Source organism: Rhizobium sp. NXC24, from assembly GCF_002944315.1.
GTDB lineage: Bacteria > Pseudomonadota > Alphaproteobacteria > Rhizobiales > Rhizobiaceae > Rhizobium.
The window spans coordinates 3386578-3444248 of sequence record NZ_CP024311.1 but is presented as its reverse complement, the minus strand read 5'-3'; the positions used below and the strand labels follow the sequence as shown (position 1 = coordinate 3444248).

Genomic DNA, 57671 nt, shown 5'->3' with positions numbered 1-57671 from the left:
ACCAGGAATGGTGGTCCGTCTGCATGCCCTGTCAGAAGCCGCTCGAGACCCGCAAGGAAGGCGAGTGGTGGGCCATGATGGAAGAGGTGTTTCATCATGACTGAGATGAGGGTGCGCACCTTCTCCCCAGCGGGCAGAAGGACGCGCGGAGCGCGGGTTGAGGGGGCGTTACCGGGCGAACTTCGCCTTTTGCTTTCCGCTCAACGCAGCTCCGAATATGCCGCGAGACCCCCTCATCTGACCCTTCGGGCCATCTTCTGCCCGAGGGGAGAAGGCAAGGTTGCCGCCAACGCCGGAGATATCCAATGACCTTCGATCCCAAATCTCTCCGCCAATGGTGGCCGAAGCCGTCGAATCCCCGCCCGATCGTCATTTTTGGTGCCGGCAGCATCGTCGGCGACGCGCATCTGCCGGCCTACAACAAGGCGGGCTTCCCGGTCGCCGGTCTCTATGATCCGAATGCCGAGAAGGCAGCGGAGTTGGCGGCCCAATGGGGCATTTGCGCCTTTGCATCCGAGGCGGAGGCGTTTGCCGTCGAAGGTGCGATCTTCGATCTGGCAACGCCGCCGGCCGCCCATACCGCTATCCTTGCCAAGCTGCCGCGCGGCTCTTTTGCGCTGATCCAGAAGCCGATGGGCACCGATCTGGCTGCGGCGACGGAAATTCTCCGGGTATGCCGCGAGCGCGACATCAAGGCGGCTGTCAATTTCCAGCTTCGGTTCGCACCGATGATGCTGGCGCTCTATGATGCCGTCGATAAAGGCTATCTCGGCGAGGTCGTCGATTTCGACGCCTGGCTGGCGCTTGCAACGCCGTGGGGGCTCTGGCCTTTCCTGAAAGGCCTACCGCGGATCGAGATTGCCATGCACTCGATCCACTATCTCGATTTCATTCGCGGCCTGCTCGGCAATCCCAAGGGGGTGCATGCCAAGACGATCGGCCATCCGAACCATGAGGTGGCGCAGACGCGCACGGCCGCGATCCTCGACTATGGCGACAAGGTGCGCTGTGTGCTCTCGGTCAATCACGACCATGAATTCGGCCGCAAATTCCAGGCCTGCGAGTTCCGCATCTCCGGCACCAAGGGTGCGGCCTATATCAAACTCGGGGTCAATCTCGACTATCCGCGCGGCGAGCCGGACGAGCTGTGGATTCGCCCGGCCGGCGGCAGCGAGTGGGTCGAGGTGAAGCTTGAAGGCGCCTGGTTCCCGGATGCCTTCGTCAACCGTATGGCCAATCTGCAGCGTTTCGCCTCGGGCGAGGACCAGACATTGGTCGGCTCCGTCGAGGATGGCTGGCAGACCATGGCGCTGGTTGAGGCCGCCTATCAATCGAGCGCTGAGCCGGCAACGCCGATTGCCGGACTTCCAAAGGTGTAAGCGATGGCCCAACAAAGGATCTACTTTGAAGACTATGAGCTCGGCCACGTCCGCATAACGACCGGACGCACGATCACCGAGACCGATTTCGTTGTCCATGCCGGCCACACCGGCGATTTCTTTCCGCATCATATGGACGCGGAATTCGCCAAGACCTTGCCTGGCGGTCAGCGCATTGCCCACGGCACGATGATCTTCTCGATCGGCGTCGGGCTGACGGCCTCACTCATCAATCCCGTCGCCTTTTCCTATGGCTACGACCGGCTGCGGTTCATTCGCCCTGTGCATATCGGCGACACGATCCGCACGCGGGTGACGATATCGGCGAAAGAGGACGATCCGAAGCGCCCGGCGTCCGGCCGCGTTGTCGAGCGTTGCGAAGTGCTGAACCAGCGCGACGAGGTCGTCCTCGCCGCCGACCATATTCTGATCGTCGAGCGCAAAGCGGCAAACTGAGAGAGAATGATGGTGACACTCAAGGGAATGACCTGGTCGCATCCGCGCGGCTACGATCCGATGGTGGCATGCTCGGCCATCTGGAAGGAAAAGACCGGCGTCGAGGTCGTATGGGAGAAGCGCTCGCTGCAGGATTTCGAGACCTTTCCAGTGGAGGAGCTTGCGGCCGCCTATGATCTGATCGTCATCGACCATCCGCATGTCGGCCAGATCACGCGGGAGAATTGCCTGCTGCCGCTCGACGATGCGGACCATGCCGGTGAACTTGTCGCAATCGCCGCCGGCACGGTCGGGCGCTCCTATCCGAGCTACAATTGGCAGGGCCGGCAGTGGGGATTCCCGATCGATGCGGCGACACAGGTTCAGGCCTACCGGCCGGATCGGTTGAGTGGGCCGATCACCGATCTTGCCGAGATCGTATCGCTCGCGGCCAGGGGCAGGGCGATCCTGCCGATGCGGCCGCCGCATTCGCTGATGACCTTCTTCACGCTTGCGGCACATCTCGGCACGCCCTGCAGCGTCGAAGGACCGGAGTTGATCGCCACGGCGGATGGAGAAGCTGTGCTCGACTGGATGGCACGGCTCGTCGGCGGCATGGATGCCAAATGTGACGACATGGACCCGATAGCTGTCTTCGAGCTGATGGGTGAGCTGGATTGCCCCTATGACGTCGTCCCCTTCGCCTATGGCTATGTCAGCTATTCCTTTGCCGGATTCCGACCGGCGCGCTTAGCCTTTGCCGACATGCCCGTGATCGATGGCCGCGCGCCCAAAGGCTCAGCGCTCGGCGGCACGGGTATTGCCGTTTCGGCCCGGACGCAGGTGCCGGAGGAGGCCAAGGCCTTTGCACGCTGGATTGCCAGCGGGCCGGTGCAGGCGGGCGCCTACGCCAGTGGCAATGGCCAGCCCGGCCATGCCGACGCCTGGGGCAGCGATAGCGTTAACGGGCCGGCGCTCGATTTTTACCGCAATACGCGCGCGACGTTGGAGGGCGCCTATGTCCGGCCGCGTCATGACGGCTACATGGCTTTCCAGAGCGAGGCTTCCAACATTATTACCAATGGACTGCGCACCGCCGCGCGGCATACAGTCCTCATCGACAAGCTCAACCAGCTCTTCGCGCAATCGTTCGAAAGCTAGGGCAGGCGGCTCTAGCTGTTTGTTTTCGCATGATCTTATCCGCAAGCAACCACGCATTTTCGCTTCGTGGCCTTTCGGTCTCGGGATCATGCCCTGGAGGAAAGGATCAGGATTATGGGTCACGGATTGGAAGGCAAGAAGGTCGTCATCACGGCGGCGGGACAGGGGATTGGCCGCGCGACGGCTGAGCGCTTCATCTCGCTCGGGGCGCATGTATATGCCACCGACATCAACGAGCAGACGCTTTCGACGCTGGAAGGCGCCAGCAAGCATGTGCTGAACGTGCTCGACAGCGCCGCGGTCAAGGCATATGCCGATGAACTCGGTCCGATCGACGTGCTCTTCAATTGCGCCGGCTTCGTACATGCTGGCACCATCCTCGACTGCGAGGAGAAGGATTGGGATTTCTCCTTCAATCTCAATGCCAAGGCGATGTACACGACTTGCCGCACCTTCCTGCCGGGCATGCTCGAAAAGGGCAAAGGCTCGATCGTCAACATGTCCTCGGTCGCCTCCAGTGTGAAGGGCGTACCGAATCGCTTCGCCTACTGCGCCTCCAAGGCAGCGGTGATCGGCCTCACCAAGTCGATCGCCGCCGATTTCGTCGCCAAGGGTATCCGCGTCAATGCCATTTGCCCCGGCACGGTCGACAGCCCCTCGCTGCATGAGCGCCTGCGCGCCACCGGCGATTATGAGAAGGCGATGAAGGACTTCATCGCCCGCCAGCCGATGGGCCGCATCGCGACTGCCGAGGAGATCGCTGCCCTGGTGACCTATCTCGCCGGCGACGAGGCGGGTTTCACCACCGGTCAGATCCATGTCATCGACGGTGGCTGGACGGCTTGAACTAGCGTCTTCTCCAAGCGCGGAGGCCTCGCATTGCGGGGCCTCTTTTTGTTTGCCACCTACGTCAGAGAATCTATATCTGATGGATATTTAGTGAATGGAGAGCGGCATGCGAATGGGCGGAGAGCAGCATCGTTCCGGGACCGCCGTGCTGTTGCACAAGCATCAGGTGATTCTGGTCAGCGTTGCGGCCGGCATCGTGTGCTTCCTGCTTCTGACCTCGCGTGCGTTCAATCCGAGCAACTTGCTTGTTGCCTGGGATGCCACCGCCATCATCTATATCGTATTCAGCCTGTACCGGATGCTAACATCCGATGTGCATCGCATCCGCAAGCGTTCGGCCGATCTCGATTTTTCGGATGCCGTTCTGCTGTTCCTGTCCATCGCGGCCGCAGTCGCCAGTGTTGGCGGCATCGCTCTGGAACTGCTCGGCGTCAAGGAGGCGCCGCCGCAGGTAGCGCTTTTCCGTGCATTGATGGCGATCGTAACGATCCTGATTTCCTGGGTGTTTCTGCACATGCTTTTTACGGTCCACTATGCGCACCGCTTCTATCGCGGTTCGGGTAGGGGGCAGGGGTTGAAGTTCGCCGAGCCGGTAGAGGAGCCCATCTATTGGGACTTCCTCTATTTCTCCTTCACCATCGGCGTCGCCGCCCAGACAGCCGATATCGGCGTATCTTCCGTCAGCATGCGCAAGCTGGTACTGCTGCACGCCATCCTGTCTTTCCTGTTCAACACGACGATCCTGGCGCTTGCGATCAATGTCGGGGCGAGCCTGGTGTAGCCCGCCCGCCGAAGCATCGTTGATATCTCGTCGGTTTAGAGCACCGCGTTACCGGCCATCACTGCCATGATCAGGAACACCAGGAAAACGATCAGGAAGAGCGCGAAGAGCACGCGGGCGATCGTCGCTGTTGCGGCCGAGACGCCGGAAAAGCCGAAAAAGCCGGCTATCAACGAAATCACGAAGAATATCAGAGCCCATTTCAGCATTAGAAAATCTCCTCTGCGTTGCGCCTAATGAAGACGCAGAAAAGGGGAAATTGTTCCGATGCCGTTTCGATTGCCGGGAGCGATGGTAGGACCTTTTGGTAGACGTTTCGCAAGTGCTGCACCACCGGCCCTTCGCGTGGCTCAGGGCGTTCGGCGCTGCAATCGACCCACTGGGTCGATTGCTTCGGTTACACCGAACCGCGCCTCACCCATGATTGATCATGACGTGCCGGACGGCGGTGTAGTCTTCCAGCGCGTAGACTGACATGTCCTTGCCATAGCCGGATTGCTTCAGGCCGCCATGCGGCATTTCGTTGACCAGCATGAAATGGGTGTTGATCCAGGTGCAGCCGTATTGCAGCCTGGCGGCGGTTTGCATGCCGCGGCTGACGTCCTTGGTCCAGACGGAAGAGGCAAGGCCATAGTCGCTGTCATTGGCCCAGGCGACGGCATCGTCGGCGCTGGTGAAGCGGGTGACGGAGACGACGGGGCCAAACACTTCGCGGCGGACGATTTCGTCGTCCTGCGTGGCGCCGGCAACCACGGTCGGGGCGTAGAAGAAGCCGCGATCGCCCGAGGTCTTGCCGCCGGTGGTGATTTCCATGTGCCCGTGTTCGGCGGCGCGGGTGACGAAGCTTTCGACGCGATCTCGCTGGCGCTTGGAGATCAGCGGGCCGATTTCGTTTTCCGTGTCGTTGGCGAGGTTGAACTTGATGCTGGAGACGGCGGAGGTCAGGTCGGCGACGAAATTGTCGTAGACCTTGGCATCGGCATAGATGCGGCAGGCGGCGGTGCAGTCCTGGCCGGCATTGTAATAGCCGAAGGTCCGGATACCGGCGACGACGGCGTCGATATCGGCGTCATCGAACACGATGACCGGAGCCTTGCCGCCGAGTTCGAGATGTGTGCGCTTCACCGTTTTGGCGGCGGCCTGCAGGACTTTCTTGCCGGTGGCGACATCGCCGGTGATGGAGATCATGTTGATCTTGGGATGGTTGATCAGCGCATTGCCGACGCTCTCGCCGCGGCCGAGGATAACGTTGACGACGCCTTCGGGAAGGATGTCCGACAGGAGTTTTGCCATCTTCAGCGCCGTCAGCGGCGTCTGTTCCGAGGGCTTGAAGACGACGGTGTTGCCGCCGGCAATGGCCGGTGCCAACTTCCAAGCCATCATCATCAGCGGATAGTTCCACGGCGCAATCGAACCGACGATGCCGATCGGATCGCGGCGGATCATTGAGGTGTGGCCGGGCAGATATTCGCCGGCGACCGGGCCGTGCAGATTGCGCACCGCGCCGGCGAAGAAGCGGTAGCAATCGACGATGGCGGGGATTTCGTCGTTGAGGACGGCGTTGATCGGCTTGCCGCAGTTCAGCGCCTCGAGCGTCGCGAAGCCCTCGGCATCCTTCTCGATGGCGTCGGCAATCTTCAGGAGATAGGTGGAGCGCTGGGCGGGCGTCGTCTGCGACCAGCTCGTGAATGCCTTTTCGGCGGCATTGACGGCGGCGTCGATCTGGCCAAGCGAGGCTTCCGGCAGATTGAGCACGGTCTCACCCGTCTTCGGGTTGAGAATATGCTCTTCCGTCTCCGAACCGGCCTCAAAGCGGGAGCCGATCAGCATTTGGGTGTCCATAATTATCTCCCTTTCATTTGCCGCCGCCGGCGATTTGGTCGCCGTCGCGGGTAAGATAGTAGGCTGCCAGGATCGGCAGGAAGGTGACGAGCACCACGACCATGGCGATGACATTGGTGACGGGACGTTGGCGCGGGCGGATCAGCTCTTCCAGCATCCAGATCGGCAATGTCATCTGCTGGCCACCGGTAAAGGTGGTGACGATGACTTCGTCGAAGGAAAGCGCGAAGGCGAGCATGCCGCCGGCAAGCAGCGCCGTGCCAATATTCGGCAGGATCACATGGCGGAAAGTCTGGAAACCGTCGGCGCCGAGATCCATCGAGGCTTCGATCAGCGAGCCGGAAGTGCGGCGGAAGCGGGCGACGGCGTTGTTATAGACCACGACAACGCAGAAGGTGGCGTGGCCGAGAACGATCGTCCAGACCGAGAAGGGAATATCGAACAGGCTGAAGGCCGAGCGCAGCGCGATACCGGTGATGATGCCGGGGAGCGCGATCGGCAGGATCACCAGCAGTGAGATCGCCTCGCGACCGAAGAATTTCGTCTGGCTGACGGCGGCTGCGCAGAGCGTGCCGAGCACGAGAGCGATGGCAGTCGCGACGGTCGCCACCTGCACCGACAGTGCCAAGGACGACCAGACATCCGGCCGGTTCCAGGCGATGCCGAACCATTGCAGCGTGAGGCCCGGCGGTGGCCACTGATAGCTCTTTTCCTCCGTCGTGAAGGCATAGACGAAGATCAGCAGGATCGGCAGATGCAGGAAGAGCAGGCCGCCGGCGGCGGCGATCTTCAGGGGCAGGGACGCGCGTTGGCCGCGATCAGAGCGCATCGAAGGCCCCCTGTTTCTTGGCGATCCAGAGATAGATAGCCATGATGACAATCGGCACCACCGAGAAGGCGGCGGCGAGCGGCACGTTGCCGGCTGTGCCCTGCTGCGCATAGACGGCCTGGCCGATGAAGAGGCGCGACGAGCCGATGATCTGCGGGATGATGTAGTCGCCAAGCGTCAGCGAGAAGGTGAAAATGGAGCCTGCAACGACGCCGGGCAGGGCCAGCGGCAGCAGCACCGTGCGGAAGGTTTGGTTCGGCGTCGCGCCGAGATCGGCGGAGGCTTCGAGGAGGTTGGCCGGCACGCGCTCAAGGGCAGCCTGCGTCGGCAGGATCATATAGGGCAGCCAGATATAGACGAAGACCAGGAAGGTGCCGATATAGCTCACCGACAGCGAATTTCCGCCGACGATCGGGAGACTGAGCACGCCGTCGAGCAGCCAGCCGAGGTAGAGCTTGTCGAAAAGCCAGGTCAAAATGCCTTCCTTGGCGAGGATCAGCTTCCAGGCGTAGACCTTGACCAGATAGCTCGACCAGAGCGGCAGCATGACGCCGAGATAGAACAGCGCCTTCCATTTTCCCTTGGCGTAACGCGCCGCATAATAGGCGATCGGAAAAGCGACGAACGAGGAGGCGATGGTCACTAGCGCCGCCATAACGACCGTGCGGATGATGATGTCGAAATTGGCGGAATTCAAAAGCTGCGCATAGGTCGCGAGCGTGAATTCGTAATTCACCATTCCGGAGAAGTCGTCGATCGAGAAGAAGCTTTGCAGCAGCAGCGCGATCAGCGAGCCGATATAGATGATGCCGAGCCAGAGCAGCGGCGGCGTCAGCATCAGGAAAAGCAGGAGTTTCGGGCGGCGCCAGAAGAGATCCGAGAGGCGGCCGAAGAAACCGCCGCGACGTGGCAGGATCGAGGTGGCCGCCGGCGCGGCCGTTGAGATGGCGGCTGATATCATGCAGCGTCGTCCATGTAATGGATGTCGGCGGGCAGCCAAGCGATGCGCACCGAGGCGCCGGTATCGGGGATAGGGTGGCCGGCCGGCACGGTGACATGCATGCGCGTGCCCTGCGCTTCGACCGAAAGCCGGGTGGCGGCGCCGAGGAAGCTGGTCGCCTGCACCGTCGCCGGAACACCGGCCTCCTGCGTCAGCCGTATCGCTTCCGGCCGCAGGCTCGCCCAGCGCCGTTCACCGCCGAGCGATGACATGGTCTCAGGGGCGATCACATTGGAAGAACCGACGAAATCCGCGACGAACCGGGTCTTCGGCCGCTGATAGATGTCATGCGGCGTGCCCTCCTGCACGATCCTGCCATTGTTGAAGACGGCGACGCGGTCGGCCATGGAGAGTGCTTCGCCCTGATCGTGGGTGACAAAGACGAAGGTGATGCCGAGCGCGCGCTGCAGGCTCTTCAGCTCTTCCTGCATCTGCTCGCGCAGCTTGAGGTCAAGCGCACCGAGCGGTTCGTCGAGCAGCAGCACCTTCGGCTTGTTCACGAGAGCGCGGGCCAGCGCCACGCGCTGGCGCTGGCCGCCCGAGAGTTGGCCGGGGCGGCGGTCACCATAACCCGGCAGCTTCACCAATTCGAGCGCCTGTTCGGCGGCCCTCAGCCTTTCGGTCTTGCCGATACCCTTGACCATCAGCCCATAGGCGACATTGTCGAGGATGTTGAGATGCGGGAAGAGGGCATAGTCCTGGAAGACCGTGTTGACGTTGCGCCGGTAGGGCGGCACACCCTCGGCGGTTTCGCCGAAGATCTCGATATGGCCGCCGGTCGGCTGCTCGAAACCGGCGACGAGCCTGAGGCAAGTGGTCTTGCCGGAGCCGGAGGGGCCGAGCATGGCAAAGAATTCACCGGACGCGATCTCCAGATCGACGCGGTCAACGGCGCGGACCTGGCCGAAATGGCGCGATACCTGCTGGAAACGAACGGCGGTCATGGGATGCTCCCGGGTATGCAGAGAAGAAGGGCATGTTGTTCGTTGCGCCTCTTCGCTTGGAAGAGGGCTCGGTGAGGCGATGAGGGGCTTCAGATATCAGGCCCCTCATCGCCCCGGTGCGATCGCGCTCTTTAGAATGGAGAGGCGGTCGCCATAATCGGCGTGAACTATCTGCCCCCAATCACGCCGATATAGTCTGAAACCCAGCGATGGTACGGCACGCATTCGCTCTCGGTCTTGCACTTGGCGACCGGTGTTTTCCAGAACTTGATCTTGTCGAAATGATCATAGCCGTTGGTCGCGCAGCCGCTGTCGGTCAGGAGCTCGTTGCCCTTGCAAGCAGCCGGAACCGAAGGCACGGCGCCGAACCAGGCCGCAGCGTCGCCCTGGACCTTTGGCTGTAGCGAATGCTCAATCCACATATAGGCGCAGTTCGGATGCTGGCTGTCGACATGCAGCATGGTCGTATCGGCCCATCCGGTCGTGCCTTCGTCCGGGAAGGTCGAGCCGATTTTCTGCTTGTCCGCCTGCAGCAGGTTGACCTGGAACGGCCAGGAGCCCGAGGCGACGACGCCTTCGTTCTTGAAGTCGTCCGTCTGGATCATCGCGTCGTGCCAATAGCGGCTGACGAGCTTACGCTGGCCGCGCAGCAGGTCGAGGGCGGCCTTGTATTGGTCTTCACTGAGTTCGTATGGGTCCTTGATGCCGAGTTCCGGCTTGTGGGCCATCAGGTAGAGCGCGGCATCGGCGATGTAGATCGGCCCGTCATAGGCCTGCACGCGGCCCTTGTTGGACTTGCCGTCCGGCAGGGTCATTTCCTCGAAGACGACATCCCAGCTCTTGGGTGCCTGATCCTTAAAGGCGTCGGTGTTGTACATCAGGACGTTCGGCCCCCAGAGATAGGGCACGCCATAGTGGACGCCGTTGACCGTATGCCACGGCGCATTTTTCAGTCGTTCATCGAGATTTTTCCAGCTCGGGATCAGATCGACGTTGATCGGCTGGACCCGCTTGCCGGCAACGAGGCGGAGCGACGCGTCGCCCGAGGCTGTGACGAGATCGAAGCCGCCTTCGTTCATCAGCGCCACCATTTCATCGGAGGTGGCGGCGGTCTTGACGCTGACCTTGCAGCCCGTGTCCTTCTCGAATTGGGTGACCCAGTCGTAATTCTTGTCGCTCTCACCGCGCTCGATATAGCCGGACCAAGCAACGATGCTGACGGCGCCTTCGCCTTTGCCGAGCGTCTTCAGCGGCGCAGCGGCGACGACCTGCGTGGCGAAACTTAAGCATGCGAGCGCTGCCGTGCATGATTTCAGCAGATGCTTCATCAAACTCTCCCGGTTCTTGAGCCAGTTGGTATCGGAGCCAGTTTCTGGCGTTATGTTCCCAGAGAAAAGGTGACGCTATTTTGCCGTATTCGCAAATTCATTTATCAGAAAGGCGGTATCGGAATTTCCGATATCTCACTTGGCATATATGTGTCGCAAGTAAGCTCGGCACCTACCCGATATGCGTAGGGAAGAATCCGCGAGAAGCGGACAAAGACAAAGCAGCTTCAAATGAAACGATCGATCAGCAATCGGACTCGTTTCTCAAGAACGGGAACAGAAGGATCGTCCCCAATCTGACCGTCTAACGACAGCATGAACACATCAGCGGCCGTCCTATCCGCCACAATTGCCGATATGCACTCGAGCGCGACTTTGCGATGTAGCGCATCAATTTCCGGATCTAGCCGTTCACACACTTCATAGAACTCGCCGGCCATAGGTGCCCCAATCATGTCCGCCCAAGGCTCGATCAGCATAATACGGCAGACCTCAAAGAGGCGCTCCTGCTTCGTGCCAGCGCCAGTAACGGCTGCCTTGGCAAGCGGGTGTCGGGATATCAGCCAGTGCCGAAACACGGCAGTAAAGATATCCTCTTTGTTGCTGAACATTTTGTACAGCAGCGTGCGCGAAATGCAGGCGCGTTTAGCGATATCGTCCAGCGACGTTTTGGCGAAGCCAAAATTGAGGAAGCACCATTTTGCGGCATTCAAAATGGTGTTGCGGCGTGAAGCAACTTCTTCTGGGGTTATCCTGGGCGCCATAGCCGCTTGTGACAAATTGAGTGTTTTTTGTCAAGTTATTGCATTTCTCCTCTTGATCTTTGGCGTCAATTCATTTTGACATAAAGAGTAAATGTTGTTACAATGTACCGCTTTGCGCAAACAAAGTTACAGCGCGCCAGCTTCCACAGACAGAAAGCAATGAAAATGAGCAATGCTTGGACCCCTGCAGAAATCCCCCCGCAAACGGGTAGACGTATAATCGTTACAGGTGGCAACAGCGGAATAGGATGGCATACCGCGCTCGAATTGGCTCGCGCCGGCGCACAGGTTACGATCGGCGCGCGCAGCAAGTCCAAAGGCGAGGACGCGGTAAAGCGCATCCGCGACATTATTCCGACCGCCACTGTACGCTCGGGTGTCTTGGACCTTTCCAATCCTGTGTCCGTTCAAGCATTCGCCGACAGCCAGCTCGAAGACGGCCATCCTATCGATATGCTGATCAATAATGCTGGCGTAATGGGCCTTCCTCGGCGCGAAGTTAGCGTCGACGGCCACGAGCTGCAGTTCGCGACCAATGTCTTCGGACCTTACCGTTTGACTGGTTTGCTTTTGCCTGCATTGCTGCGCGCGAACCGCCCACGTGTCGTAACAGTCGCGTCCGGCACACATAAGATGTTCAAGCCGGGACGGGTAACGGATTTTGAGGCCAAGGACAGCTACGTGCCGATGCGCGTCTACGCCAAGACGAAGCTTGCCAACGTCCTCTTCGCTCGTGAGTTACAGCGTCGCGCGGGCGACCGACTACTATCCACCATCAGCCATCCTGGCGGCGCGCGAACCAATCTCTTTGCCGCAACAACCTTGAGCACCAAGATCGCCGGCATCTTGACGTACCCTTTGCTGCAAAGTTCGGAGAAAGGCGCGTGGCCGAGCCTTATGGCTGCAACTTTGGAGAACGCCCGACCTGGCGGTTATTACGGACCTGGCGGCTTTATGGAGCTACGCGGCAATCCCGTCGAGGCGAAAACGGCTCCCTATGCGGATGATCCCTCCGCTTGGCGCGCTCTGTTCAATGATCTGGAACGGATTACCGGCGTCACATACGCCATTTGAACCGGAAGATCACATGAAAAGTTTTTCAGCTCTCTGCTACCGCTGACGGCCCGAGCGCATGGCTTCCGCAATGCCGACGAAATCGCGGGCGGCTTGCGGCAGGCTGGACCCCTTGCGCCAGACCATGCCAACCTGGACGACCGGCAGCGAGCCGGAGACGTCGCGGCTTTCGATGCGGTCGCCTTCCAGCGACCAGGGGCGGTAGACGAGGTCCGGCAGCAGCGCAACGCCGGCACCCGTGGCAACCAGGCTTCGAACCGCCTCGACGGAGCGGGTGCGGAAGGCGACATGCGGACGGGCGCCAAGCGCCGTCAGCAGCTTGCCGGTATTCTCCTCGATCTCGTCGATGGTGAGCATGATCAGCGGTTCGCGCGTGATGTCGGCGACGCTGATGATATCGGCGGAGACCAGGGGATGACCCATGGGCAGCCAGAGGCGATAGGGGGATGTCTCGAGAATTTCGGCCTGTAGCGCCATGCGGTCACGCAGGTTGGAAATGACCATGACGGCGACGTCGAGTTCGCCACCAACCAGAAGATGCTCGAGATAGCCGCCATTGTCCTCGATGGCGCTGACCTCGACACCGGGGCAGGCGCGACGGTAGCGCGCCAGGAGGTCGGACAGCACATAGCCGGCGACGAGGGAGGTGACGCCAATATTCAACGTGCCGCCGGCCGCATTCTGCTGGCTGGAAAAACTGGTGCGCGCGTCGGAAACGGTCGCGAGGATCTTTGTGGCGTGGCGCAGGAATTGGTGGCCGTTATGGGTGATGGAGAGACCGCGCGGATGGCGGTCGAAAAGCTCGACGCCAAGATCGCTCTCCAGCTCCTTGAGCGCTTCGGTGACCGAGGATTGCGAGATCGACAGGTTCTGAGCCGCGCGAGTGATGGAGCCCTGTTCCGCCACGGCGACGAAATATTGAAGCTGTCTCAAAGTGAAGGCCATGCCCCGGTTAGAGCATGGGTTTGCCGTGCAAGGCAAGAACCAGCATCAGTCTGAAAGGCTTGGACCTTTTTTGGTAGCGGAAATGCGAGCGGCACAAGATTCATCTCTTCTTTAAGTATTCCGAAACGCGATATCCCCTAACGTGAGAGTTGATCATCTTGTCGCGTTGGAGTGCTCTATGGTGGAGCAGTTGGCGTGAGCGCCTTACTGCACATTTTCCGGCCATCCCGGAAGCTTGTCTTCATCATCGGCGGAGTGGCCTTGTTGATAGGCTGCTCCGGCGTCTTCGCGCTTTATCTCGGCAAAGACAGGCTTTTGGGTCTTGCCTCCGCCTCCCCGAACGGTTTGAAATGCAGCGACGTCAATCTGGTTACGATCCGCAAGGAGAATCGGCTCTGGGTGCGCAAATATATCCGCACGGACCCGACCGATGGGCTGACGCGCGTCAAAACGGCGCTTCGCGTCGCCAAAGCCGTGTATGACGAGCAAAAGCCTGATCTCGTTCAGGTCGTCGTCCTTGATAAGAACGGCCCGACGCTACGGTCCGATATTCGCGGCCGGGCGCTGGGGGCCGATGTCGTTTATGTTCCGCATCCGGACAAGGTTGCCGATGGTGCAGCCGAGGAGCCGGTGACGGCGCGCTACTACAATGGTGGCGCGAGCGCCCAAGGTCTGTTTTATGGCGAACAGATCAATATGCTGCCCAAGGATATCGATGACGCGCTTGCAGCGCTTCAGGATCACAGCGACTGCGACAATCCCCTGTCTGCCGACAGCGAGGCAGGCGGCAGCGCCAAGAAAGACAAGCAGAAGGCCGCCGAAGCCGCCGAACAGAAAGCCGTCGCCCGCGAGGAAAAGGAGGATGCGCCCGCGACTCCTCCGGAACAGAATCCTCCCGCGTCGAGGAGCAGTCTCCCGCCGGAGGGCAACAATACCGGCAGCTTCATTGGCGCCGACGCCACCGAACCAAATGCGGCACCATCGCCGGGTCTGGATCCGACGATGACAGGCGCCAGCAACCGGCGGTCGCCGGTCACCAATTGACGGCAGACGTCACCTGGCCGGGGCCAGGATAATCCCTCAATCCGCCAGATGTTTCTCGCCGATGGCCTGATAAAGCGCAAACAAGGCTTCGTGGACGTCGCCGGCAAGGCGGTAGAATTCCGGATTGGCGAGGATGGCGGGGTGCTGCAGGAGATGGTCGTCGGTCATGTCGAGCATGAGCGAGGTCGTGTGCATCGCCTCATGGCAGCCGAATGTGCCCGGCGCGAATTGCGTCAGATCGATATCGCCCAGTTCGGCGAGATCGTCGAGGCGCTGCTGCTCGTGATCGGCGTCGGCGGTCGGATTTTCTTTTTCAGTCATTGTTCGTGCCTCTTGTTTCCGGAGGGCGAGGATTCGCCGCGCGTTGGCGGGAACTTATACGCAATTCGCAGGCAATGGCCCAATAAAAAAGGCCGCCATGGCTTAACCTGGCGGCCTGTCGTCTGTGCGAAACCGTGTTAGAGCGGTTCAGCGTTTCAGGGGATCGCTTTCCCGCTCTATCCCTTTGTTCTTACGCATTCCGGGCGGAAAACCGCTGCGCACTTTTCCTGGAATTGCTTTAGTCCGCCTTGCTGCGCCGCGCTGGGAACAGGATGATGTCGCGGATCGACGGGGAATTGGTGAGCAGCATGATCAGGCGGTCGACACCGATGCCGAGGCCGCCGGCGGGCGGCATCCCCTGATCGATGGCGTCGAGGAATTCCTCGTCCAGTTCCTTCTGCTTCTCGCCGCGCGCATGGGCTTGTTCGAGCTGTTCGACCATGCGGGCGCGCTGCTCTTCCGGATCGTTGAGTTCCGAGAAGGCGTTGCCGAGTTCCCAGGTGTTGCAATAGGTCTCGAAGCGTTCCACGAGGCGCGGTTCGCCCGGCACTTCCTTGGCGAAGGGCGAGATGTCCTTCGGGAAATGCGTGACGTGAGCCGGCTGGATCAGCGTGCCCTCGACCTTCTCTTCGAAAATGAACGCGAGGCATTCGCCCCATGTGGCGTCCTTCTCGACGGCAAAGCCGGCGGCCTTGGCGGCGGCGCGCGCTTCCTCATCGGTCTTGATCGCCAGGAAGTCGATGCCGGTCGCTTCCTTGACGGCGTCGGGCATCGGCACGCGGCGGAACGGGCCCTTGAAGGAGATCTGCTTGTCGCCGAAGGCGAATTCGGTGCTGCCGTGGATCGATATCGCCAGCGTCGAGAACAGGCGTTCCACGAGGTCCATCATGTCCTCGTAGTCGGCATAGGCCCAGTAACACTCCATCATCGTGAATTCTGGATTGTGCCGGGTGGAGACGCCTTCGTTGCGGAAGTTGCGGTTGATCTCGAACACCTTGTCTGCGAGGGCCGAAACCAGCGTGCGCTTCAGGAACAGTTCCGGCGCGATGCGCAGATACATGTCGAGCTTCAGCGTGTTGTGATGCGTCTTGAACGGCTCGGCCGTGGCGCCGCCATAGACCGAATGCAGCATCGGCGTCTCGACTTCCATGAAGCCGTCAGTCTCCATGAAGCGGCGGATGCCGGAGACGATGCGGCTGCGCTGCTGGAAGCGAAGCTTCGATTCCTCGTTGGTCATGATGTCGAGATGGCGCTTGCGGTAGCGCAGCTCGATATCTGACAGGCCATGCCACTTTTCCGGCATCGGCAACAACGACTTGGTCAGCATGGTGATTTGCTGAGCGTTGATCGTCAGCTCGCCGCGCTTGGTGCGGCGCACGACGCCGGTCACGCCGATGATGTCGCCGATGTCGATCATCGGCAGCAGGGCGCGGGCCTCTTCGGACGTTACATCCTTGTGGCTGAAGATCTGGATCTTGCCGGAGGCGTCATGGATATCCATGAACATGCCGGAATTGCGGGAGGAATAGACGCGGCCGGCGACGGTGACGACGTCGCCCGTTTCGGTGTCCGGCTCAAGGCCCTCGTATTTTGCAGCCAGCTCGGCATTGGTCAGCGTCCGGTGGAAATGCGCCGGATAGACGTCTCCGATCTGTTCGCGCAGCAGCTTTAGCTTCTGCCGGCGGACTTCCGTCGCGTCAGAGGAAAGGCCTGATGTTTCGGTCTTGTCGTTCATGATTTTTACGTCCGGTTCAGTTCTTCGGGCCGACGAGGGTCGCAACGGTCTGGGCGGCAAGTTTCAGCCGCTGACGCACGACGGAGCGGCCGAGGATCGCCATGCTGTCGAAAAGCGGCAGCGAGCGCGACGAGCCCGATACGGCGACGAAGAGGGGAGCGACCACCACCTTCAGCTTCTTGCCCATGCGGTCGGCAATGGCGCGCAGTTCGGCTTCGATCGTCTCGACATTCCATTCGAGGATCTTTTCGAGATCGGGCTGTACCGTGTTCAGGATTTCCAGCAGCTCTTCCGGCGTCGACTTGATCTTGGCAAAAGCCGAGGGATCGAGGTTGAGGTCGGACTTGAACAGGAAACCGGTTAGGTCGGGCAGTTCGCCGAGCTTGGAGATGCGCGACTGCGACAGCTTCAGGCCTTCCCTCAGGCGGCTGTTTTCCATGGCCCAGGTGAGCACCCGATGTTGGAACTCCTCCTCCGACAGCTTCTCGCGAATCCAGCGGCCGTTCAGCCAGTCGAGCTTCTGGATATCGAAGATCGCGCCGGCCTTGGAGAGGTTTTCCGGATCGAACTTTTCGGCAAGCTCGTCCATGGTCAGCAGTTCTTCGCCCTCGGCGATCTGGATGAAGAACAGGCCGAGGAAGTTCATCAGCGCCTCGGGAATATAGCCGAGTGCGGTGTAATAGGAGATCGACGTCGGGTTCTTGCGCTTCGACAGCTTCGACTTGTCGGCATTGCGCATCAGCGACAGGTGCATGAACTGCGGCGGTTCGAGGCCGAGATACTGGTAGATCAGAATATGCTTCGGCACCGAGGCGAGCCATTCCTCGCCGCGCGCCACATGGGTGATCCTCATCAGATGGTCGTCGACGACGTTGGCCATATGGTAGGTCGGCATGCCGTCGGCCTTGAGAAGGACCTGCATGTCGACTGCGTCCCACGGGATTTCGACATCGCCATAGACGCCGTCATGGAATTTGCAGGAACCTTCGGTCGGGATCTTCATGCGTACGACATGCGGCTCGCCGGCGGCAACGCGCGTGGAGACTTCCTCGGCCGTCAGGTTCAAACAGTGCCCGTCATACTTCGGCGGCAGCCCGGCGGCGCGCTGGGCTTCGCGCATCTTTTCGAGGCGCTCGGGCGTGCAGAAGCAGCGGAAGCCGTGGCCGGCATCGACGATCTTCTCGACGAAGGGCTTGTAAATGTCCTTGCGGTCGCTCTGGCGATAAGGGCCGTAGGGACCACCGATATCGGGGCCTTCGGACCACTTCAGGCCGCACCATTTCAGCGCATCGAGCACCTTGGTCTCGAATTCCGGGGTCGAGCGCGTCGCGTCGGTGTCTTCGATGCGCAGGATGAACTCGCCGCCATGCTTTTTGGCGAAGAGATAATTGAACAGCGCAATGTAGGCTGTGCCGACATGCGGCTCGCCGGTCGGGGAGGGTGCGATGCGGACGCGAACGCCTGATGTTGTCATCTTGTTTGCCCGTCAGAAAAAGCCAGGCCGCTGCTTGGGATAAGCGCTGCCCGGCTGGGGATGTTTATCTGGATCAGGAAACCGGCCGGAAAAGGGCGCCTTGCCGCTTCAATCCCGCGTTTTCCGTTTGGCAGGCTTAGGCCATATTCAACGGATAACGTCAAGGGAAACTGCTCAGCTCACCGGCCAGACATAAAGCAGGGCTGGCACGCTCACGATGATAATGATGAACGATAATGGCAGCCCGAGACGTGGATAATCGCTGAATTTGTAGCCGCCGGGTCCCATCACGAGGGTGTTGCACTGATGACCGATAGGCGTCAGGAAATCGCAGCCGGCGCCGACCGCCACCGCCATCAGAAACGCCTCGGGGCGGTAACCCAACGTCTGCGCAAAGCTGATGGTGATTGGCGCCATGACGAGCACCGTGGCGGCGTTGTTGAGGAAAGGTGTTACCGCCATGGCAGTGACCAGGATCAGTGCAAGCGCGCCATAGGGTGGCAACTGAGTGGCGAAGTGCCCGAGCCAGTGGGCAATCAGCTCGCTGCCACCAGTTGTGCGAAGCGTATCCGAGACCGGGATCAATGCTGCAAGCATCACGAGGATTGGCCCGTCGACGGCTTTGTAGACGTCGGCCAATGGAATGACCCGAAAAAGCAACATGGCGAGAGCGGCGGCAAAGAAGCCAACCGATACAGGCGCCAGGCCGGTGGCGGTCGTCCCCATGGCTGCGACGAGGATCAGAAGCGGTATGTAGGCACGCCGCCTCGTCCCGAGCATGATCTCCCGTTTGGCCAGCGGCAGGCAGCCATTTTCCTGCAGGAAGGCCGGCATGGCGTTGCGGCTGCCCTGCAAGACCACGACATCGCCTGCCTGCAACGAAATGCCAGCGAGCCTTTCGCCGAGGCGCTCACCCTTGCGGCTGACCGCCAGCAGGTTGATACCGCGGGTGTGAAACAGCGAAAGATCGCGGGCCGATACGCCGACCAGGCTGGAATCCTGCGCGATGACAGCCTCGACCGCGATGATGTCGCCGTCCTCCTTATGCACCTCGGCCATCGGCTTGCCGGAAAGCTTCAGGCTGGCGCCGGAAACGACTAGGTCCAGAGCCTTTGGGCCGCCCTCCAGCAGGATAGTGTCCCCGGCCTGGAGCATGACGTCGGGAACCGGTGAAAGGCGTAGATCGCCGCGCAGGATCGCGGTTGCCACAACTTCTCCATCACCGTTGCGAAGAACTTCGTGCAGAGGTTTGCCAACGGCACCCGAGCCTTCGGGGACCGACGCCTCGGAAAAATAGGCTTCAATGTCCAGTGCGTCTTCCAGCGAGGGATTCTTGTGGCTGCGTTCAGGTACGAGGCGATGGAAGAAAATCAGGAAGAGAACACCGACCAAGGTCAGGAGTGCGCCGACAGGCGTGAAGTCGAACATGGAGAAGGGCGTTCCGCTGATCTCCTGCCGCAGCCGCGACACCACGATGTTCGGCGAGGTGCCGATTTGCGTCATCAGGCCGCCCAGAAGCGCGGCGAAGCTCATCGGCATCAGATAGCGCGAGGGTGAAACGCCCGTCTTTTTCGAAAACTGAAAGGCAACCGGCATCATGATCGCCAAAGCGCCGATGTTCTTGATGAAAGCCGACAGCACCGCAACCACGATCGTCAGCAGTGCGAGCTGCGTATGGGGGGATTCAAGCTTCGGAAAGAAGCGCCGTATGGCAGAATCGATTATGCCTGATCGGGCGACACCGGCGCTCACCACTAGCGCGCTGCCGACGATGATGACGATATCATCACTGAAGCCGGAAAAAGCATTCTCGGCAGGGACGAGGCCCAGCGCTACAGCGAGAACGAGTACCGAGCACGCTACAATATCGTAGCGGATCCTACCCCAGATGAAGGCGGCCATCATCAGGGCAATAACACCAAATGCAAGTGCTTGCTGAGTGGACATGCCGCTCCGATGATATTGTTGCCAAGGATCCAAGGCCGGATCGTGACGCCAGCTTTTGCCGATACATATCGCCGAGATGAATCAATGCAGGTTTCGCTGCAAAGTTCCGCCGACGCAAAGCCCGCCGGCGACAGGCGGGCCTACATATAGTCATGGCCGATGGTTTCAGTGCCCGCCGGCAGCTCTTTTCCGCCGGTTCCGGGCCAGCATGTTCAGCACCTCGACCGCAGCGGAGAAGGCCATTGCGGCGTAGACGTAGCCCTTGGGAACATGGAAGCCCATGCCTTCGGCAATCAGCGTCGTGCCGATCATCAGCAGGAAGGCCAGCGCCAGCATGACGATGGTCGGGTTCTTCTCGATGAAGTTGGCAAGCGGCGTTGCGGCCACCAGCATGACGGTGACTGCGGCGATGACGGCGATGAACATGATCGGCAGATGCGGCGTCATGCCGACGGCGGTGATGATGCTGTCGATCGAAAAGACGAGATCGAGCAGCAGAATCTGGCCGATGGCCGAGGCAAAGCCGGTCGTCGTGGATTTGGCGATGAAATCCTCGCCATGTTCCAGCGGATCGACATTGTGATGGATTTCCTTGGTCGCCTTCCAGACCAGGAACAGGCCACCGCCGATCAGGATCATATCCTTCCAGGAGAAGCCCTGGCCGAAGACTTCGAAGACCGGTTCCGTCAATTGCACGATCCAGGCGACGGTGCCGAGCAGGGCAAGGCGCATGACCAAGGCAAGGCCGATGCCGATCTTGCGTGCTTTTTCCCGGTGCTCGACCGGCAGCTTGTTGGTCAGGATCGAGATGAAGATGAGGTTGTCGATACCGAGGACCACCTCCATGACGACGAGCGTGACAAGCGCGATCCATGCGCTCGGATCCTGCACCAAGCCAACAATGTCCATTGATGATTTTCCTCTGGTCAGCGTCTGCCGACGCTGACCCCCAGCTCCGGCTCCTCAATGATGGTCGCTTATGTAAGGAGCGAAATCGCAGGTGCAAGCGCCACGACTATTTTCGCGGCACGCGCGCATATTTCTATGCCTTGAGAGGAATCCAGATCTCCGTTACGCCGGTGCCGGTGCGGGGATCGAAACGGTCGTCGTAACGCTCCATCGTGTCGGGCACGCCGGCGTGCTCCTGGCCGGATTGCGGCAGCCAGTCACCGAAGATCTGATGCACGGTGGCGGAGATGCCGGAAATATGGCCGCGATGGGTAAAGACGGCATAGCGCTGCTGCGGCAGTTTCAAGGTCGTAAAACCCTCCGGCAGATCGTCGACCGCGCTAACCTCGGCGGCGGCGATATAGCGGAAGGTTTCGCTCTCGTCTTCGGCGAGGATGCAGACGCCATAGGCGACATTGCCGACCTGGCCGGGAATATGGCCGAAATGCTGGTTGAATTTCTGCCAAAGCGAGGGAATCCCTTGCGTGGCTTCATAGGCATAGGTTTCCGCAAGGCCGGCGAACAGCATTGCGGGGAGGGTCTCGAAACGCGGCGCGTCGAGTTTGGGAAGGCGGGTGTCGTCCATTCTGATAGGCTCCAGCAAAACAAGGTTTCGGGCGTGCCCCTGTTTGCGCAAGCTGTCCGGCGTCATGCCGAATTGCTCGCGGAAGGCACGGGTGAAAGCCTCATGCGAGCCGTAGCCCGCATCGAGGGCAACCTCGAGAATGGTCGATGAGCTGTTGATCAGCGCAAGAGCCGCCCCGCTAAGGCGTCGGCCCCTGATGTACCCGCTGATCGAATGGCCGGTGGTGAGCCCGAAGACGCGCGACAGATGATAGCGCGACAGGCCGGCCGTATCGGCAATTTCGTCCAGCGAGATGTCCGACGAGAAATGGCTTTCGATGAACCATATCGCTCTTCCGATCGCGCTCATGTTCGATTCCCTGGTTGCCCGCCCATTGTTAGGCGCCGACCGGCTATCGGGTTTGATCGCGATTGCGGGATTGGGGTCAGATATCCGCTGGCTATCGGCAGGCGGTCAGGCCTGATCTTTCCGATTGATACCATAAGCAGCCATGAAAACGCGAACGGCGCCGCGCACAACATAGTCGATCTCCTCTTTCGAGGGCGGGAAATCCATGTCGCCGAACAGTCTCAGCTTGAAGTAGCTGCCGCTGGCCATGTCGAGGAAATGACGGGCTGCCATATCGAAGTCCTCGATGCGGAGATGACCGGCCGCAACCTGACGTTCGAGGAAACCGCGCAGAACAGTGCGCAGGTTTTCCGGGCCGGTGAAGAAGCGTTGACAGAGGGAGGGCATGCGTTCGCGCACACCGATGATGGTGCGCATGGCGCTGATGGTCTTGTCCGATGTGACGTGGGTGACGAACACCATGCCGAATTCATAGAGATTGGTGGCGACGTCGGTATCGTCGGCAAGCGCTGTGCGCACGGTCTCGACGAAATGCGCACGTTCGCTGTCCACCATGGCAGCGAACAAATCTTCCTTGTTGGCGAAATAGACGTAGAGCGTGCCCTTGGAGACGCCTGCTTCGCGCGTGACGTCGTTCATGCTCGCGGCATCGAACCCCATTTTCATGAAGACACGCTTGGCGCCATCCAAAATTTGCTGGCGCTTGACTGGGTCTTCTCCAGCGGCCCAACGCCCCCCGGATGCGGGTGCGTTCAAGACGGCGGTATTTTGCGGTTCGTGTTTCATCGTCTCCTTCGCGATCACTTTTTCAGAATCTTAATCAGATTCGTTAATTAAATCGAACCGGGTGGTTCGATATGACTTGATATGGAATGAAAAACGATCTATGTCAACTGAACTGAACCGTACGGTTCGATTATTTAGTCAGATTTCCGGTGGTAGGGCAATGTCGTCAAGTCATAGTAACAATGTAGCGCGCATCGTTGATGATTCCGCTGACGTCGAAGTGGAAGCACGGAATGCCGGTGCAACCGCTGAGGCTCCTGCCACGGAAAAGCCTAACAGCCCGCCCCCCGCCCAGGCTGCGCCTGCTCACCCGGTCCAAGCGGCCCCACCGCCGACCGAGAAGAAGCGGCGCAGCCTGGCACTGCCCATCATCGCCGTTCTGGTGCTCGTTGGCGGCGGTTGGTACGGCTATGACTGGTGGACGAACGGCCGCTTCCTGGTGTCGACCGATGACGCCTATATCGAAGGTGACATCGCGACCATCCAGCCGAAAGTGACGGGCTATGTCGCCAAGGTGAACGTCGTCGCTAACCAGCAGGTCAAGGCGGGCGATGTGCTCGCCACGCTCGACGACGGCGACTACAAGCTGGCGCTTGAACAGGCCCAGGCATCGCTCGATACCGAGCAGCTTTCACTGCACACCATCGATGCGCAGATCGCCGCCGGCCAGGCTGCTCTTGCCCAGTCGCAGGCTCAAAAGGTTGCTCTGGAAGCGACGGTACGCGGCGCGCAGATCACCCAGACACGCGCTGCCGAACTTCAGTCGAAGTCCGTCGGCACCACTGCGTCGCTGGACAGCGCCAATATCGCTCTCGACCAGGCCAAGGCCAATCTCGTCGGCGGCGATGCCGCCATCGCGTCGGCTCAGGCCAATATCAACCTGCTGCAGGCGCAGCGTCGCCAGGCCGAAAGCACGATCAAGGGCCTGGAGGCCGCTCGCGACAAGGCCGCCCGCGATCTCTCCTTTACAGTGTTGAAGGCGCCTTATGACGGCATTGTCGGCAATCGTTCGGTTCAGGAAGGCGATCTCGTTTCGCCTGGCCAGAAGCTGATGGCACTGGTTCCGACCCGCCAGCTCTATATCGACGCCAACTTCAAGGAAACGCAGATCCAGCATCTGGTTGCCGGTTCCAAGGTGAACGTCCATGTCGATGCCTATAGCGATCATCCGATCGTCGGTACGGTAACGTCGATCTCACCGGCCTCTGGTTCGGTCTTCTCGCTGTTGCCGCCGGAAAATGCGACGGGCAATTTCACCAAGGTGGTCCAGCGCGTGCCGGTTCGTATCGCACTGCCGCAGGACGCGCTCGACAGCGGTCGTCTGCGCGCTGGTCTGAGTGTCGTCGTCGATGTCGATACGCGCACTGCGCCTGATCGGGTGGCCAGCAACTAAGTTCGGAGAGCGCCGATGGCCTCGACAGCAGCGACCGTAGGTTCGACAGCCGGTCCCGTCGTCCCAGCGGCGGACCACATGGACCCCCGCAAACTCATCGCTTTCTTTGCGATGGTGCTCGGCATGTTCATGTCGATCCTCGACATTCAGGTCGTTTCCGCCTCCCTCAGCGAAATCCAGGCCGGCCTTAGCGCCGGCTCGGATGAAATTCCGTGGGTCCAGACAGCCTATCTGATCGCTGAAGTCATCATGATCCCGCTTTCGGGAACGCTGGCCCGCATCATCTCGACACGATATCTTTTCGCGGCTTCCGCTGCCGGCTTCACCATTGCCAGCGGTCTTTGTGCGACGGCGACGAACATCGATCAGATGATCGTCTATCGTGCGCTGCAGGGCTTTATCGGCGGCGGCATGATCCCGTCGGTTTTCGCGGCGGCCTTCACCATTTTCCCGCCGTCAAAGCGCAACATCGTGTCGCCGATTATCGGTTTGATCGCAACACTTGCGCCGACCATCGGCCCGACGGTCGGTGGCTATCTCAGCCACGCATTTTCCTGGCACTGGCTGTTCCTCGTCAACATTGGGCCTGGCATCATCGTCACCATTGTCACCTGGAATTTCATCGACTTCGATAAGCCAGAGCTGTCGTTGATGAAGAAATTCGACTGGTGGGGATTGTTCTCCATGGCGCTGTTTCTCGGCGCGCTGGAATATGTGCTTGAAGAAGGCAACACCAACGACTGGTTCAACGACGACTATATCGTGATTGCCGCGATTGCTTCGGCGATCGGCGCGCTCATCTTCTTTTACCGGGCCTTCACTGTCGATTTTCCTGTCGTCGATCTGAAGGCCTTCGGCAATAAGAACTTCGCGTTTGGTTCGATGTTCTCCTTCGTCATGGGCATCGGGCTTTATGGTCTGACCTATATCTATCCGGTCTATCTCAGCCGTATCCGTGGGTATGATTCGCTGATGATCGGCGAAACGATGTTCGTCTCTGGCCTGGCGATGTTCTTCACTGCGCCTCTCGCCGGTATTCTTTCCGGCAAGATGGATCTTCGGCTCATGATGATCATCGGCTTCTGCAGTTTCGCGACCGGCACGTGGATCATGACGGGCTTGACGACGGACTGGGATTTCTGGGAGCTCTTCATCCCGCAGATTCTTCGCGGTTTCGGGCTGATGTTGTGCATGGTGCCGATCAATAACATCGCGCTCGGAACGATGCCTCCCGCCCGCATGCGCGGTGCTTCCGGGCTGTTTAACCTGACCCGCAATCTCGGCGGCGCCGTCGGGCTCGCCATCATCAATACGGTGCTTAGCACCCGTCAGGACGCCCATTACATGCATCTGCGCGATCATGTTCATTGGGGTAGCCCCGCCGCCGTCGATAAGCTCAATAATATGACCGCCAATTTCACCGCTAACGGTCTGGATGGCCCGCAGGCAGCGTTGCGGCAGTTGGTCAACATGGCGGAGCAGCAGGCGGTCATCATGTCCTTCGGCGATGTCTTCCTGATGTTGACCGTATTGTTCCTTGCGATGATTTTTGGCGTATTGATGCTGAGCAAGCCGAACGCCCCACCGAGAGGCGCGGGCGGCGGCGGCCACTAGGCTTAACCGTTTCCTTCCTATCTTCCTGTAATTGAAAGGCTTCTCTGATCGAGAGGCCTTTTTTCTTTTGTGCTTGTCGACAGGGAATTTCAGGTTTCAAAAGTTTTTGATTTACGTACATCAGAAATCGCAGTAAAGGATTTCGCCAGGAGGAGCCGATGAGACCCACCGTTTACGACATCGCCGCTGCTGCGGGCGTCAGCCTCGCGACCGTGGATCGCGTGCTGAACCGGCGCCCGGGCGTGCGTCTCGTGACGCGCGAGAAGGTGGAAGCGGCAATTCGCGACATCGGCTATGTCCGCGACGTGGCGGCAGCCAATCTTGCCAAGGGCCGCGTCTATCCGCTCGTCTTCATCCTGCCGACCGGCGACAATTCCTTCATGAACGGGCTCTATGCCGAGGTGCGTCAGGCGATGATGCGCTCGACCTTCGATCGCACCGAGATTCGCATCGTCGAGGTGCCCGCCTTCGACGCGCCGGCGCTGGTTGCCGCGCTAGACGCGCTGCAGGGACTGAATCTCGCCGGCGTGGCTTTGGTGGCGACCGATGCGCCGGAGGTCCGCGCCGCCGTCGACCGACTGGTGGCGGCACGAATTCCTGTAGTCACGCTCGTTTCCGATCTCACCGACTCCACCCGGCACCACTATGCTGGCGTCGACAATATTGCTGCGGGCCGGACGGCTGCCCGGCTGCTCGGCCGTTTTCTCGGCGGGCAGAAAGGCGATGTCACCGTTCTCGCCGGCTCCATGTTGGTGCGCGACCATCGGGAGCGTCTGGAAGGATTTTCCTCCGTCATGGCGGAGGAATTTCCGCAACTGCGCCTGCTGCCGGTGCTGGAAGGCCGCGACGATCCGGAAATCGCCAACACGCTCGTCTCGGAAACGCTTTCCGGCAGCAACAGCATCATCGGCGTCTATAGTCTCGGCGCCGGCAATCGCGGTCTGCTCAGGGCGCTGAAGGAGACAGGGCAGGGGCGCGGGCTGACGGTCGTCGTCCACGAATTGACGGAACATACACGCGCAGCGCTGCAGGAGGGCACCATCGATGCCGTTCTCAACCAGGACGCCGGCCATGAGGTGCGCAGTGCCATCCGCGTCATGAAGGCGACGGCGGACGGCCAGGATGTCATCGCCGGCCAGGAGCGCATCCGCCTCGACATTTTCTTGAAGGACAATCTGCCCTGATCATCAAAATCTGCGGCAGAGCATAGGGAGTTACATCTGATGTATTTGGGTCTTGATCTCGGAACGTCCGGCGTCAAAGCGATGCTGATCGACGGCAACCAGAAGATCATCGGATCGGCCAATGGCGGGCTCGACGTGTCGCGGCCGCATCCGGGCTGGTCGGAACAGGAGCCGGCGCACTGGGTTCGTGCCACCGAGGAGGCGGTTGCTGGCCTGAAGGCAGCGCACCCGAAGGAGCTGGCTGCCGTGCGCGGCATCGGTCTGTCCGGCCAGATGCATGGCGCGACGCTGCTCGATGCGGATGACAAGGTTCTGCGTCCCTGCATCCTCTGGAACGACACGCGCAGCTATCAGGAAGCCGCCGCCCTCGATGCCGATCCGCGCTTTCGCGCCTTGACCGGCAATATCGTTTTCCCCGGCTTCACCGCGCCGAAGCTCGCCTGGGTCGCCAAGCATGAGCCTGACATTTTCGCCAAAGTGCGCTGGGTGCTGCTTCCGAAGGATTATCTGCGCCTGTGGCTGACGGGCGAGCACATGTCGGAAATGTCCGACTCCGCCGGCACGTCCTGGCTGGATACCGGCAAGCGCAAGTGGTCTTCCGAGCTGCTCGCCGCTACCAATCTTGATGAAAAGCAGATGCCGACGCTGGTGGAAGGCACCGAAGTCGCCGGCAAGCTGCGCGGCGAGCTGGCATCGAAGTGGGGTATCGCCGGCGACGTCGTCGTGGCCGGCGGGGCAGGGGACAATGCCGCCTCGGCCTGCGGCATGGGCACGGTCAGCCATGGCGCCGCCTTTGTCTCGCTCGGTACTTCCGGCGTGCTCTTTGCTGCCAACGGCTCCTACCTGCCGAAGCCGGAAAGCGCCGTTCATGCCTTCTGCCATGCGCTGCCGAACACATGGCATCAGATGGGCGTCATCCTGTCGGCGACCGATGCGTTGAACTGGCATTCGAATGTCACCGGCAAATCCGCCGCCGAACTGACCAGCGAATTGGGGGATGCGCTGAAGGCACCGTCTGGCGTCACCTTCCTTCCCTATCTTTCCGGCGAACGCACCCCGCATAATGATGCGATCATCCGTGGTGCTTTCATCGGTCTCGGCCATGAGAGCAGCCGTGCCGTCCTCACCCAGGCGGTGCTCGAAGGCGTCACCTTTGCCATTCGCGACAATCTCGAAGCGCTGCGCTCGGCGGGAACCGATATCGCCCGCGTTACCGCCATCGGCGGCGGCTCGCGTTCGCGCTACTGGCTGGCTTCGATCGCGACGGCGCTCGGCGTTCCCGTCGATTTGCCGGCCGACGGCGATTTCGGAGCCGCTTTTGGCGCTGCCCGTCTCGGCCTGATCGCGGCAACCGGCGCCGATCCGGTCGCGGTCTGCACGCCGCCGGAAACCGCCGGCACGATCGAACCGGTCATAGCGCTGGGCGGTGCTTACGAGGATGCCTACAAGCGTTACCGCGCGCTTTATCCGGCGATCAAGTCGCTGAGCGCCGGCTAATACTCCTCACCCTGCCCTCTCCCCGAGGGGAGAGGGTGAGATCGAGCTTGCTGCAGCCACCCATACCTTCTCCCCGGCAGGGAGAAGGTGGCCCGAAGGGTCGGATGAGGGCGCGCTACCAGCGACGAAACAATATCGAATACCAAACCCAAGGAGATGAGTTATGGGCACCGGATTTTTTGGTGACATCAAGAAAGTGAAGTACGAAGGGCCTGAGAGCACCAACCCGCTGGCCTTTCGCCACTACAACAAGGATGAAGTGGTTCTTGGCAAGCGCATGGAAGACCATCTGCGTTTTGCCGTTGCCTACTGGCACACCTTCACCTGGCCGGGCGGCGACCCCTTCGGCGGCCAGACCTTTCTGCGCCCCTGGTTCCAGGACACGATGGAAGCGGCCAAGCTGAAGGCTGACGTCGCCTTCGAATTCTTCACCCTGCTCGGCTCGCCCTACTACTGCTTCCATGACGCCGACGTGCGTCCGGAAGGCAAGAATTTCGCCGAGAACACCAGGAACCTCAACGAGATCGTCGATTACTTCGCCGAGAAGCAGGCCGAGACGGGCGTCAAGCTGTTGTGGGGCACGGCGAACCTGTTCTCCAACCGCCGCTTCATGTCAGGTGCCGCCACCAACCCGGATCCGGATGTCTTTGCTTTCTCGGCTGCGACCGTGAAGACCTGCATGGACGCAACGCACAAACTCGGCGGTGAAAACTACGTTCTCTGGGGCGGCCGCGAAGGCTACGAAACCCTTCTCAACACCGACCTGAAGCGTGAGCTGGACCAGATGGGCCGCTTCCTCAACCTTGTGGTCGAGTACAAGCACAAGATCGGCTTCAAGGGCACGATCCTGATCGAGCCGAAGCCGCAGGAGCCGACCAAGCATCAGTATGATTACGACGTCGCGACCGTCTACGGCTTCCTGAAGAAGAATGGCCTTGAAAACGAAGTGAAGGTCAACATCGAGCAGGGCCATGCGATCCTTGCCGGCCATTCCTTCGAGCACGAACTGGCGCTTGCCAACGCGCTCGGCATCTTCGGCTCAATCGACATGAACCGCAACGACTACCAGTCCGGTTGGGACACCGACCAGTTCCCGAACAATGTTCCGGAAATGTCGCTCGCATACTACCACGTGCTGGCAGGCGGCGGCTTCAAGACCGGCGGCACCAACTTCGACGCCAAGCTGCGCCGTCAGTCGCTCGATCCGGAAGATCTGATCATCGGTCACATCGGCGGCATGGATTGCTGCGCCCGTGGCCTCAAGGCCGCTGCCAAGATGATCGAGGACAAGGCGCTCTCCAAGCCGCTCGCCGACCGTTACGCCGGTTGGGATTCGGCTGAAGGCCAGAAGCTGCTGCGCGGCGAATATTCGCTCGATCAGATCGCTCAATGGGTCGAGAGCAAGGACATCAATCCGCAGCCGAAGTCCGGCAAGCAGGAACTGCTGGAAAACATCGTCAATCGTTACGTTTGATCGACAAAACCGGGAGGCGGTGGTTCATCGCCTCCCAGATTATCGCCGGAAGGCGCGGCTGGAAATGGATATGGAATTTCCGCAGGGGTCCTTGGCGTTGGCGTACGCATAGCCGTCGGCCTGGTGCAAGGGGCCGAACTCAAGTCCGTTGCCGGCACATTTGGCGCGAAAGGCTTCCACATCCTCGACGTCGAAGACCAGCTTTACCAGCACCTGGCCCATTTTCTGTGCTTTTCCTGCCGGATGGATCATCAGATTGGCGCCGCCGTCCGGTGCCAGCAGCTCGACAATTCGATCGCCGTCCTGCCGCAGCGGTTTGAACCCAAAATGCTTCTCGTAAAAGCTGATCGTCGCGTCCACGTCGCGGGCATAAAGGACGAGTCTGCCGAGCGGCACGGCTATGTCCTTATCGCCGGGCGCGGGACGGCGCCGAGACCGAGTTGCGCACCACCAAATCCGGCCGCAGCAAGATTTCCGTCTCAGCCGGCTGGCCGTCCGACAACAGCTCAATCAGGAGCGACATTGCATGCTTGCCGATGGCGGTTCGCGGCTGCCGGATCGTCGTCAACGAGGGTGACATGAAAACGGCCTGCGGCACATCGTCGAAGCCGGTCACCGAAAAATCCCCGGGAATGTCGTAGCCGCGCGCTTTCAGCCCGATCATCACGCCAATGGCCGTCTGATCGTTGACACACATGAAGGCAGTCGGCAGCGTGTCGCGCATGAAAAGCTGCTCGACGGCCAGCCTGCCGCTCTCGATGGTGCCGTCGCCCTCGAATACGATACGAAGGTCGGGACTGACGTTGGCGGCATCCAGTCCAGCCTCGTAGCCCATGCGGCGCCGGCTATAGGCGAGGCGGGTGCGCGAATCGCCGATGAATGCAATCTTGCGATGACCCTCGGCAATCAGAAGGTCGACCGCCTTGCGCGCTCCGGCGATATCGTCCACGCCGACATAGGGAATGCCGCCGTTGAAGACCGGCTCGAAGACGCCGACGCTCGGCGGAAGCCGCGCCGTCATCGTCTGGTGTCCGAAGGGCAGGATACCGGTGAACAGGATCAAGCCCGCCGCCTGGTTGGAATTCAGGAACTTCAGATATTCCAGCCCGCGTTGCGCATCGTTCTGCGTGTGGCCGATCAGGACGCCGTAGCCGTGCGAGCGCGCCTCATTTTCCAACCCGATAAGAATGTTGGAGAAATTAGGATCGCCGATATCGGGTGCGACGACGAGGATCATGTTCGATCGACCGAGCCGCAGGCTGCGCGCCATGGCATTGGTGGTATAACCGGTGATCGCGATCGCCTGATTGACCTTCAGCCGCGTCGAGTTCGCGACCTTTTCAGGCATATGAATTGCCCGCGAGACCGTAGCGATCGAAACATTGGCAATGCGGGCGACGTCTTCGATGGTTGCGGGCGTGGAATTAGACACTGCGCTCTGCCTTGGGTCTCGTCTCGGACCGGACACTACACAGACTTCCGCGGAGATCAAAGGCGACCGCGTAAAATTGTGCGACATGCAATGATGTAAACCTTTACACAGAGTATGTAAAGGTTTACACAACATGGAAGTGGTGTGGGGCCACAGGGAGGAAATAATGAGTTCGGAGACCGTCGACGGCGCGGTGGTGCTGTCCGCGAGGCGAATTTCCAAGTCCTTCAGCGGCGTGCAGGTGCTGTTCAGCGTCAATTTCGATCTTCGGGCCGGCGAAATCCATGCGCTCATGGGGGAGAACGGCGCCGGCAAGTCGACGCTCGTGAAAGTCCTCTCCGGTTTCGAGCAGCCAAGCTCCGGCGAGATCCTGCTTGACGGTGAGCCGGTGAAGCTGCCGCCCAACGGTGGCGCCGAAGCGCTCGGCATTGTCATCATCCACCAGGAATTCAATCTAGCCGAACATCTGACTGTGACCGAAAGCCTGTTTCTCGGTCGCGAAGTCACGCGTTTTGGTGTGCTTGATCGCAAATATATGCGCGCCGAAACGCGGCGTGTCCTCGATCTCCTCGGTTCGCATGTCGACGAGAATGCGCTGATCGGCACGCTTTCCATCGCCGACAAGCAGATGGTGGAGATCGCCAAGGCGATCAGCCGGGATGCGAGGATCGTCTTCATGGACGAGCCGACCGCCGTCTTGTCTCGGGAGGAGACCAACTTCCTGTTCAAGCAGGTGCGCAAGCTTAGGGACCAGGGAACAAGCTTCGTGTTCGTGTCGCACAAGCTCGACGAAGTCATGGAGCTGACGGACCGCGTCACGGTCCTGCGCGACGGCCAGTGGGTGAAGACATCGCAAACCTCGCTGCTCGACGGCGAATCGATTGCCCAGTTGATGGTCGGGCGTGAGCTTTCCAGCCTCTATCCGGCCAAGAACGAGCCGGATGTCGACGAGAAAGTCGTGCTCAGTGTCAGCTCGCTTTCGACCGGCTACGTTCACGATGCGAGCTTCGAGCTGCGCAAGGGCGAGATATTGGGCTTTTCCGGTATGATCGGCTCGGGCCGGACGGAGCTGATGGAAGCGATCGTCGGCCTGCGCTCACGCGCCGCCGGTGAGGTCGTTGCCAATGGCCAAACGGTGCCGCCGCATGACGTGCATGCGGCCATCGATGCCGGGCTTGCCTATATGACCAAGGACCGGAAGTCCAAGGGTCTCCTTCTGAATTCCGGCATGGCCGTCAACCTGACCCTCCAATCCTTGGATCGGCACGGCAAGTTCGGTTATCTCAGCGCCTCCAGCGAGGCCAGTGCGCTGACGCGGGCGCGCCGGCGCTTCGACATCCGGGTTCGCGACGGAAATATCGTTGCCGGCCGCATGTCCGGCGGCAATCAGCAGAAATTGCTTCTGGCCAAGGTCATGGAAACCGACCCGCAGATCATCATCATCGACGAGCCGACACGCGGTATCGATGTCGGCACGAAGCAGCAGATCTATCACTTCATTTCGGCACTGGCCCGCGATGGCCATTCGATCATCGTGGTCTCCTCGGAAATGCCCGAGGTCATCGGGCTGTGCACGCGGATCGCGGTGATGCGCGAGGGCCGGATCGTCGGCATGCTTGAAGGCGACGAGATCTCCGAGCAGGAAATCATGCGTTATGCGGCGGGCCTGAAGAAAAAGACCGCTGCCTGAACGGGCAGCAGAGGCAGGGCGAATTCCCAGCAGTCATTGGGATGGGAGGTTGGTTTTGGTTATGAGCGTGGGCGAAGACAGCAGCGGCAAGACCGGTCGGCGAGGGCGTTCCTGGCGTGATGTCGATCTCAGGGCCGTGGCACCGTTTGCAGCGCTGGTGCTGCTTCTGATCGTAGGCGCACTGGTCAACCCGAACTTCATCGGCATTACCAATCTCACCAATGTCGCGACGCGATGCGCCTATATTGCGATTATCGCGGTCGGTGCCACCTTCGTCATCTCGGCGGGCGATCTCGATCTGTCCGTTGGCGCTATGGTCGCCTTCGTCGCAAGCCTGATGATCCTCTTGATGAACTCCGGTGTCATCGCCGATCCTGGCCTGATGTTGGCGGCGGCCGTGTTGTTCTCGATCGTCGCCGGCCTCCTGTGCGGCTTGGCCAATGGTCTGATCACGACCATGGGTAAGATTGAGCCGTTCATTGCGACGCTTGGCACGATGGGTGTCTACCGAGGCTTGACGACTTGGCTGTCGCAGGGCGGCGCGATCACCTTGCGCCCGGCGAACCTGCAGGCGCTGTACAAGCCCGCTTATTACGGCTCCGTGCTCGGTGTGCCGGTGCCGATCGTCGTCATCATTGTCGTTACCTGCATCGCGGCCTTCATTCTTTATCGCACCCGTTACGGGCGGCATGTCATCGCCGTCGGCTCCAGCCGCGACGTTGCGCGTTATTCCGGCGTGGCGGTCAATCGCGTGCGCACCATCGCCTTCGTCATCCAGGGCCTGTGTGTGGCGATCGCCGTGCTTCTCTACGTGCCGCGGCTTGGTTCGACATCGGCGACGACGGGTAGCTTGTGGGAGCTGCAGGCAATCACGGCCGTCGTCGTCGGCGGCACGGCGCTGAAGGGCGGCGCGGGCAGGGTATGGGGTACCGTTTGCGGAGCCTTCATCCTCGAGCTGGTCGGCAACATCATGCTGCTTTCCAATTTCATCAGCGAGTATTTGCTCAGCGCTATCCAGGGCGCGATCATCATCATCGCCATGCTCGTCCAGCGCTCGCTTGCTCGCAAACAGCAATAACCGGGTCTAAGGGGCGCCCGGTCATTAGGACAATGCCCTGTTTCTATCTGGGAGGATGAAATATGCGTAAAAGACTATTTGGTCTGGCCGTCGCGCTGGTGGCTCTGGCCAGTGCGGTTCATGCCGAGGACAAAAAGGTCACCATCGGCGTTTCCATTCCGGCGGCGGACCATGGCTGGACCTCCGGCGTCGTCTTCCATGCCGAACGCGTCGCCAAACTCTTGATGGCCGAACATCCGGGGCTGAATGTCATTGTCAAGACCTCGCCCGACGCCGCAAGCCAGGCAAATGCGGTACAGGACCTTGAGACTCAGGGCATCGACGCTCTCGTGATCCTGCCGTCGGATCCAGATCCGCTGGTCAATGCGATCAAGGAAGTCAAGGACAAGGGCAAGTTCGTTGCTCTCGTCGACCGCGCGCCGAGCAACAACGACAATTCCGTCCGCGACCTCTATGTTGCGGGCAACAATCCTGCTCTCGGCCAGACGGCGGGCGAGTATATCAAGGCCAATACACCGAATGCTCAGGTCGTCGTCATCCGTGGTCTGCCGATCCCGATCGACCAGCAGCGTCAGGACGGTTTCGACAAGGGCATTGCCGGCTCCAACGTCAAGGTTCTCGACCGGCAGTACGGCAACTGGAACCGCGACGACGCCTTCAAGGTCATGCAGGATTATCTGACGAAGTTCCCGAAGATCGATGTCGTCTGGTGCCAGGATGACGATATGGCTGTCGGCGTGCTGCAGGCGATCGACCAGGCCAAGCGTACCGACATCCAGTACATTATCGCCGGCGCTGGTTCCAAGGACATGGTCAAGAAGGTCATGGACGGCGACAAGCTGATCCCGGTCGATGTGCTCTATCCGCCGGCAATGGTCGGGACGGCCATGGAACTGACGGCCGCCAACTTCTACGATCAGGTTCCGGTTCGCGGCAACTATATCCTGGACGCGACCTTGGTCACCAAGGACAATGCCAAGGATTTCTACTTCCCCGACTCGCCGTTCTGATCGGCACGGATTCCGACAGAGGCGCCCGCCGGTTCCGGCGGGCGCTTTTTAAATGTTCCGCCGCTTCGTTTCGCGGCCCGAGGAAATTTTGCGGCACGTACCTCTTGCCGTCGGCGACTGGCCATGATTAGGTCGCAAGGCATTCGACTTTCATCCTGACGACCCTATTGTTTTTTGAGGTTACGGCGTCCCGGCCGCCTCGGATATGGGCCGGAAAGGCATCGGAAACGTTTACAGAACGCAATTAGGGAGGAATTACGCATGAAGACGATCAAGGGTCCAGGCCTGTTTCTTGGCCAGTTCGCCGGTGACGCGGCGCCGTTCAACTCGTGGGATTCGATCACGAAATGGGCTGCCGACGCCGGCTATGTCGGCGTGCAGGTGCCGACCTGGGCAGGCCAGCTCATCGACCTGAAGAAGGCGGCCTCCTCCAAGGACTATTGCGACGAATTCGCCGGCGTCGCCCGCGCCAACGGTGTCGAAGTCACCGAGCTCTCCACCCATCTGCAGGGCCAGCTCGTCGCCGTGCATCCGGCCTATGACGAGGCTTTCGACGGCTTTGCAGCGCCGGAAGTGCGGGGCAATCCCAAGGCTCGCCAGGAATGGGCGGTCGAGCAGGTGAAGATGGCGCTGTCGGCTTCCAAGCATCTCGGCATCAAGGCGCATGCGACCTTCTCCGGCGCGCTCGCCTGGCCGTTCCTCTATCCCTGGCCGCAGCGTCCGGCCGGGCTGGTCGAAACCGCCTTCGACGAACTCGCCCGCCGCTGGACGCCGATCCTCGACCATGCCGATTCCTGCGGCGTCGATGTCGCCTACGAAATCCATCCCGGTGAAGACCTGCATGACGGCGTCACCTTCGAGATGTTCCTGGAACGCGTCGGCAACCATCCGCGTGCCAACATGCTCTACGACCCATCGCACTATGTCCTGCAGTGCCTCGACTATCTCGACCACCTCGACATCTACAAGGACCGCATCAAGATGTTCCACGTCAAGGATGCGGAGTTCAATCCGACCGGACGTCAGGGCGTCTATGGCGGCTATCAGAGCTGGGTCAACCGCGCTGGCCGCTTCCGTTCACCGGGCGATGGCCAAGTCGATTTCGGCTCGATCTTCTCGAAGCTGACCGCCAATGATTTCGACGGCTGGGCCGTGGTCGAGTGGGAATGCTGCCTCAAGCATCCGGAAGACGGCGCACGCGAAGGTGCCGAATTCGTCAAGTCGCACATCATCCGCGTCACCGAAAAGGCGTTCGACGACTTTGCCGGCAGCGGCACGGATCAGGCGGCCAACCGGCGCATGCTGGGGCTTTAGAGCCAGGTCCCTTCTCCCCGTCCTGAGCTTGTCGAAGGGGCGGGGAAGGTGGAGGCCACCTCGTCCTTCGAGGCTTCACTCCTTCGCAAGGCTCAGGAGGCTCCGCACCTCAGGATGAAGGTGGAGCGGGCTTTGGCGAATTTTCATAGGAGCCATCCGTGGCATCAATGGATGGAGGAGCGCGGGTTTCGGCGCAAAAGATCAGCCTCACCCTGAGGTGGCCCGCAGGGCCCTCGAAGGGCGAGGCGGGTTGTTTGGAACAGCAGGCACCAAATCTTCCCCCGCGAGGGGCGAATTCTAATTCATTCAGGAGGACCATATGGCAATCGAAGGATCATCGGAGCAGACGCGAGAGCCGCGCATTCGGCTTGGCATGGTGGGCGGAGGCGCGGGCGCCTTTATCGGTGCGGTGCATCGTATCGCCGCGCGCATTGACGACCAGTTCGATCTCGTCGCCGGCGCGCTGTCTGCCTCGCCGGACAAGGCTATCGCTTCGGGCCGTGATCTCGGTCTCGATCCGTCCCGCACCTATTCCAGCTATCGCGAGATGGCGATCCGCGAAGCCAAACTGAAGAACGGCATCGAAGCGGTTTCGATCGTCACGCCGAACCATGTTCACTATGATGCCGCCAAGGAATTCCTGAAGCGCGGCATCCACGTCATCTGCGACAAGCCGCTGACCTCCAATCTTGCCGACGCCAAGAAGCTGAAGAAGGTGGCTGACGAGAGCGGCGCGCTGTTCATCCTGACGCACAACTACACCGGCTATCCGATGGTTCGCCAGGCGCGCGAGATGATCGCCAATGGCGAGCTCGGCGATATCCGCATCGTGCATGCGGAATATCCCCAGGACTGGCTGACGGAAAACATCGAGCAGTCGGGCCAGAAGCAGGCGGCCTGGCGTACCGATCCGTCGCAGTCCGGCGCGGGTGGCTCGACCGGCGATATCGGCACGCATGCCTATAATCTCGCCTCTTTTGTTAGCGGCCTGGAACTCGATAGCCTCGCTGCCGATCTCGACAGTTTCGTCGAAGGCCGCCGTCTGGACGACAATGGTCATCTATTGCTGCGCTTCAAAGCCAAGGGTTCGGAGAAGCCGGCTAAGGGCATGCTGTGGTGCAGCCAGGTGGCACCGGGTCATGAGAACGGCCTGAAGGTCCGCGTCTACGGCACCAAGGGCGGCCTCGAATGGACGCAGGCCGATCCCAACTATCTCTGGTACACGCCATTCGGTGAGCCGAAGCGCCTGATCACCCGTAATGGCGCAGGCTCCGGTGCGGCCGCGGCGCGTGTTTCGCGCATCCCATCGGGACATCCGGAAGGCTATCTCGAAGCCTTCGCCACGATCTACACCGAGGCTGCGCGCGCCATCAATGCCCGCAAGAAGGGCGTGGCGGTCGATCCGGCCGTGGTTTACCCGACCGTCGATGACGGTGTGAAGGGTGTGGCTTTCGTCGAGGCCTGCGTTGCTTCCTCGAAGCGTAACGGTGCCTGGGTCAAGCTTTGATCTGCGAGTAAGAGGGCGGCGGGTTGTCCGCCGTCCCATGCTTTTCGACTTATAACTGCAACGTTGCAGATTTGTCATTTCAGGACTGTACAAGGACGTTTTCGTTGGTTTAAACCGCGCGCGGGCCCAATATCGTGAGCGCGGTCGATCGCATCAACCGCCGTCCCGCCGTTTGAAAGAAACGAGATTAGTCATGATTGATCCAAAGAGCTTCGCTGCCCGTTTCCCGGGCGATTTCACGTTCGGCGTTGCCACTGCCGCCTTCCAGATCGAAGGCGCCACCAAGGCGGATGGCCGCAAGCCGTCGATCTGGGATGCCTTCGCGAACATGCCGGGCCGCGTCTATCAGCGGCACAACGGCGATGTCGCCTGCGATCACTACAACCGGCTGGAACAGGATCTCGATCTGATCAAGGACATGGGCGTCGAAGCCTATCGCTTCTCGATCGCCTGGCCGCGCATCATTCCGGACGGCACCGGCCCGGTGAACGAAGCCGGCCTCGATTTCTACGATCGTCTCGTCGATGGCTGTAAGGCGCGTGGCATCAAGACCTTCGCGACGCTCTATCACTGGGATCTGCCGCTGACGCTCGCCGGCGACGGCGGCTGGACGGCACGTTCCACGGCCTATGCCTATCAGCGTTATGCCAAGACCGTCATGGCACGCCTCGGCGACCGTCTGGATTCGGTTGCCACCTTCAACGAACCCTGGTGCATTGTCTGGCTCAGCCATCTCTATGGCGTTCATGCGCCGGGCGAGCGTAACATGCAGGCCGCGCTTTATGCCATGCACACCATGAACCTCGCGCACGGTCTCGGCGTCGAGGCAATCCGGGCCGTCGCGCCGAAGGTGCCGGTCGGTATCGTGCTGAATGCGGCCTCGATCCTTCCGGGTTCCGATAGCGCCGAAGATCAGGCTGCCGTCGAGCGCGCGCATCAGTTCCACAACGGTGCCTTCTTCGATCCGATCTTCAAGGGGCAGTACCCGAAGGAATTCGTCGAGGTACTCAGCGACCGCATGCCTGTTGTCGAGGATGGCGATCTGAAGATCATCAACCAGAAGCTCGACTGGTGGGGCCTGAACTACTACATGCCGATGCGTGTCGCCGATGACGTGTCCAAGAGCGGCGATTTCCCCTGGACGAAGGAAGCGCCGCCTGCAAGCGACGTGAAGACCGACATCGGCTGGGAAATCTACGCGCCGGGCCTGAAGCATGTCGTGCAGGACCTCTACAAGCGCTACGAATTGCCGGAATGCTACATCACCGAAAACGGCGCCTGCTACAACATGGAGGTCGTCAACGGTGAAGTCGACGACCAGCCGCGCCTCGATTACTACATCGACCATCTCGGCGTGGTCGCCGACCTGATCAAGGACGGTTATCCCATGCGCGGTTATTTCGCCTGGAGCCTGATGGATAATTTCGAATGGGCGGAAGGCTATCGCATGCGTTTCGGCCTCGTGCACGTCGATTACGAGACGCAGGTGCGGACGGTGAAGAAGAGCGGCAAGTGGTACCGTGAACTCGCCGGTCAGTTCCCGAAGGGGAACCACAAGGCGGCTTGATGCCGCCTTTCGGCTCCTTCCGAAAGAGGGGGAAGGTCGCCCGAATCGCTGGCACCTGATAAGCCTTGGGCATGATCCAGCGTCCGCTCTCCCTCTACGCGCTCTGCGGCAGCCAAAGGCAGGCCTCGACCAGCCTTCGGTTGCTGGAAGCCCTGCGGCTGATTTCGCCAGACGGCGTTTCCATCGAAATCTGCGATTTGATCGGCAGCCTGCCGATCTTCAATCCCGATCATGAGGGCGACAGGACGCCTCCTATTGTCGAAACCTTTGCCGCGAAAATCCGCGATGTAGACGGGGTGATCGTCTCTTGCCCGGAATATGCCCATGGCATTCCCGGCGGATTCAAGAACGCATTGGATTGGCTGGTGTCGCGCGACGAAGTGCCGTTCAAGCCGCTGATGTTTGCGCATGCCTCGCATCGAGGCGATCTTGTGCTGGAACAACTGACCGAGGTGCTGAAGACAATGTCGCTCCGCATTGTGCCGGAGGCTTTTCTGCGTGTGCCGCTCGCCGGCAAGAGCGATGAGGCGCAGGCGACGACCCTGGCGGAGGCGCAACAGAACGGCACGTTGCAAGCCAGCCTCGATCGTTTTGCACAGGCGATCCGCGCATCCGCATGAATGCCTGCGATACCGATAAATATACAACCATTTCCTGCAAGAATCGTAGGCTCGCTTTAACCGTTTCTTGAAGACCTGACGGCACACTCCAAAGTCAAGGAGAAGTGCGTTGGGTGCAGTTTTCAAGTCAATCCAGCGGAATACGCAAATCGGTCGTCATTCCATCGTGACGGCCGTTTTGTTTTCGTTCGCTTTGGTGGTCACTGTGGTTACCTTGATGGTGCTGACAGCGATCGGCCGCGTCGCGGACTATTCCAACAAATTGGATGACGAACGCTCCTGGGAAACCACTGCCGGTGCGCTGAAGACCTTCGAAGGCCTGCTCGATGCCACGCTGCATGACTATGCTGCGCGCAACACCGCCGCCAGGAATGTCTACGATGAAAACGACCAGGACTGGATCGCCGGCAACTACGGCGAGATGTCCTCGGATGGCGCCCTGTTCGACATGGCGCTAGTGGTCGACGACAATAACAAGCCGATTATTGCCTATCAGGACGGCAAGCCGATGACCGACAGGATCGAGGATGTCTTCGGTCCCTCGCTCTGGGCCTTGGTGGATCAGGTGCGCAAGGCGCGGGTGACCAGCGTTCCGGAGGCGAGCGGCTATGTGATGACCAATAAGGGCATCGCCGCCGTTGGCGTGGGGACAATCCGCGAAAAATCCGGCCGAATCCCCGTGCCGGAAGGCAAGCGCCGCTATTTGATCTTCGTCCGGCACCTCGATGCAGCCAAGATCAAGATGCTTTCCAATACCTATGTCATCAGCGGCCTCAAGCTGGTCCCGCCGGATACGATTGCGCGCTATGCCGTTTCGATCGTCGATCCGCTTGGCAAGCCGCTCGGGCGGCTGGTCTGGACCTCGCGCGGGCCTGGTGACGTCAGCTATCAACAGGCCCGTCCGCTGGTGGTTGGTGCACTCGGCCTGGTCGGCATGTTCTTCTTGGTGCTGCTGATTCTGGGGTCTCTGGCAGGACGCCGGCTCAGGGCGGAAGAGGCGCTGGCGCGGCAGGGCTCGCTGCGGGACCGGCTCAGCGGCCTTCTCAATCGGGAGGGTCTTCGTCTCGATGTCGACCGACTAGTGGAGAGCGCCCGCGCCGACGGCAGCAATGTCCTGTTGCTCTATCTCGACCTCGACGGTTTCAAGGAAATCAACGACTCCTATGGCCACGGCACTGGCGACCAGTTGATCCGCGCCGTCGCAGCCGGGTTGAATGTGCTTATCCCGCCGAAGGCGATTCTTGCGCGGCTCGGCGGCGATGAATTCGCCGTCGCCTTTCCGACCAAGGAACTGAACGATGCGCCGGCGCTCAGGCTTGCCGAGCAGGTGCTGGATTTCTTTGCCGAGCCGCTGGAGATCGGTCGCCGCGTGGTGGTCGTCGGCGCCAGTATCGGCATTGCCAGCTCGCCGGAGGGCCGCATCGGCCGCGAGGAGCTGGTGCGCCGCGCCGACCTAGCCATGTACAAGGCCAAGGAAGCCGGACGCGCCCGTATGGCTTGCTATGAGACGGCGATGGATGCCGATCGCGAGGAGCGCAATGCACTGGAACTGGATCTGCGCAATGCCATCGAAAAAGAAGAGCTGACGCTCGCCTACCAGCCGCTGGTCGACGCCACGAGCCATGAGATCACTGGCGTCGAGGCGTTGGTACGCTGGAACAGGCCAGGTCACGGGCCGATTTCGCCTGAAGCCTTCATTCCTGTCGCCGAAACCAGTGGTTTGATCGAAGCACTCGGGCTGTTCGTACTAAGAAAAGCCTGCGAGACGGCGCGGCAATGGCCGGATCTGCGGATTGCAGTCAATGTCTCACCCGGACAGTTCCGCAACCCCGCCTTCGCGGACTATGTTCGGCATGTCCTGAACCATACGGAGATCGAAGCCGAACGCGTCACGCTGGAAATCACCGAAGGCTATATCATCCAGAACCCCGAGCGCACCCGCCAATCGATCGAGCGGCTGAAACGGCTTGGGGTCAAGGTGGCGCTGGACGATTTCGGCTCGGGCTTCTCGTCGATCGGCTATCTCCGCCAATTCGGCTTCGACCGCATCAAGATCGACCGGTCGCTGACCATGGATGTGCTGGAAGACAGCCGCGCCCGCGAGATGCTGCAGGCAACGGTGGCTTTGGCGCGTTCGCTCGACATCCCCGTGACGGCGGAAGGCATCGAGACGAAAGAGCAGGGGGCCGCCCTGGAGCACTTCGGTTGCGACGAGCTGCAGGGCTATTTCTTCGGCAAACCGCTGCCGGAAGCCGAGATCAGCAAGCGGCTGATGGCGCAGACGGCTCGCGTGCTCGACGTCGAGCGCGACGCAGCCGCCTAAATTCCCTAAAGCATGTCGCGCAAAAGTGTGCAGCGGTTTTGCGATAACGACATGCGCAAAATCAAGAACCTAAAGCGCAAGGGCGAATCCCAGAGATCGCGATGCGCTTTAGCCGCCAATATGCTCCTGGCCACGCTTGCGGGCGAGCATCACTTGGCGCTGGCGCTCGCGGAAGCGCTTGCGGTCTTCCTCAGTGCGGTCGTGATAGCAATGGCTGCAGGAGACGCCGGCTTCATAGAAGGGTGACGTGACCTCTTCCGCAGTGATCGGGTTGCGGCAGGCATGGCAGAGCTTGTGGTTGCCTTCCTTCAGGCCATGTTCGACGGAAACGCGCTCGTCGAAGACGAAGCAGGCGCCTTCCCAGAGGCTTTCCTCGGCGGGCACTTCTTCGAGATATTTCAGAATGCCGCCCTTGAGGTGGTAAACTTCATCGAAACCCTGCTCCTTCATGAAGGCGGTCGCCTTCTCGCAGCGGATACCGCCGGTGCAATACATAGCAATCTTCGGCTTGTTGTGCAGGCCCTCGTTCTGGCGCACCCATTCCGGAAATTCGCGGAATGTCTTCGTCTTCGGATCGACCGCGCCCTTGAACACGCCGATCGCCGTCTCGTAGTCGTTGCGTGTGTCGATGACGATGGTGTCGGGGTCGGAGATCAGCGCGTTCCAGTCCTGCGGCGCGACATAAGTGCCGACGATCTTGGTGGGGTCGATGTTCTCGACGCCCATGGTGACGATCTCTTTCTTCAGCTTCACCTTCATGCGGACGAAGGGCATTTTCGAGGCCCGGCTTTCCTTGTGCTCCAGCGTCGAAAATTCCGGCTGGGCGCGCAGGAAGGAGAGGACGGCGCCAATGCCTGCATCGGTGCCGGCGATGGTGCCGTTGATGCCCTCATGGGCGAGCAGCAGCGTACCCTTGACGCCGTTTGCTTCACAGAGCGCAAGCAGCGGCTCGCGCAGGGCTTCGAAGCGCGGGAAGGAGGCAAAATGATAGAGGGCGGCAACGAGGAACGCGCCCCCTGCCTCATGCCGCGGAGTGGAAAGGATGTCTGTCATGCCGCGGAAATACAATTTTGCGCGTCGGCAAGCAATCGGGATTTATCTGATGGCATTACGGTGGCCGTTATACGACTCGTGCTAGTCTGCGTTTGTGTGCAGCAACGATCGTTGCGCGGCGATGAGGTTGATGTGTCTGACAACATGCTGATGGTAAGACCATATGTCCCCGCGGATGCCGATCTGACCATGGACATATTCCTGAGAGCAATCCGGGAGGTGGCGTCGAAGGACTACAACCAAGCTCAAATCGACGCCTGGGCCAAGGTGGAAGACAGGGACGCGTGGGCGAAACGACGGTCAAGCAGGCCGGCCTGGATCGTTCAATATGGGGACGTGTCGATCGGATTTGCGGATCTGGTGCCCGATGGGCTCCTGGATATGATGTTTGTCCATCCCGATTATCAAGGCATGGGTGCCGCCAGCCTGCTCCTGACGACGGTCGAGGCAGAGGCAAGAAAACAGAGGCTCGGGCGCATTTTTACGGAAGCGAGCCTTACCGCCAGAGCGTTTTTCGAGCGACGAGGCTTCCGCGTCCTGGCATCGCAAATCGTGGAAAAGCGCGGGCAGACGCTCGAAAATTTCCGGATGGAGAAATTTCTCTGAGAGGCGGCTGCAGCGGGATTGAGGGGACATCGGTATCAATGTCCCCCCGTCCGGCATTGTCTACGGCTGCAACGCCACTTCCAGTTTTCCGATATTTCCATTGAAGGGGAACGGCACCTGATAGTCGTTGTCCTCTACGCCTGTCCGCGTATCGACCCCCACATCGAAGGTTTCATCCCACGGCATCAGTGCTGGAATTGTGTGTGGAATTTTCTCGTTGGCAACCTCGGTACCATCCACCTTGAGGACGCCCGTTCCGCCCTTGCCGAAACCGGGGCCATCGGATTTGAAATCGAACACAAGGGTGTGCTTGCCGGGTGCCAAGGCGTCATGACCTTCCCAGCGAAAGCGCTCCATATCGACAAAATTGTACAGGAACACCGGCTTGCCTTTGAGCAGATAGAAACCGTATCCGCCAAAGCGTCCACCCGTGGTGACAAGCATGCCTTCACCACCACCCTGCGGTATCTCCACCTCCGCGGTGATCGTGTACGATTTGTTCACGATGCTCGGAGCGTTGCTGGACGGAATACCGGATATCACGCCTGAATAGGTGAAGTTATTTCGCCCGGCCGTGGCACTCGGCCGCGGGGTGAGGAGACGCTCCAGGATAGAGTTATCAAGCGGGAAGACATTGTATTTCGCCGCTTCCATGAGAAACAATTCCTGCATCTCGTGCAGCTTGTCCGGCATCTTGGCGGCGAGATCGTTGTTTTCCGAAAAATCCTCCGTGAGGTTGTACAATTCCCATTTGTAGCCATCGACGACGTCGGGCATTTTGGTCGTGCCCATCAGCCAAGGCGCTGCGGGCGGCGTCGTGGCTGCGATCCAGCCGTCATTGTAGATCGCGCGGTTGCCGAACATCTCGAAATACTGCGTCGTGCGCGCTGACGGGGCTTGGGCATTGTCCCAGCTATAGGCCATGCTGACACCTTCGATCGGCTTTTGCGCCACGCCGTTGACCATGACAGGAGGTTGGATTCCAGTCGCCTCGAGAATGGTGGGAACGATGTCGATCACATGGTGGAGCTGACTGCGGATGCCGCCGGCTTCCTTGATCCGTGCTGGCCAGGCCATAGCCATGCCCTGCCTCGTACCGCCGAAATGCGAGGCGACCTGCTTCGTCCATTTGAACGGCGTGTCAAAGGCCCAGGACCAGGCCACCGACATATGCGGATACGTCTTGTCGGAACCCCAGACGTCGTAGAACTTCATCTGATCCGCGACCGGAATCTGCATACCCTCGATGGTGATCAATTCGTTGGGGGTGCCAAGAGTGCTGCCTTCGGCACTCGTACCGTTGTCGCCTTCGATGTAGATGACAAGCGTGTTATCGAGCTTGCCCAGGTCGTCGACCGCCTGGATCACTCTTCCGATCTCGTGATCGGAATAGGCGACATAGGCGGCGAAAACCTCAGCCTGTCGTGCAAACAGCTTCTTGCTGTCGGCATCTAAGCTGTCCCACTTCGGCAGGTCGTCAGGCCATGGGGTTAGCTGCGTATTCGCGGGAATGACCCCGAGCCGCTTCTGGTTGGCGAAAATCTGTTCGCGCATTTCGTTCCAACCCATGTCGAACTTGCCTTTGAACTTGTCTATCCACTCCTGGGTCGGATGGTGAGGCGCATGGGTAGCTCCGGGTACGAAATAGACGAAGAACGGTTTGTCAGGAGCGGCTGCATTCAGTTGCTTGATATGGTCGATGGCATTGTCGGCTTCGTCCGTGATAAGGTTGTAGTCCGGCTTGCCAACCCAGGGGAAAATCTGGGTCGTGTTTTGGAACAAGTATGGAGTCCATTGGTTGCTGTCGCCGCCCATGAAGCCGTAGAAATATTCGAAGCCCATCCCCACGGGCCATTGATCGAACGGCCCGGCACTGCTGTATTGGAAAGCAGGGGTGTTATGGTTCTTGCCGAACCAAGACGTTGCAAAGCCGTTCTGCTTCAGAATTTCACCGATCGTGGCGTTGTTTACCCCAATGACGGAATCGTAACCGGGGTAACCGGTTGCCTGCTCGGAAATGACCCCGAAACCCGACGAATGATGGTTTCGTCCGGTAATCAGCGCTGCCCTCGTCGGAGAACAGAGCGCTGTCGAATGGAACTGCGTGTAGCGCAGGCCCGCTTTCGCAACGCGATCCAGGGCAGGCGTCGGGATGACGCCGCCGAAAGTGCCAGCAACGCCGTAACCCGCATCATCGGTCATGATGAGCAGGATATTCGGCGCGCCCTTGGGGGCACAATCTGCGGCGGCCAATAAGGTTTGGAGTTCTTGGCGTCGAGGCCAATTTGTCCGCCAAATGCCGCGGGCGGGTTCGGAAGATATCTTCCGTCGATCGTCGTTGTTGCGCTGGGCGAACCAGGTTCGCCTGTGACCTGCTGGGCGCTTGCCCGGTCGAATGAAACGGCGGTTAAACTCAATGTGGCGAGAAATAATGTTCCAATTCTCAACATCGTCGTGTCCTCCCAACTCGATGAAGTCGAAACGTTGGCACGATGCTGAAAAGTAACAAGTACGTTACAGTTAATGAGACGTAATCGCTGTTGCGTCGGACGGCTTTCGACTGGGAGCGATCGGCGACAATCGCTACCGAGCGCGAGAAATTGCTTGCCTGTCCTGGGCGGACGGAATTGGTTTCCTCAATCCCCCGCTTCCAGCCAAAGCCGTCTGATCGTCCGCGCTTCCCGCTTCGGCTTATCCGAAAAAAATCCAGCGTGCTTTGGTCAGTGCTTCCTGGCGGGCGCTTTGCTGGCGAGAGATGATTGCCTCCAGCAGGCGGGCGCGGTCGTCGCTGCCGTTGAAGAGATGCGGCTCGCGATCGGTGACCTCGGATAGTATCGACAGATCGAGATAGCGGCCGAGCACATCGACCAGCGCCTTGGCTTCGAGCTGTTTTGCATGCATGGCTGCCGGCCAGATGTCGCGCAGCAGCGCATGATGCATCCAGCAATCCTGGCTGCGTTTGCGCAGCTCGTGAAACTGGTCGGTATGAGCTTCGGCATGGCATTCTGAGAGTGCCCTCGTCGCCTTACGACCGGTCTTGCGCCAGCTATTTTGAAAGATACGCGCGGTCTGGCGCCGGCCGCTGCCGAAGGAGGCGGCTTTCAGCGCTTCCAATGCTTCGCGGCAGGTCAGGCCGAATGCGATAACTCATCGTATTCCTGTTCGAATTGCGTCGCGAGCGCCTGGTTAGAGTAGCGGTATTCGCCGGTCACCTCGCGGCCAATCCAGTCCGGCAATTCCGGATCGTCGCTTTCGTCTTCCATCTCGACTTCGGCGATCACCAGGCCGCGATGCATGCCGCGAAAAACGTCGACTTCCCAGACGAAGCCTTTGAAGGGAACCTTGTAGCGGATCTTTTCTATGACCAGACCGATGGCATTGCCGAGCAGCTCTTCGGCATCGGCGACGGGGATTTCATATTCGAATTCATCCCGGATCATCGCCTTGCCGATCTTCATCGTCAGGGTCGCGACCGTGTGGTTCGTCAGGCGAACGCGAACGGAACGATCGTCCATCGAGGCGACATAGGCCTGCCGTAGGGTGAGTTTCTCGGAAACGAGGTCTCGCCAATGATCGCCACGGACCAGAAACTTTCGCTCGATCTCTTTTGCCATATGCTCGACATGCTCCGCCCGCATCCCATTTAAATAGACTAACGTAACTTATCGGCATTTCCTACCCGTTGTATTCAAACTTAGCTTTTGTCTCGACAAGGACCCTCGGGAAGGCTATTCGGAAACCGGATTTCAATCGTTTTAAGGGAGCACGCCGACCATGGGCGAGAAAACCGAAAAGCTTCTTTCCATCCTGAAACTGCAGCCTGTCGTCCCCGTCCTCATCGTGGAAGATGCGAAGTCGGCCGTTCCGCTCGCCCGCGCGCTTGTCGCCGGCGGCTTGAAGGCGATCGAGATTACGCTGCGGACCGCCGGTGCACTGGATGCCGTTCGGGCCGTCGCCGAGGAAGTCGAAGGCGCCGAAGTGGGCGCCGGTACGATCCTGAATGTCGCGCAGTGGGAAGCTGCCGTCGAGGCCGGCTCCAAATTCATCGTCAGCCCCGGCACCACGCAGGAACTTCTTGATGTGGCCCGCACCTCCCACGTTCCGCTGCTGCCGGGTGCGGCGACGGCGAGCGAAGTCATGGCGTTGCGTGAGGAAGGCTACAAGGTGCTGAAGTTCTTCCCGGCCGAACAGGCTGGCGGCGCTGCCTATCTGAAGGCACTGTCTTCGCCGCTGGCCGGCACGCTGTTCTGCCCGACCGGCGGCATTTCGCTGAAGAACGCCCATGATTACCTGTCGCTGCCGAACGTCATCTGTGTCGGCGGCTCCTGGGTTGCGCCGAAGGAACTGGTCGCGGCCGGCGATTGGGCCGGGATCACCAAGCTCGCCGCCGAAGCCGCCGCGCTGAAGGGCTGAGCCTTCCTGAAAAGTCGATTAAAGGGCGTGCATGGCTTCATGCGCGCCCTTTTTGCTTTTCAGCGGATTTGTATTTGCGGTCCTACCTTCCTATCTCCCTCTCGCAATTTCGTTTGCGCATGATCTCGTCCCAAAACCGCTGCGTACTGGGATCATGCTTCACAAAGGACGGAGGACCATCCACATGATCGACGCCCGCAAGCTTCTGGACCAGTTCCTCGGATCGCAAGTTCCGGGAATGCAGGGAAGCGTGAGAGACAAGGCGAGCGAGGCCATCAATCTCGCCAGGGACAATCCGCTGGCGACCAGCGCCATCGCCGGCGTGCTGCTGGGCACGAAGACTGGCCGCGACATTGCCGGCAACGTACTGACGCTCGGTGGTCTCGCCGCCATCGCCGGGCTCGGCTATCAGGCCTACAAGAACTATCAGGCCGGCAATGCACCACAGCCGGCGCCGCAGCCTGCCCAGCAGGCGGAGCCGCAATTTCTGCCGCCGCCTTCCAATTCCGGCTTCAGCACTGCGCCGGCGATTGCCAGCAATGATTTTGCACTTTCGCTGGTCCGCGCCATGATCGCCGCGGCTCGCGCCGATGGGCATATCGACGATGCCGAGCGGCAGCATATTCTCGGCAAGGTGCACGAAGCGGGCGTCGGTGCTGAAGCGGAAGCCTTTTTCGAGCGCGAGCTTGCCAATCCCGTCGATCTCGACGCCATCGTCGCATCGGCGCAAACGGAAGAGCAGCGCGTGCAGGTCTACGCTGCGTCGCGCCTGGCGATCGAGCCGGATTCGCGGGCGGAGCGCGGCTATCTCGATCTTCTCGCCGGCCGGCTCGGTCTCCCCGACGCGCTGGTCGATCACATCGAAGCGACGGTCGTGAGCGCCAAGGTCTGATCGTTGCCAGGAAAGGGCCGGTTGCCTTTCGCGGGCGGCTGGCCTAAGCCTTCGCCGGAAAGTAAGCAGCAGTGCGCGGAGGATTGGCCATTTTGACGGATAAGAAAAGCGAAACCCGCTCCACGGCGATCGCCGCCGCCATTATCCTGCTGGCCGCCATGGTGCTGCTGTACCTGATGCCGGATATCATCCTCCGGCTCGGCGATGTTTCGCCATGGCTCGGCACCGGCTTCGGCGTCCTCGTCATCCTTGCGTTCTTCCTGGTCTTCTGGCTGAGAGCCCGCTACCAGAGGCGCAACAGCCGGTAGTCCGCAGCGTCAAGTCTGCAGCGATGCGCCGAGCAGAACGATGCCGGTGCAGATGACCAGCAGCGCGCCAAGAATCTCAATGCCATTGCCGACCCACATCGAGAGCCTCGAGCCGCGACCGGTGAAGTGCACGGCGGTGCCCTTGGCGAAGACAGCGATGATGGCGAGCAGCGACACGGTCAGCGCCGTGCCGACCGACATGGCGATGACGGATAGCAAGCCGCCGAGATAGAGCCCGTTCAGCATCGAGAAGGTCATGACCAGCAGGGCGCCGGAACAGGGGCGCAAGCCGACGGTGATGATCGCCGACCAGGCCTCGCGGACACTGAAATTTTCATTCGACAGCATTTTCGGATCCGGCAGATGCGAATGGCCGCAGGTCTCGCAGACCATGCCATTGCCCGCATCATGCGTCGGATCGTCACAATTATAGCGGTTGCCCGTCTGCGGCGCTGCGCGGAAGTGCGATAGCCTTTGGGCGGGAGCGGAGCCGTTCGGAGCATCTTCGAATAGCGACATGCTGATCGGGCCGACCGATGTCGCGAGCTGCACTTCCTGGCGCTGTGGCCGGGCCTGGATCATCGAGCGCAGCTTGCGGAACAGCAGCCAGCCGCCAAAGATGATCACCATCACGAAGCTGGTGATCTCCATCGCATTGGTGGCCATCGTCATGGTGATGCCCGAGCCGCGCAGCACGAAATAAGCGGCACCGACGACGAGGACGGCGACGAGGCCCTGGATGAAGGCCGAAATGAACGAGATGATGATGCCGCGCTTCAGCTCGATCTCGTTGGCGACCATGTAGGAGGAGATGACGGCCTTGCCGTGGCCGGGGCCGGCGGCATGGAAGATGCCGTAGGCGAAGGAGAGGCCGATCAGCGTCCAGAGCTGCCAAGGGTCCTGGCGCATGGCCTCGATGGATTTGGTGAGCGCCCGATAGAAGGCCTGCTGCTCGTAATTCACATAGAGAAAGATCGGCGCCAGCGGCCCTCCGACCGGCTGGAAGCTCGGCTCCGCCGTGCCGATACCGAGCGGCGATCCGGTGGCGTGGGCGAGGCTTGCCATCGCTAGGAAGGCGAGGGCCATAGCCGGAAGCAACCGCGCTATCCGGAACGTCAGCATTGAACGTCTAACCGCGTTGCGAAGAGCTTCGACATGGTCGTTCCCGTCGGATCGTTGAAGAAGGCATCCGTCAAAGTCGACTTGTTTTCGGCGATGACCTCGTCCGGATTGGGGCGCACGACCTTTTGCGTGCAGCCTTTGAAGCCATCGCCCTCTGTCACCAGCTCATTGTCGCTGGGGAAATCGATCGAGGTATAGAGTGTAGGATCGTAGATGCCGAAGCTCAGCTTGTTGCCCTTGAGCGGCATCGGTTCGGACGGCTTGACGGCAAAGAACATCAGGAGCTGGCCGTCCCTGTAGTCGACATTGATGATGTCGGGCTTGTTCACCTTGATGGCTTTGCCGTTCAGCGTCAGGTTTGTGTAGTAGTCGTAGTCGGCGAGCGAATCGCGCACCGTTTTGCCGACTTCCTTGAGCTCGTCCGGATCGAGCTTCAGATTGGTGTTCTTGTCGAAATCCATCAGCACCGAGGAGGAGAAGACCTCGTCGAAGCGCCAGACATTGCGTAGCTCCTGCACGGCGCCGTCGGAGCCCGCCAGCACTTCCAGCCGCGCTTCCACGAAGATATGCGGATGCGCCGATGCCGCAACAGGCGCGAGCATCAGACCTCCGGCGAGGGCTGCAATAGAGATAGGCGTGGATTTTCTCATGCGTCCGATGTGCTTCGCGAGCATTGATTCACCTCGACTTCTGGTCAGGAAATGAGACGGAATTGGGACCGGTTGGCAGAGCTGAAGGGCTCAGCCGTGCTTGCGGAACCAGCTATGGAGGTAGTCGACGAAGATGCGCACCTTGGCCGGGAGATAACGACGGTGCGGATAGACAGCATAAATGCCGCGATCGGTCGGAAGATAATCGTTGAACAGCGTCAGCAACTGCCCGCTTTCGATCGCCTTGCGGCCGATGAAGTCCGGCACGACGGCAATGCCCAAGCTTGCCAAAGCCGCGCGCAGCGTCGCATGCGGGCTATTGACTTCGAGCGTGCCATTGATCGCGACATTAAAGGTCGAGCTGTCGGCATCGACGAAGCGAACATTGCCCTGTGAGCGATTGTTGGTGTCGATAATGAAAGGCACACGCGCAAGATCGCTCGGATGCTCCAGCGTCGGATAACGATCGAGGAATTCCTGGGTTGCACAAAGATGAACGCGGAAATCCGAGATCTTGCGGGCGATCATGCCGGAATCCTCAAGCTTGGTGACGCGCACTGCAACGTCGAAGCCTTCCTCGATCAGATCGACGAATCGATCTTCGGCGGCGATCTCCAGCGCGAGATCGGGGTTCTCCCTGGCGAAGTCGATCAGCGATTGCCCGACATCGGCGTCGACAAAGGTACGCGGCACGGAAACACGAAGCCGCCCTTTAAGCTGCTGATTGTTCTCGCGCACGAGATCGGCGAGATTGTCGATTTCTTTCAATATGTCGGAAGCGGTGCGGTAATAGGTGTGGCCGGCCTCGGTCATCGAGAATTGCCGGGTGGTGCGATTGAGCAGAAGCGCGCCAAGCTCATCCTCGAGCTCTCGGACATATTTGGAGAGCAGCGCCTTGGAGCGTCCGGTTTTCCTGGCGGCCGCGGAGAAACCTTCTGCTTCGACCACGTCGATGAAGGCGCGAATCCGGGTCAAAGTGTCCATGGCGAAGCCCTCGTTAACTGTCGCAAGTTATTGAACAAAATGCGCCGATTTGTTCAATTATTTTTTTCGGGCATAGGCGAAAAAAATTCTTGATTATGTCGGCGAATATTCCTATTTCGGGTTCAGCCCAAAGTCGCACGTGCCCGTGGGTGTCCGCCGATCCTCGATGTGGTGAGAAAATCGGTAAGGTACCTGGAATTAACCCCTCCAGTCGCTATTCCGGCCAACCGGAAAATGCGAGGACATCTGAAGCAACGACGGTGCGGGCCTTTTTGTTCTCTCCCGGCTTTCCATCAGCCGGGGTTACTGAAGAGGCACACCTTCATTGCCGGAAGTGCGGTTGGGATTATCCCTCCAATCCATGGCAGACAAAGCGAATTAGCGCCGCTTGCGGCACTCGTTCATCATCCGCGCTTCGCGCATTTGCACGGTTCCGGGGTCTCCACCGGCTGGTACCTGAGCGAATGAGCGTCGCCCTTTGTCCTCTGGGTCTTTTTCCCGGAGCTTTTGGAATTGAAAAGGGAATTGACATGACCACGCAACGTATTCGCGACTTTCTCGCTACCCGACGTCCGGACGGTCCCTGCCTGGTGGTTGATCTCGATGTCGTCCGCGACAATTTTCACGCCTTCCGTCATGCCATGCCGGACAGCGCCATCTATTACGCCGTCAAGGCCAACCCGGCTCCGGAAGTGCTGCGCCTGCTGGCAAGCCTCGGCTCCAACTTCGATTGCGCGTCCGTCGCTGAAATCGAAATGGCGCTCGACGCCGGTGCGACCCCTGCCCGCATCTCCTTCGGCAACACGATCAAGAAGGAACGCGATATCGCCCGTGCGCATGCACTCGGCATCAACCTCTTTGCCGTCGATAGCCACGAGGAAGTCGAGAAGATTTCCCGTGCCGCTCCCGGCGCTCGTGTGTTCTGCCGCGTCCTGACGGATGGTGAAGGCGCCGAATGGCCGCTGTCGCGCAAGTTCGGCTGCGTTCCGCAGATGGCTGTCGACGTTCTCGTCTATGCCCATCAGCTCGGTCTGGCATCCTACGGCGTGTCGTTCCACGTCGGCTCGCAGATGACCAAGGTCGATGCCTGGGATGCGGCTCTCGCCGATGCCAAGCGCGTCTTCGTCTCGCTCGCCAAGCAGGGCATTCACCTGCAGATGGTCAACATGGGCGGCGGTTTCCCGACCAAGTACCTGCGTGACGTTCCGTCGGCGGAAGCATACGGCAAGGCGATCTTTGCGGCTCTGCGCGCCCATTTCGGCAACCAGATCCCGCACACCATCATCGAGCCGGGCCGCGGCATGGTCGGCAATGCCGGCGTGATCAAGGCTGAAGTCGTCCTGATTTCGAAGAAGTCGGACAACGATGCCGCTCGCTGGGTCTTCCTCGACATCGGCAAATTCGGTGGTCTCGCCGAAACCATGGACGAGGCGATCCGCTATCCGATCCGCACCGAGCGCGACGCCGACGAGATGGAAGCCTGCATCATTGCCGGTCCGACCTGCGATTCGGCCGACGTGCTCTACGAGAAGAACCTCTATCCGCTGCCCGTGACGCTCACGATCGGCGACGAGGTCCTGATTGAAGGCACGGGCGCCTATACGACGACCTACTCGGCTGTAGCGTTCAACGGCTTCGACCCGCTGAAGGCCTACATCATCTAAGATCCCGTAAGGATCTAAACTCCGACAAAGCCGCCCCCGTAGCCAGCCGGGGCGGCACCCTCACAATAGTTTGTCACCACCGCTGATAACGGTATTGGGCACGGGAGGCCGGTATGGCCGCTGTTCTTGATTCTGTGCGCGCATTCTTTGCGCCGTCCACCTTCACCCTCGACCTGGAAAACGCAGGCGATGTCGTCGCGCGCGAAAATCTGCTTGATCGCGTCATGGGCGCCGATCGCCGCAAGAAGTCGTCCGAAAAGCTTCGCCGTGGCCGCGTTCCGGCCGAGGGCCTGGCGCTTGTCGCCCGCGATCGCGCCGGCCATGTCATCGGCACCGTTCGCCTGTGGAACGTCGAAGCTGGCGTCGATCGTGAGACCCGCCCGGTCGATGCGCTGCTGCTCGGCCCGCTGGCGGTCGATGGCGCCCACGAAGGCAAGGGTGTCGGCTCGGCGCTGATGCGTGCCGCCATCCTCGAAGCCAAGAAGCGCGGCCATGGCGCTGTCCTGCTCGTCGGCGATGCACCCTATTACGAGCGTTTCGGCTTCTTCGCCGAAAAGGCGCGCCATCTGGTCATGCCTGGCCCATTCCAGCGCGACCGTTTCCTCGCGCTGGAACTCAAGGATGGTTGGCTGGGCAGTGCCGTCGGCATGATCGTCGCCAGCGGCCGCAAGCTGGCCCAGCCGCCGGTCGCCAAGGCGGCCTGAGGTTTCAAATCCGCCTTCGCCCGTTCGGGCGGAGGCGTTTCTATTTGGCCGCCTTCACCCCATCCTTAGCCGGGTCGTAACCATCAGTCAGCGTCTTCAGAAACGCAACGACATCGGCGATTTCCGTATCGTTCAGAGCCGGCGCATCGCCTAGCTTGCGGTTCATCGGCGCGTCGATGACGTCGATATTGGCCTGATATTGCGCCGGAAGATCGTTGTATTTCTGTGCCTTCCCGCCGGCGTCCTTCGGGTAGATCTCGTCGGGATTGGTGTCCCGCTTGACATAGAAGCGGGTGACGTCCTCCAGCGAGCGGTAGACGCCATTGTGGAAGAAGACATGGCGGCTGGCGACATTGCGTAGCGTCGGTGTCTTGAACAGTCCGCAATTCTGCGGCTGGGCGGAATAAGTGTCGTTGCGTAGCGGGCCGCAGATGCCGGTGTCGTAATAATGCGCGTCGGCATTGGCTGGAATGTCCGGATTGCGCGGTGCGCCAAGCGCCTCGAATTCGAAATCGGTGAAGTTCGGCATCTGGCCGTCTCCCGTCATCTTGTCGAGATGGCAAGAGGCGCAGTTACCCTTGTTGGGATCATCGAACAGTTTCAGCCCGCGCATTTCGGCGTCTGATAACATCGCCTTGCCGCGCAGATAATAGTCGTATTTGCTCGAATAGGGATGGAAGGAGGGCTCTTCGATCTGGTAGCGGGCGAGCGCAAAACCGGCTTCGGCGATCGTCATATCCTGATCGTTGAGGACATTGTTGCCGAAGAGGGCGCCGATGTCCTTGCCGTAACCCTGTTTCAGCTCGGCATAGACAGCGGCTGCATCGGCATTGGCCATCTCGAAGGGCGAGATCATCGGCTGCAGCGCTTGTTCCTCCAGCGAGTCGACACGGCCGTCCCAGAACATGCCGCCTTGCGGCACCAGATCGGGCGCGTTCGAATTGGCTTTGACGACGGCCTGTGCGGTCAGTGGCCCCGCGACCGTCGCCGGGGTGTTTGCAAGCGCCACGCCGGAGGCTTCGGTCATTGGGGCTGCCTCGGCCGCCTCGTCGGCAGCACTTTCCGCGCCGACGGAGAAGGAAGGCGTCGACATCTTATAGGCGAGGCTCGGCACTGCGCGGATGCCCGGCTGATCGAAATGCGGGCCACCGAGCTGCACGGCGCGGTCATTGGCCGGTGCGTAGTGATTGGCGGGATCGTGGCAGGTGGCGCAGGACATCTGGCCGCCGCCTGACAGTGAGGGATCGTAGAACAGCTTCCGGCCGAGCTGCGCGACGGCGCTCAGCGAAGCCGTGTCGTCACGGGTATTTGCCGCGACGGCATTGGCGGCGGGTTCGCTTGCCAAGCCGATGGTCGCCCCCGCGAGCGAGATGCTCGCGAGTGCGATCAGGGGAAGGAAATGGTGCTTCTTCAAGGACATTGTCCATCCCCTTATTTTCAGCTTAGGAAGCGCTATTGCCGGTCTTTGTGTCGAGGATCAGCTTCTGTGCATCGCCCTTCGACCAGTCGAACATGTTGTTCAGCGAGCCGGAAATGGCATCGAACGAGCCGCCACCGAGACGTTCGCCGCCCATCCAGTTGTCTTCGATGAAGCGCATGACGGAGGTCTGGTCGGTCAAAGTATGGTCGACGAAGTTGACCTTGGAGTAGGGCGAGATAACCAACAGCGGCTGGCGCGTGCCGTAGCCACAACGGCCCTGGGCCGGCTGGCCGTTGACGCCCGGCAGCGGCGTGCCGGTCGAGCAGCCATCTCCGTTCAGCACGTCATAACCCTTGACGCCAAGCTTCGATGGATTGACGACGGCGTGGGCATGGTCATACCAGCCGTCGGAATCGTCGTAGAGGACGATGATAGCGGTGTCTTTCCAGTCCGGCGAATTCTGAACGGTGTTGACCACCTGGGTGACGAACTCCTGCTCGTCGAGCGGATCAGAATAGCCGGCATGGCCGTCCTGATATGCCGGCGCCTTCAGGAAGCTGACGATCGGCATGTTGCCGTTCTTCAGGGCCGCGTAGAAGTCCGTCACATCATACTGGTGGTTGGCTGCGTCGGTGGTGCCGATTGCAGCGACCGAGGACGGGCGCGCATGCGTCGGGTTGGCGGTCGAGGCGTAGTACTGGAACGGCTGGTGATGCGGGATATAGTCAGCGCTGTTGACCTGGGTGACGGTTGAGGTCGTCGCACGCTTGCAGCCCGTCGTGCCGTCTGGGTTCGTCTGCGTCAGGTCGAAGCCGCCTTCGAAGAAGCCCCAGGTGATGTTGTGTTCGTTCAGCATGTCGCCAATGTTCTTGCCGTACATCAGCCCTGTCTGGCCGACCGAGCAGACATCGCCGGTCGGATCGAAGTCGCTGATGACGGTCCAGCCGCCATTGCCGTCGGGCACGATGCGGCCCTTGGAATAGGTGCCGTCCTTCTCCAGCGCATAGCCGGGCGGCAGGATGGCGCCGTTGGTCTGGCCGGAGATGAGGTTCAGCGCGCCGGGGGTCGACGGGCCGAAATTGGTGGAGAAGGAATTGTCGTTCAGGGCATAGTGCTGAGCGTAGTTCCAGAGCGCCGTGACGGTGTTGCCGTCATAATAGCCCATGACCTGGCCCTTGGTGCCGAAAGCGCCGGCAGCACCCTTGGTGCCCCTGCCGGTATTGGCCGGGAAAAGGTCCATGGCGAAGTTGTTGTAGGCCGCCTGCTCGGCGGTGTAGCCGTGGTTCTGCGATTGGGTCGCTGCCTGCGTGCGGTCGAGGCGGAACGGGGCGGCCGCATCGGCTCCGTTTGCCGCGTTGGTCTTATTCGGATTGCTGTCGAGAAGACCGGCATTGGCCAGCGTGTTGATATCGGTCGGCGTGTTGTCGGCGGCCTTGAATGCCGGCTCACCGTCGACGTTTGCGGCCTTGGGGTAGGTCGCGAAATAGTGGTCGAAGGAGACGTTTTCCTGGAAGACGACGACCAGATGCTTGATCGGCGTCGCGGTATTCGTCGGCGCCTTGTCGGCGGCACCGGCGGTGGAACAGAGCGAAATCAGAGTAAGCGCGCTGCCGGCGGCAAGGGCAGCGCGAC

Annotated in this window: 52 protein-coding genes and 1 pseudogene (2 of these 53 only partly in view); 27 read left to right on the top strand and 26 right to left on the bottom strand. The window is 60.4% G+C overall.

The window, feature by feature from the left end; translation table 11 throughout:
• The 6 genes from NXC24_RS16920 to NXC24_RS16895 form a co-directional block, all read left to right on the top strand.
• Nucleotides 1-104 carry the 3' portion of an L-rhamnose mutarotase gene (locus NXC24_RS16920; protein WP_104824352.1) on the top strand. It extends 226 nt beyond the left edge of the window, so the window shows 104 of its 330 coding nt (coding positions 227-330); its start codon lies beyond the left edge, outside the window; it ends in the stop codon at nt 102-104.
• A gap of 201 nt (nt 105-305) precedes the next feature.
• On the top strand, nt 306-1379 hold the full coding sequence (locus NXC24_RS16915; protein ID WP_104824351.1) for a Gfo/Idh/MocA family oxidoreductase: 1074 nt from the start codon (nt 306-308) through the stop codon (nt 1377-1379).
• A gap of 3 nt (nt 1380-1382) precedes the next feature.
• On the top strand, nt 1383-1835 hold the full coding sequence (locus NXC24_RS16910) for a MaoC/PaaZ C-terminal domain-containing protein (RefSeq protein ID WP_104824350.1): 453 nt from the start codon (nt 1383-1385) through the stop codon (nt 1833-1835).
• A gap of 6 nt (nt 1836-1841) precedes the next feature.
• A complete protein-coding gene (locus NXC24_RS16905; RefSeq protein WP_104824349.1) occupies nt 1842-2975 on the top strand; it encodes an extracellular solute-binding protein in 1134 nt (377 codons plus the stop codon).
• A 114-nt stretch (nt 2976-3089) separates the two neighbouring features.
• Nucleotides 3090-3821, top strand: coding sequence for an SDR family oxidoreductase (locus NXC24_RS16900; RefSeq protein WP_104824348.1), 732 nt, complete (start codon nt 3090-3092; stop codon nt 3819-3821).
• 109 nt (nt 3822-3930) lie between these two features.
• Nucleotides 3931-4605 (top strand): DUF1345 domain-containing protein, encoded by a 675-nt coding sequence (locus tag NXC24_RS16895; RefSeq protein ID WP_104825216.1) that lies wholly within the window; start codon nt 3931-3933, stop codon nt 4603-4605.
• Between the two features lie 35 nt (nt 4606-4640).
• Here the strand turns inward: NXC24_RS16895 and NXC24_RS16890 are convergent, their stop codons facing one another.
• From NXC24_RS16890 to NXC24_RS16860, 7 genes are all read right to left on the bottom strand, one after another.
• Nucleotides 4641-4814, bottom strand: a complete 174-nt coding sequence (locus tag NXC24_RS16890; RefSeq protein ID WP_104824347.1) for a DUF1328 domain-containing protein — start codon at nt 4812-4814, stop codon at nt 4641-4643.
• 205 nt (nt 4815-5019) lie between these two features.
• Nucleotides 5020-6447: a gamma-aminobutyraldehyde dehydrogenase gene (locus NXC24_RS16885; RefSeq protein WP_104824346.1), complete on the bottom strand. Its 1428-nt coding sequence runs from the start codon at nt 6445-6447 to the stop codon at nt 5020-5022.
• A 13-nt stretch (nt 6448-6460) separates the two neighbouring features.
• Nucleotides 6461-7276, bottom strand: a complete 816-nt coding sequence (locus tag NXC24_RS16880; RefSeq protein WP_104824345.1) for an ABC transporter permease — start codon at nt 7274-7276, stop codon at nt 6461-6463.
• Nucleotides 7266-8237, bottom strand: a complete 972-nt coding sequence (locus NXC24_RS16875; protein ID WP_104824344.1) for an ABC transporter permease — start codon at nt 8235-8237, stop codon at nt 7266-7268. The genes NXC24_RS16880 and NXC24_RS16875 overlap by 11 nt, the downstream gene beginning before the upstream one ends.
• Entirely contained in the window at nt 8234-9220 is a 987-nt protein-coding gene (locus NXC24_RS16870) for an ABC transporter ATP-binding protein (protein WP_104824343.1), read from the bottom strand. Before NXC24_RS16870 ends, NXC24_RS16875 begins: the two co-directional genes overlap by 4 nt.
• Before the next feature lie 167 nt (nt 9221-9387).
• Complete coding sequence (locus NXC24_RS16865) at nt 9388-10548, bottom strand: ABC transporter substrate-binding protein (RefSeq protein ID WP_104824342.1); 1161 nt, start codon at nt 10546-10548, stop codon at nt 9388-9390.
• 227 nt (nt 10549-10775) lie between these two features.
• Nucleotides 10776-11312 (bottom strand): TetR/AcrR family transcriptional regulator, encoded by a 537-nt coding sequence (locus tag NXC24_RS16860; protein WP_104825215.1) that lies wholly within the window; start codon nt 11310-11312, stop codon nt 10776-10778.
• A 165-nt stretch (nt 11313-11477) separates the two neighbouring features.
• Here NXC24_RS16860 and NXC24_RS16855 point away from each other — a divergent pair, with 165 nt between their 5' ends.
• Nucleotides 11478-12386 carry an SDR family NAD(P)-dependent oxidoreductase gene (locus NXC24_RS16855; protein WP_104824341.1) on the top strand — a complete coding sequence of 303 codons (909 nt, stop codon included), beginning with the start codon at nt 11478-11480 and terminating at the stop codon, nt 12384-12386.
• Between the two features lie 36 nt (nt 12387-12422).
• Here the strand turns inward: NXC24_RS16855 and NXC24_RS16850 are convergent, their stop codons facing one another.
• Nucleotides 12423-13331 carry a LysR family transcriptional regulator gene (locus tag NXC24_RS16850; protein WP_104824340.1) on the bottom strand — a complete coding sequence of 303 codons (909 nt, stop codon included), beginning with the start codon at nt 13329-13331 and terminating at the stop codon, nt 12423-12425.
• A 195-nt stretch (nt 13332-13526) separates the two neighbouring features.
• Between NXC24_RS16850 and NXC24_RS16845 the strand changes: the two genes are divergently transcribed.
• The gene (locus NXC24_RS16845; RefSeq protein WP_104824339.1) at nt 13527-14375 is read left to right on the top strand and encodes a hypothetical protein; all 849 of its coding nucleotides are present in this window, start codon (nt 13527-13529) and stop codon (nt 14373-14375) included.
• A gap of 36 nt (nt 14376-14411) precedes the next feature.
• Here NXC24_RS16845 and NXC24_RS16840 read toward each other — a convergent pair whose 3' ends face one another.
• From NXC24_RS16840 to NXC24_RS16810, 7 genes are all read right to left on the bottom strand, one after another.
• A complete protein-coding gene (locus tag NXC24_RS16840) occupies nt 14412-14696 on the bottom strand; it encodes a hypothetical protein (protein ID WP_104824338.1) in 285 nt (94 codons plus the stop codon).
• A 238-nt stretch (nt 14697-14934) separates the two neighbouring features.
• Entirely contained in the window at nt 14935-16431 is a 1497-nt protein-coding gene (gene lysS, locus NXC24_RS16835) for a lysine--tRNA ligase (protein ID WP_104824337.1), read from the bottom strand.
• Between the two features lie 16 nt (nt 16432-16447).
• Entirely contained in the window at nt 16448-17905 is a 1458-nt protein-coding gene (gene gltX / locus NXC24_RS16830; protein ID WP_104824336.1) for a glutamate--tRNA ligase, read from the bottom strand.
• Between the two features lie 174 nt (nt 17906-18079).
• Nucleotides 18080-19852: an SLC13 family permease gene (locus tag NXC24_RS16825; protein ID WP_104824335.1), complete on the bottom strand. Its 1773-nt coding sequence runs from the start codon at nt 19850-19852 to the stop codon at nt 18080-18082.
• Nucleotides 19853-20017: 165 nt separating this feature from the next.
• On the bottom strand, nt 20018-20761 hold the full coding sequence (locus tag NXC24_RS16820) for a TerC family protein (RefSeq protein ID WP_104824334.1): 744 nt from the start codon (nt 20759-20761) through the stop codon (nt 20018-20020).
• Between the two features lie 133 nt (nt 20762-20894).
• Nucleotides 20895-21734, bottom strand: a complete 840-nt coding sequence (locus tag NXC24_RS16815) for a GyrI-like domain-containing protein (protein ID WP_104824333.1) — start codon at nt 21732-21734, stop codon at nt 20895-20897.
• 105 nt (nt 21735-21839) lie between these two features.
• On the bottom strand, nt 21840-22520 hold the full coding sequence (locus NXC24_RS16810; protein WP_104824332.1) for a TetR/AcrR family transcriptional regulator: 681 nt from the start codon (nt 22518-22520) through the stop codon (nt 21840-21842).
• A 160-nt stretch (nt 22521-22680) separates the two neighbouring features.
• Between NXC24_RS16810 and NXC24_RS16805 the strand changes: the two genes are divergently transcribed.
• From NXC24_RS16805 to xylA, 5 genes are all read left to right on the top strand, one after another.
• Nucleotides 22681-23913, top strand: coding sequence for an HlyD family secretion protein (locus NXC24_RS16805; RefSeq protein WP_104824331.1), 1233 nt, complete (start codon nt 22681-22683; stop codon nt 23911-23913).
• A 78-nt stretch (nt 23914-23991) separates the two neighbouring features.
• Nucleotides 23992-25527: a DHA2 family efflux MFS transporter permease subunit gene (locus NXC24_RS16800; protein WP_245463993.1), complete on the top strand. Its 1536-nt coding sequence runs from the start codon at nt 23992-23994 to the stop codon at nt 25525-25527.
• A gap of 158 nt (nt 25528-25685) precedes the next feature.
• On the top strand, nt 25686-26711 hold the full coding sequence (locus NXC24_RS16795; RefSeq protein WP_104824329.1) for a LacI family DNA-binding transcriptional regulator: 1026 nt from the start codon (nt 25686-25688) through the stop codon (nt 26709-26711).
• Between the two features lie 39 nt (nt 26712-26750).
• A complete protein-coding gene (gene xylB / locus NXC24_RS16790) occupies nt 26751-28208 on the top strand; it encodes a xylulokinase (protein ID WP_104824328.1) in 1458 nt (485 codons plus the stop codon).
• A 163-nt stretch (nt 28209-28371) separates the two neighbouring features.
• Nucleotides 28372-29682, top strand: a complete 1311-nt coding sequence (gene xylA / locus NXC24_RS16785; protein WP_104824327.1) for a xylose isomerase — start codon at nt 28372-28374, stop codon at nt 29680-29682.
• 39 nt (nt 29683-29721) lie between these two features.
• Here xylA and NXC24_RS16780 read toward each other — a convergent pair whose 3' ends face one another.
• On the bottom strand, nt 29722-30078 hold the full coding sequence (locus tag NXC24_RS16780; protein ID WP_104824326.1) for a VOC family protein: 357 nt from the start codon (nt 30076-30078) through the stop codon (nt 29722-29724).
• 10 nt (nt 30079-30088) lie between these two features.
• A complete protein-coding gene (locus NXC24_RS16775; protein WP_104824325.1) occupies nt 30089-31114 on the bottom strand; it encodes a LacI family DNA-binding transcriptional regulator in 1026 nt (341 codons plus the stop codon).
• A 166-nt stretch (nt 31115-31280) separates the two neighbouring features.
• Here NXC24_RS16775 and NXC24_RS16770 point away from each other — a divergent pair, with 166 nt between their 5' ends.
• From NXC24_RS16770 to NXC24_RS16735, 8 genes are all read left to right on the top strand, one after another.
• Entirely contained in the window at nt 31281-32804 is a 1524-nt protein-coding gene (locus NXC24_RS16770; protein WP_104824324.1) for a sugar ABC transporter ATP-binding protein, read from the top strand.
• Nucleotides 32805-32865: 61 nt separating this feature from the next.
• On the top strand, nt 32866-33882 hold the full coding sequence (locus NXC24_RS16765; protein ID WP_104824323.1) for an ABC transporter permease: 1017 nt from the start codon (nt 32866-32868) through the stop codon (nt 33880-33882).
• Nucleotides 33883-33944: 62 nt separating this feature from the next.
• The gene (locus NXC24_RS16760; protein ID WP_104824322.1) at nt 33945-34892 is read left to right on the top strand and encodes a substrate-binding domain-containing protein; all 948 of its coding nucleotides are present in this window, start codon (nt 33945-33947) and stop codon (nt 34890-34892) included.
• 261 nt (nt 34893-35153) lie between these two features.
• Nucleotides 35154-36206, top strand: a complete 1053-nt coding sequence (locus NXC24_RS16755; protein ID WP_104824321.1) for a sugar phosphate isomerase/epimerase — start codon at nt 35154-35156, stop codon at nt 36204-36206.
• Nucleotides 36207-36525: 319 nt separating this feature from the next.
• Nucleotides 36526-37713, top strand: a complete 1188-nt coding sequence (locus NXC24_RS16750) for a Gfo/Idh/MocA family oxidoreductase (protein ID WP_104824320.1) — start codon at nt 36526-36528, stop codon at nt 37711-37713.
• 193 nt (nt 37714-37906) lie between these two features.
• Complete coding sequence (locus NXC24_RS16745) at nt 37907-39280, top strand: GH1 family beta-glucosidase (RefSeq protein ID WP_104824319.1); 1374 nt, start codon at nt 37907-37909, stop codon at nt 39278-39280.
• A 74-nt stretch (nt 39281-39354) separates the two neighbouring features.
• Complete coding sequence (locus tag NXC24_RS16740) at nt 39355-39900, top strand: NADPH-dependent FMN reductase (protein ID WP_104825214.1); 546 nt, start codon at nt 39355-39357, stop codon at nt 39898-39900.
• Between the two features lie 109 nt (nt 39901-40009).
• Complete coding sequence (locus NXC24_RS16735) at nt 40010-42223, top strand: bifunctional diguanylate cyclase/phosphodiesterase (RefSeq protein ID WP_104824318.1); 2214 nt, start codon at nt 40010-40012, stop codon at nt 42221-42223.
• A gap of 108 nt (nt 42224-42331) precedes the next feature.
• On the opposite strand, the gene NXC24_RS16730 is transcribed toward NXC24_RS16735, so the two are convergent.
• Nucleotides 42332-43276 (bottom strand): rhodanese-related sulfurtransferase, encoded by a 945-nt coding sequence (locus NXC24_RS16730; RefSeq protein ID WP_104825213.1) that lies wholly within the window; start codon nt 43274-43276, stop codon nt 42332-42334.
• Between the two features lie 144 nt (nt 43277-43420).
• Between NXC24_RS16730 and NXC24_RS16725 the strand changes: the two genes are divergently transcribed.
• Nucleotides 43421-43882 (top strand): GNAT family N-acetyltransferase, encoded by a 462-nt coding sequence (locus tag NXC24_RS16725; RefSeq protein WP_104824317.1) that lies wholly within the window; start codon nt 43421-43423, stop codon nt 43880-43882.
• A gap of 60 nt (nt 43883-43942) precedes the next feature.
• Here NXC24_RS16725 and NXC24_RS16720 read toward each other — a convergent pair.
• The 3 genes and pseudogenes from NXC24_RS16720 to NXC24_RS16710 form a co-directional block, all read right to left on the bottom strand.
• Nucleotides 43943-46332 (bottom strand): annotated as a pseudogene (locus NXC24_RS16720) (arylsulfatase).
• Between the two features lie 241 nt (nt 46333-46573).
• Nucleotides 46574-46996 (bottom strand): CHAD domain-containing protein, encoded by a 423-nt coding sequence (locus tag NXC24_RS16715; protein ID WP_245463895.1) that lies wholly within the window; start codon nt 46994-46996, stop codon nt 46574-46576.
• A gap of 14 nt (nt 46997-47010) precedes the next feature.
• Nucleotides 47011-47496, bottom strand: coding sequence for a CYTH domain-containing protein (locus NXC24_RS16710; protein WP_104825212.1), 486 nt, complete (start codon nt 47494-47496; stop codon nt 47011-47013).
• A gap of 160 nt (nt 47497-47656) precedes the next feature.
• Here NXC24_RS16710 and NXC24_RS16705 point away from each other — a divergent pair, with 160 nt between their 5' ends.
• The 3 genes from NXC24_RS16705 (at nt 47657) to NXC24_RS16695 (ending at nt 49495) form a co-directional block, all read left to right on the top strand.
• Nucleotides 47657-48295 carry a 2-dehydro-3-deoxy-phosphogluconate aldolase gene (locus tag NXC24_RS16705; RefSeq protein WP_104824316.1) on the top strand — a complete coding sequence of 213 codons (639 nt, stop codon included), beginning with the start codon at nt 47657-47659 and terminating at the stop codon, nt 48293-48295.
• A gap of 184 nt (nt 48296-48479) precedes the next feature.
• Entirely contained in the window at nt 48480-49187 is a 708-nt protein-coding gene (locus tag NXC24_RS16700) for a tellurite resistance TerB family protein (RefSeq protein WP_104824315.1), read from the top strand.
• Between the two features lie 92 nt (nt 49188-49279).
• Nucleotides 49280-49495, top strand: coding sequence for a hypothetical protein (locus tag NXC24_RS16695; RefSeq protein WP_199773488.1), 216 nt, complete (start codon nt 49280-49282; stop codon nt 49493-49495).
• A 9-nt stretch (nt 49496-49504) separates the two neighbouring features.
• On the opposite strand, the gene NXC24_RS16690 is transcribed toward NXC24_RS16695, so the two are convergent.
• From NXC24_RS16690 to NXC24_RS16680, 3 genes are all read right to left on the bottom strand, one after another.
• Complete coding sequence (locus NXC24_RS16690; RefSeq protein ID WP_104824313.1) at nt 49505-50617, bottom strand: nickel/cobalt transporter; 1113 nt, start codon at nt 50615-50617, stop codon at nt 49505-49507.
• Complete coding sequence (locus NXC24_RS16685) at nt 50611-51267, bottom strand: DUF1007 family protein (RefSeq protein WP_199773487.1); 657 nt, start codon at nt 51265-51267, stop codon at nt 50611-50613. Before NXC24_RS16685 ends, NXC24_RS16690 begins: the two co-directional genes overlap by 7 nt.
• Nucleotides 51268-51357: 90 nt before the next feature.
• Complete coding sequence (locus tag NXC24_RS16680; protein WP_104824311.1) at nt 51358-52251, bottom strand: LysR family transcriptional regulator; 894 nt, start codon at nt 52249-52251, stop codon at nt 51358-51360.
• 530 nt (nt 52252-52781) lie between these two features.
• On the opposite strand from NXC24_RS16680, the gene odc2 reads away from it, so the two are divergent.
• Together odc2 and NXC24_RS16670 are read left to right on the top strand one after the other, a co-directional pair.
• On the top strand, nt 52782-53915 hold the full coding sequence (gene odc2 / locus NXC24_RS16675; RefSeq protein ID WP_104824310.1) for an ornithine/lysine decarboxylase: 1134 nt from the start codon (nt 52782-52784) through the stop codon (nt 53913-53915).
• Between the two features lie 113 nt (nt 53916-54028).
• Nucleotides 54029-54619: an N-acetyltransferase gene (locus NXC24_RS16670; protein WP_104824309.1), complete on the top strand. Its 591-nt coding sequence runs from the start codon at nt 54029-54031 to the stop codon at nt 54617-54619.
• 40 nt (nt 54620-54659) lie between these two features.
• Here the strand turns inward: NXC24_RS16670 and NXC24_RS16665 are convergent, their stop codons facing one another.
• Together NXC24_RS16665 and NXC24_RS16660 are read right to left on the bottom strand one after the other, a co-directional pair.
• Nucleotides 54660-56039 (bottom strand): cytochrome c peroxidase, encoded by a 1380-nt coding sequence (locus NXC24_RS16665; RefSeq protein ID WP_104824308.1) that lies wholly within the window; start codon nt 56037-56039, stop codon nt 54660-54662.
• A gap of 22 nt (nt 56040-56061) precedes the next feature.
• On the bottom strand, nt 56062-57671 hold the 3' portion of the coding sequence (locus NXC24_RS16660) for an alkaline phosphatase family protein (protein ID WP_104824307.1). 16 nt of this gene lie beyond the right edge of the window; the window shows 1610 of its 1626 coding nt (coding positions 17-1626); the start codon falls outside the window, past its right edge; it ends in the stop codon at nt 56062-56064.

What these genes read in the sequence shown, in the direction of transcription:
- NXC24_RS16680 (WP_104824311.1), bottom strand. Translation starts at nt 52,251, where the DNA reads ATGGACACTTTGACCCGGATTCGCGCCTTCATCGACGTGGTCGAAGCA.
- NXC24_RS16885 (WP_104824346.1), bottom strand. Translation starts at nt 6,447, where the DNA reads ATGGACACCCAAATGCTGATCGGCTCCCGCTTTGAGGCCGGTTCGGAG.
- NXC24_RS16745 (WP_104824319.1), top strand. Translation starts at nt 37,907, where the DNA reads ATGATTGATCCAAAGAGCTTCGCTGCCCGTTTCCCGGGCGATTTCACG.
- NXC24_RS16750 (WP_104824320.1), top strand. Translation starts at nt 36,526, where the DNA reads ATGGCAATCGAAGGATCATCGGAGCAGACGCGAGAGCCGCGCATTCGG.
- xylA (WP_104824327.1), top strand. Translation starts at nt 28,372, where the DNA reads ATGGGCACCGGATTTTTTGGTGACATCAAGAAAGTGAAGTACGAAGGG.
- NXC24_RS16905 (WP_104824349.1), top strand. Translation starts at nt 1,842, where the DNA reads ATGATGGTGACACTCAAGGGAATGACCTGGTCGCATCCGCGCGGCTAC.
- NXC24_RS16915 (WP_104824351.1), top strand. Translation starts at nt 306, where the DNA reads ATGACCTTCGATCCCAAATCTCTCCGCCAATGGTGGCCGAAGCCGTCG.
- NXC24_RS16805 (WP_104824331.1), top strand. Translation starts at nt 22,681, where the DNA reads ATGTCGTCAAGTCATAGTAACAATGTAGCGCGCATCGTTGATGATTCC.
- NXC24_RS16820 (WP_104824334.1), bottom strand. Translation starts at nt 20,761, where the DNA reads ATGGACATTGTTGGCTTGGTGCAGGATCCGAGCGCATGGATCGCGCTT.
- gltX (WP_104824336.1), bottom strand. Translation starts at nt 17,905, where the DNA reads ATGACAACATCAGGCGTTCGCGTCCGCATCGCACCCTCCCCGACCGGC.
- NXC24_RS16910 (WP_104824350.1), top strand. Translation starts at nt 1,383, where the DNA reads ATGGCCCAACAAAGGATCTACTTTGAAGACTATGAGCTCGGCCACGTC.
- NXC24_RS16850 (WP_104824340.1), bottom strand. Translation starts at nt 13,331, where the DNA reads ATGGCCTTCACTTTGAGACAGCTTCAATATTTCGTCGCCGTGGCGGAA.
- xylB (WP_104824328.1), top strand. Translation starts at nt 26,751, where the DNA reads ATGTATTTGGGTCTTGATCTCGGAACGTCCGGCGTCAAAGCGATGCTG.
- NXC24_RS16700 (WP_104824315.1), top strand. Translation starts at nt 48,480, where the DNA reads ATGATCGACGCCCGCAAGCTTCTGGACCAGTTCCTCGGATCGCAAGTT.
- NXC24_RS16770 (WP_104824324.1), top strand. Translation starts at nt 31,281, where the DNA reads ATGAGTTCGGAGACCGTCGACGGCGCGGTGGTGCTGTCCGCGAGGCGA.
- NXC24_RS16760 (WP_104824322.1), top strand. Translation starts at nt 33,945, where the DNA reads ATGCGTAAAAGACTATTTGGTCTGGCCGTCGCGCTGGTGGCTCTGGCC.
- NXC24_RS16880 (WP_104824345.1), bottom strand. Translation starts at nt 7,276, where the DNA reads ATGCGCTCTGATCGCGGCCAACGCGCGTCCCTGCCCCTGAAGATCGCC.
- NXC24_RS16730 (WP_104825213.1), bottom strand. Translation starts at nt 43,276, where the DNA reads ATGACAGACATCCTTTCCACTCCGCGGCATGAGGCAGGGGGCGCGTTC.
- NXC24_RS16690 (WP_104824313.1), bottom strand. Translation starts at nt 50,617, where the DNA reads ATGCTGACGTTCCGGATAGCGCGGTTGCTTCCGGCTATGGCCCTCGCC.
- NXC24_RS16665 (WP_104824308.1), bottom strand. Translation starts at nt 56,039, where the DNA reads ATGTCCTTGAAGAAGCACCATTTCCTTCCCCTGATCGCACTCGCGAGC.
- NXC24_RS16800 (WP_245463993.1), top strand. Translation starts at nt 23,992, where the DNA reads ATGGACCCCCGCAAACTCATCGCTTTCTTTGCGATGGTGCTCGGCATG.
- NXC24_RS16860 (WP_104825215.1), bottom strand. Translation starts at nt 11,312, where the DNA reads ATGGCGCCCAGGATAACCCCAGAAGAAGTTGCTTCACGCCGCAACACC.
- NXC24_RS16825 (WP_104824335.1), bottom strand. Translation starts at nt 19,852, where the DNA reads ATGTCCACTCAGCAAGCACTTGCATTTGGTGTTATTGCCCTGATGATG.
- NXC24_RS16705 (WP_104824316.1), top strand. Translation starts at nt 47,657, where the DNA reads ATGGGCGAGAAAACCGAAAAGCTTCTTTCCATCCTGAAACTGCAGCCT.
- NXC24_RS16765 (WP_104824323.1), top strand. Translation starts at nt 32,866, where the DNA reads ATGAGCGTGGGCGAAGACAGCAGCGGCAAGACCGGTCGGCGAGGGCGT.
- NXC24_RS16865 (WP_104824342.1), bottom strand. Translation starts at nt 10,548, where the DNA reads ATGAAGCATCTGCTGAAATCATGCACGGCAGCGCTCGCATGCTTAAGT.
- NXC24_RS16855 (WP_104824341.1), top strand. Translation starts at nt 11,478, where the DNA reads ATGAGCAATGCTTGGACCCCTGCAGAAATCCCCCCGCAAACGGGTAGA.
- NXC24_RS16755 (WP_104824321.1), top strand. Translation starts at nt 35,154, where the DNA reads ATGAAGACGATCAAGGGTCCAGGCCTGTTTCTTGGCCAGTTCGCCGGT.
- NXC24_RS16815 (WP_104824333.1), bottom strand. Translation starts at nt 21,734, where the DNA reads ATGAGCGCGATCGGAAGAGCGATATGGTTCATCGAAAGCCATTTCTCG.
- NXC24_RS16810 (WP_104824332.1), bottom strand. Translation starts at nt 22,520, where the DNA reads ATGAAACACGAACCGCAAAATACCGCCGTCTTGAACGCACCCGCATCC.
- NXC24_RS16725 (WP_104824317.1), top strand. Translation starts at nt 43,421, where the DNA reads ATGCTGATGGTAAGACCATATGTCCCCGCGGATGCCGATCTGACCATG.
- NXC24_RS16890 (WP_104824347.1), bottom strand. Translation starts at nt 4,814, where the DNA reads ATGCTGAAATGGGCTCTGATATTCTTCGTGATTTCGTTGATAGCCGGC.
- NXC24_RS16670 (WP_104824309.1), top strand. Translation starts at nt 54,029, where the DNA reads ATGGCCGCTGTTCTTGATTCTGTGCGCGCATTCTTTGCGCCGTCCACC.
- NXC24_RS16840 (WP_104824338.1), bottom strand. Translation starts at nt 14,696, where the DNA reads ATGACTGAAAAAGAAAATCCGACCGCCGACGCCGATCACGAGCAGCAG.
- odc2 (WP_104824310.1), top strand. Translation starts at nt 52,782, where the DNA reads ATGACCACGCAACGTATTCGCGACTTTCTCGCTACCCGACGTCCGGAC.
- NXC24_RS16870 (WP_104824343.1), bottom strand. Translation starts at nt 9,220, where the DNA reads ATGACCGCCGTTCGTTTCCAGCAGGTATCGCGCCATTTCGGCCAGGTC.
- NXC24_RS16795 (WP_104824329.1), top strand. Translation starts at nt 25,686, where the DNA reads ATGAGACCCACCGTTTACGACATCGCCGCTGCTGCGGGCGTCAGCCTC.
- NXC24_RS16895 (WP_104825216.1), top strand. Translation starts at nt 3,931, where the DNA reads ATGCGAATGGGCGGAGAGCAGCATCGTTCCGGGACCGCCGTGCTGTTG.
- NXC24_RS16900 (WP_104824348.1), top strand. Translation starts at nt 3,090, where the DNA reads ATGGGTCACGGATTGGAAGGCAAGAAGGTCGTCATCACGGCGGCGGGA.
- NXC24_RS16685 (WP_199773487.1), bottom strand. Translation starts at nt 51,267, where the DNA reads ATGAGAAAATCCACGCCTATCTCTATTGCAGCCCTCGCCGGAGGTCTG.
- NXC24_RS16875 (WP_104824344.1), bottom strand. Translation starts at nt 8,237, where the DNA reads ATGATATCAGCCGCCATCTCAACGGCCGCGCCGGCGGCCACCTCGATC.
- NXC24_RS16710 (WP_104825212.1), bottom strand. Translation starts at nt 47,496, where the DNA reads ATGGCAAAAGAGATCGAGCGAAAGTTTCTGGTCCGTGGCGATCATTGG.
- lysS (WP_104824337.1), bottom strand. Translation starts at nt 16,431, where the DNA reads ATGAACGACAAGACCGAAACATCAGGCCTTTCCTCTGACGCGACGGAA.